The sequence below is a fragment of the Arthrobacter sp. Ha26 genome (assembly GCF_059091705.1).
In genome coordinates, this window is the sequence record NZ_JBNHGX010000001.1 from 57672 (window position 1) to 115342 (window position 57671).

Annotated in this window: 46 protein-coding genes and 2 tRNA genes (2 of these 48 cut by a window edge); 16 read left to right on the top strand and 32 right to left on the bottom strand. The window is 66.2% G+C overall.

Annotated features, from left to right (window positions below; genetic code table 11):
• From AC5RVY_RS00240 to AC5RVY_RS00260, 5 genes are all read right to left on the bottom strand, one after another.
• Positions 1–418, bottom strand: partial view of an ABC transporter permease gene (locus tag AC5RVY_RS00240; protein ID WP_493952724.1) — the 5' portion only. Its footprint begins 674 nt before the window's first position; the window shows 418 of its 1092 coding nt (coding positions 1–418); it begins with the start codon at positions 416–418; its stop codon lies off the left edge, out of view.
• Positions 419–545: 127 nt separating this feature from the next.
• The gene (locus AC5RVY_RS00245) at positions 546–2180 is read right to left on the bottom strand and encodes an ABC transporter substrate-binding protein (RefSeq protein WP_493952725.1); all 1635 of its coding nucleotides are present in this window, start codon (positions 2178–2180) and stop codon (positions 546–548) included.
• A 232-nt stretch (positions 2181–2412) separates the two neighbouring features.
• A complete protein-coding gene (gene mnmA, locus AC5RVY_RS00250) occupies positions 2413–3540 on the bottom strand; it encodes a tRNA 2-thiouridine(34) synthase MnmA (RefSeq protein WP_493952726.1) in 1128 nt (375 codons plus the stop codon).
• Between the two features lie 137 nt (positions 3541–3677).
• Complete coding sequence (locus tag AC5RVY_RS00255) at positions 3678–4907, bottom strand: cysteine desulfurase family protein (protein WP_493952727.1); 1230 nt, start codon at positions 4905–4907, stop codon at positions 3678–3680.
• 31 nt (positions 4908–4938) lie between these two features.
• A complete protein-coding gene (locus AC5RVY_RS00260; protein ID WP_493952728.1) occupies positions 4939–5604 on the bottom strand; it encodes a helix-turn-helix transcriptional regulator in 666 nt (221 codons plus the stop codon).
• Positions 5605–5734: 130 nt separating this feature from the next.
• Between AC5RVY_RS00260 and AC5RVY_RS00265 the strand changes: the two genes are divergently transcribed.
• The gene (locus AC5RVY_RS00265) at positions 5735–6115 is read left to right on the top strand and encodes a hypothetical protein (protein WP_493953666.1); all 381 of its coding nucleotides are present in this window, start codon (positions 5735–5737) and stop codon (positions 6113–6115) included.
• Here the strand turns inward: AC5RVY_RS00265 and AC5RVY_RS00270 are convergent.
• Positions 6112–6807, bottom strand: a complete 696-nt coding sequence (locus AC5RVY_RS00270; RefSeq protein WP_493952729.1) for a hypothetical protein — start codon at positions 6805–6807, stop codon at positions 6112–6114. The two genes, AC5RVY_RS00265 and AC5RVY_RS00270, sit on opposite strands and share 4 nt — an antisense overlap.
• Positions 6808–7010: 203 nt before the next feature.
• Here AC5RVY_RS00270 and AC5RVY_RS00275 point away from each other — a divergent pair, with 203 nt between their 5' ends.
• The 4 genes from AC5RVY_RS00275 (at position 7011) to AC5RVY_RS00290 (ending at position 10194) form a co-directional block, all read left to right on the top strand.
• Positions 7011–7946 (top strand): J domain-containing protein, encoded by a 936-nt coding sequence (locus AC5RVY_RS00275; protein ID WP_493952730.1) that lies wholly within the window; start codon positions 7011–7013, stop codon positions 7944–7946.
• A gap of 22 nt (positions 7947–7968) precedes the next feature.
• The gene (locus AC5RVY_RS00280; RefSeq protein WP_493953667.1) at positions 7969–8436 is read left to right on the top strand and encodes a tRNA (cytidine(34)-2'-O)-methyltransferase; all 468 of its coding nucleotides are present in this window, start codon (positions 7969–7971) and stop codon (positions 8434–8436) included.
• Between the two features lie 278 nt (positions 8437–8714).
• Positions 8715–9323, top strand: coding sequence for an ECF RNA polymerase sigma factor SigK (sigK, locus tag AC5RVY_RS00285; protein WP_493952731.1), 609 nt, complete (start codon positions 8715–8717; stop codon positions 9321–9323).
• Between the two features lies 1 nt (position 9324).
• The gene (locus tag AC5RVY_RS00290) at positions 9325–10194 is read left to right on the top strand and encodes an anti-sigma factor (RefSeq protein WP_493952732.1); all 870 of its coding nucleotides are present in this window, start codon (positions 9325–9327) and stop codon (positions 10192–10194) included.
• A gap of 82 nt (positions 10195–10276) precedes the next feature.
• Here AC5RVY_RS00290 and AC5RVY_RS00295 read toward each other — a convergent pair whose 3' ends face one another.
• The 4 genes from AC5RVY_RS00295 to AC5RVY_RS00310 all read right to left on the bottom strand — a co-directional run bounded on the left by AC5RVY_RS00295 (position 10277) and on the right by AC5RVY_RS00310 (position 14785).
• On the bottom strand, positions 10277–11056 hold the full coding sequence (locus tag AC5RVY_RS00295; RefSeq protein WP_493952733.1) for a PIG-L deacetylase family protein: 780 nt from the start codon (positions 11054–11056) through the stop codon (positions 10277–10279).
• A 3-nt stretch (positions 11057–11059) separates the two neighbouring features.
• On the bottom strand, positions 11060–12013 hold the full coding sequence (locus AC5RVY_RS00300; protein ID WP_493952734.1) for an electron transfer flavoprotein subunit alpha/FixB family protein: 954 nt from the start codon (positions 12011–12013) through the stop codon (positions 11060–11062).
• A 14-nt stretch (positions 12014–12027) separates the two neighbouring features.
• Positions 12028–12828 (bottom strand): electron transfer flavoprotein subunit beta/FixA family protein, encoded by an 801-nt coding sequence (locus AC5RVY_RS00305; protein WP_493953668.1) that lies wholly within the window; start codon positions 12826–12828, stop codon positions 12028–12030.
• A 256-nt stretch (positions 12829–13084) separates the two neighbouring features.
• On the bottom strand, positions 13085–14785 hold the full coding sequence (locus tag AC5RVY_RS00310; RefSeq protein ID WP_493952735.1) for a S1C family serine protease: 1701 nt from the start codon (positions 14783–14785) through the stop codon (positions 13085–13087).
• A 285-nt stretch (positions 14786–15070) separates the two neighbouring features.
• On the opposite strand from AC5RVY_RS00310, the gene AC5RVY_RS00315 reads away from it, so the two are divergent.
• The 3 genes from AC5RVY_RS00315 to AC5RVY_RS00325 all read left to right on the top strand — a co-directional run bounded on the left by AC5RVY_RS00315 (position 15071) and on the right by AC5RVY_RS00325 (position 19592).
• The gene (locus AC5RVY_RS00315) at positions 15071–17125 is read left to right on the top strand and encodes a TPM domain-containing protein (protein ID WP_493952736.1); all 2055 of its coding nucleotides are present in this window, start codon (positions 15071–15073) and stop codon (positions 17123–17125) included.
• Positions 17126–17240: 115 nt separating this feature from the next.
• Entirely contained in the window at positions 17241–18032 is a 792-nt protein-coding gene (locus AC5RVY_RS00320) for a PspA/IM30 family protein (protein WP_493952737.1), read from the top strand.
• A 111-nt stretch (positions 18033–18143) separates the two neighbouring features.
• Positions 18144–19592, top strand: a complete 1449-nt coding sequence (locus tag AC5RVY_RS00325) for a cryptochrome/photolyase family protein (protein WP_493952738.1) — start codon at positions 18144–18146, stop codon at positions 19590–19592.
• A gap of 21 nt (positions 19593–19613) precedes the next feature.
• On the opposite strand, the gene AC5RVY_RS00330 is transcribed toward AC5RVY_RS00325, so the two are convergent.
• The 5 genes from AC5RVY_RS00330 to AC5RVY_RS00350 form a co-directional block, all read right to left on the bottom strand.
• Positions 19614–20546 carry a cytochrome b/b6 domain-containing protein gene (locus AC5RVY_RS00330; protein ID WP_493952739.1) on the bottom strand — a complete coding sequence of 311 codons (933 nt, stop codon included), beginning with the start codon at positions 20544–20546 and terminating at the stop codon, positions 19614–19616.
• A 138-nt stretch (positions 20547–20684) separates the two neighbouring features.
• Positions 20685–20758: transfer RNA gene (locus tag AC5RVY_RS00335), tRNA-Met, on the bottom strand.
• A gap of 311 nt (positions 20759–21069) precedes the next feature.
• Positions 21070–21143, bottom strand: a tRNA-Met gene (locus AC5RVY_RS00340).
• 129 nt (positions 21144–21272) lie between these two features.
• On the bottom strand, positions 21273–24251 hold the full coding sequence (locus AC5RVY_RS00345; protein ID WP_493953669.1) for a UPF0182 family membrane protein: 2979 nt from the start codon (positions 24249–24251) through the stop codon (positions 21273–21275).
• A gap of 150 nt (positions 24252–24401) precedes the next feature.
• Positions 24402–25430, bottom strand: coding sequence for a YlbL family protein (locus tag AC5RVY_RS00350; RefSeq protein WP_493953670.1), 1029 nt, complete (start codon positions 25428–25430; stop codon positions 24402–24404).
• 325 nt (positions 25431–25755) lie between these two features.
• On the opposite strand from AC5RVY_RS00350, the gene AC5RVY_RS00355 reads away from it, so the two are divergent.
• Positions 25756–27228, top strand: coding sequence for a zinc-dependent metalloprotease (locus tag AC5RVY_RS00355; RefSeq protein WP_493952740.1), 1473 nt, complete (start codon positions 25756–25758; stop codon positions 27226–27228).
• A 27-nt stretch (positions 27229–27255) separates the two neighbouring features.
• Here AC5RVY_RS00355 and AC5RVY_RS00360 read toward each other — a convergent pair whose 3' ends face one another.
• From AC5RVY_RS00360 to nudC, 3 genes are read right to left on the bottom strand one after another with little or no spacing between them, the layout of a single operon-like run.
• Entirely contained in the window at positions 27256–27885 is a 630-nt protein-coding gene (locus AC5RVY_RS00360; protein ID WP_493952741.1) for a M48 family metallopeptidase, read from the bottom strand.
• Positions 27882–30014 carry an ATP-dependent DNA helicase UvrD2 gene (locus tag AC5RVY_RS00365; protein WP_493952742.1) on the bottom strand — a complete coding sequence of 711 codons (2133 nt, stop codon included), beginning with the start codon at positions 30012–30014 and terminating at the stop codon, positions 27882–27884. The genes AC5RVY_RS00360 and AC5RVY_RS00365 overlap by 4 nt, the downstream gene beginning before the upstream one ends.
• A 53-nt stretch (positions 30015–30067) precedes the next feature.
• Positions 30068–31090: an NAD(+) diphosphatase gene (gene nudC, locus AC5RVY_RS00370; RefSeq protein ID WP_493952743.1), complete on the bottom strand. Its 1023-nt coding sequence runs from the start codon at positions 31088–31090 to the stop codon at positions 30068–30070.
• Between the two features lie 152 nt (positions 31091–31242).
• Here nudC and AC5RVY_RS00375 point away from each other — a divergent pair, with 152 nt between their 5' ends.
• A complete protein-coding gene (locus AC5RVY_RS00375; protein ID WP_493952744.1) occupies positions 31243–32511 on the top strand; it encodes a macrolide 2'-phosphotransferase in 1269 nt (422 codons plus the stop codon).
• Here AC5RVY_RS00375 and AC5RVY_RS00380 read toward each other — a convergent pair.
• From AC5RVY_RS00380 to AC5RVY_RS00390, 3 genes are all read right to left on the bottom strand, one after another.
• Positions 32508–36044, bottom strand: a complete 3537-nt coding sequence (locus tag AC5RVY_RS00380; protein WP_493953671.1) for an ATP-dependent helicase — start codon at positions 36042–36044, stop codon at positions 32508–32510. The two genes, AC5RVY_RS00375 and AC5RVY_RS00380, sit on opposite strands and share 4 nt — an antisense overlap.
• The gene (locus AC5RVY_RS00385) at positions 36044–39241 is read right to left on the bottom strand and encodes an ATP-dependent helicase (RefSeq protein WP_493953672.1); all 3198 of its coding nucleotides are present in this window, start codon (positions 39239–39241) and stop codon (positions 36044–36046) included. Before AC5RVY_RS00385 ends, AC5RVY_RS00380 begins: the two co-directional genes overlap by 1 nt.
• A gap of 200 nt (positions 39242–39441) precedes the next feature.
• Positions 39442–39858 carry an MGMT family protein gene (locus AC5RVY_RS00390; protein ID WP_493952745.1) on the bottom strand — a complete coding sequence of 139 codons (417 nt, stop codon included), beginning with the start codon at positions 39856–39858 and terminating at the stop codon, positions 39442–39444.
• Between the two features lie 63 nt (positions 39859–39921).
• Between AC5RVY_RS00390 and AC5RVY_RS00395 the strand changes: the two genes are divergently transcribed.
• The 4 genes from AC5RVY_RS00395 (at position 39922) to AC5RVY_RS00410 (ending at position 43412) form a co-directional block, all read left to right on the top strand.
• Positions 39922–40632 carry a 3'-5' exonuclease gene (locus AC5RVY_RS00395; protein ID WP_493952746.1) on the top strand — a complete coding sequence of 237 codons (711 nt, stop codon included), beginning with the start codon at positions 39922–39924 and terminating at the stop codon, positions 40630–40632.
• A gap of 329 nt (positions 40633–40961) precedes the next feature.
• A complete protein-coding gene (locus AC5RVY_RS00400) occupies positions 40962–41897 on the top strand; it encodes a substrate-binding periplasmic protein (protein WP_493952747.1) in 936 nt (311 codons plus the stop codon).
• Between the two features lie 16 nt (positions 41898–41913).
• The gene (locus AC5RVY_RS00405; RefSeq protein WP_493952748.1) at positions 41914–42678 is read left to right on the top strand and encodes an amino acid ABC transporter permease; all 765 of its coding nucleotides are present in this window, start codon (positions 41914–41916) and stop codon (positions 42676–42678) included.
• Positions 42675–43412 carry an amino acid ABC transporter ATP-binding protein gene (locus AC5RVY_RS00410; protein WP_493952749.1) on the top strand — a complete coding sequence of 246 codons (738 nt, stop codon included), beginning with the start codon at positions 42675–42677 and terminating at the stop codon, positions 43410–43412. The genes AC5RVY_RS00405 and AC5RVY_RS00410 overlap by 4 nt, the downstream gene beginning before the upstream one ends.
• A 67-nt stretch (positions 43413–43479) precedes the next feature.
• Here AC5RVY_RS00410 and hemL read toward each other — a convergent pair whose 3' ends face one another.
• The 10 genes from hemL to hemE all read right to left on the bottom strand — a co-directional run bounded on the left by hemL (position 43480) and on the right by hemE (position 54673).
• A complete protein-coding gene (gene hemL / locus AC5RVY_RS00415; RefSeq protein ID WP_493952750.1) occupies positions 43480–44811 on the bottom strand; it encodes a glutamate-1-semialdehyde 2,1-aminomutase in 1332 nt (443 codons plus the stop codon).
• A gap of 29 nt (positions 44812–44840) precedes the next feature.
• Entirely contained in the window at positions 44841–45917 is a 1077-nt protein-coding gene (locus AC5RVY_RS00420; protein WP_493952751.1) for an LLM class flavin-dependent oxidoreductase, read from the bottom strand.
• Positions 45917–46897 carry a porphobilinogen synthase gene (hemB, locus tag AC5RVY_RS00425; RefSeq protein ID WP_493952752.1) on the bottom strand — a complete coding sequence of 327 codons (981 nt, stop codon included), beginning with the start codon at positions 46895–46897 and terminating at the stop codon, positions 45917–45919. The genes AC5RVY_RS00420 and hemB overlap by 1 nt, the downstream gene beginning before the upstream one ends.
• An 85-nt stretch (positions 46898–46982) precedes the next feature.
• Positions 46983–47891, bottom strand: coding sequence for a uroporphyrinogen-III synthase (locus AC5RVY_RS00430; protein WP_493952753.1), 909 nt, complete (start codon positions 47889–47891; stop codon positions 46983–46985).
• Positions 47892–47952: 61 nt separating this feature from the next.
• Positions 47953–48951 (bottom strand): hydroxymethylbilane synthase, encoded by a 999-nt coding sequence (gene hemC / locus AC5RVY_RS00435; protein ID WP_493952754.1) that lies wholly within the window; start codon positions 48949–48951, stop codon positions 47953–47955.
• A complete protein-coding gene (locus AC5RVY_RS00440) occupies positions 48948–50249 on the bottom strand; it encodes a ferrochelatase (RefSeq protein WP_493952755.1) in 1302 nt (433 codons plus the stop codon). Before AC5RVY_RS00440 ends, hemC begins: the two co-directional genes overlap by 4 nt.
• Complete coding sequence (gene hemQ / locus AC5RVY_RS00445; RefSeq protein WP_493952756.1) at positions 50246–50947, bottom strand: hydrogen peroxide-dependent heme synthase; 702 nt, start codon at positions 50945–50947, stop codon at positions 50246–50248. Before hemQ ends, AC5RVY_RS00440 begins: the two co-directional genes overlap by 4 nt.
• 113 nt (positions 50948–51060) lie before the next feature.
• A complete protein-coding gene (locus tag AC5RVY_RS00450; RefSeq protein WP_493952757.1) occupies positions 51061–52014 on the bottom strand; it encodes a hypothetical protein in 954 nt (317 codons plus the stop codon).
• Positions 52015–52153: 139 nt separating this feature from the next.
• On the bottom strand, positions 52154–53575 hold the full coding sequence (hemG, locus tag AC5RVY_RS00455; RefSeq protein ID WP_493952758.1) for a protoporphyrinogen oxidase: 1422 nt from the start codon (positions 53573–53575) through the stop codon (positions 52154–52156).
• A 3-nt stretch (positions 53576–53578) separates the two neighbouring features.
• A complete protein-coding gene (gene hemE / locus AC5RVY_RS00460) occupies positions 53579–54673 on the bottom strand; it encodes a uroporphyrinogen decarboxylase (RefSeq protein WP_493952759.1) in 1095 nt (364 codons plus the stop codon).
• A 158-nt stretch (positions 54674–54831) separates the two neighbouring features.
• Here hemE and AC5RVY_RS00465 point away from each other — a divergent pair, with 158 nt between their 5' ends.
• On the top strand, positions 54832–56151 hold the full coding sequence (locus tag AC5RVY_RS00465; RefSeq protein ID WP_493952760.1) for a glutamyl-tRNA reductase: 1320 nt from the start codon (positions 54832–54834) through the stop codon (positions 56149–56151).
• 191 nt (positions 56152–56342) lie between these two features.
• Here the strand turns inward: AC5RVY_RS00465 and moeB are convergent, their stop codons facing one another.
• Positions 56343–57542: a molybdopterin-synthase adenylyltransferase MoeB gene (moeB, locus tag AC5RVY_RS00470; protein ID WP_493952761.1), complete on the bottom strand. Its 1200-nt coding sequence runs from the start codon at positions 57540–57542 to the stop codon at positions 56343–56345.
• A gap of 84 nt (positions 57543–57626) precedes the next feature.
• On the opposite strand from moeB, the gene AC5RVY_RS00475 reads away from it, so the two are divergent.
• Positions 57627–57671 carry the 5' portion of a TetR/AcrR family transcriptional regulator gene (locus AC5RVY_RS00475; RefSeq protein ID WP_493952762.1) on the top strand. It continues 621 nt past the right edge of the window, so 45 of the gene's 666 nt are visible here — the first part of the coding sequence; its start codon is at positions 57627–57629; its stop codon lies beyond the right edge, outside the window.

The window sequence follows — 57671 nt, forward strand, 5'->3', positions numbered from 1 at the left end:
GGATGCCCACCAGCAACGCGACGATGAGCGCGTTAATTGTCAGCTCCAGCGTCGCGGATCCGTAGGTGGTCAGCATCTCGGTCACCTTGCGGTTGTCCGACAACGTGGTGCCGAAATTGCCGGTGGCAAGCTGGCCCAAATACTCGAAGTACTGAACGAACAGCGGCCGGTCATAGCCGGCGGCATGGATTCGTTCCTGCAACTGCTCCGGGGGAAGCCTGCCGCCCATAGCCGCGGTAATGGGGTCACCGGTGATCCGCATGAGGAAGAACACCATCGTGACGAGGATGAAGATGGTCGGAAAGATCAGCAGGAAGCGGACAAGAATGTACTGGCCCAGCCCTCCACCTGCCGTCTTCTTCTTGGACGGAAGGAGCCCGTCGGCGTCGCTTGGCGGCGCGTCAATCAATGTTGTCATCGGTACCTGAATTCGTGGGTGACCGGGAGCCAGCAGTTCCCCTGTGCTGGCTGCTGACCGGCAAAAGGCGGGACGCCTGAGCGGCGTCCCGCCTCCGGCTGGTCAAAGCCCGATGGGGTGAACTGGGCTACTTGGAAAAGACGCCAAGCCGCGTCTTGAAGGAGGGATCAAGGGTCTTCTCGACGCCCTTGACATCCGCTCCGGCCACCAAGAGCTGCGCACCCTGGAGCAGCGGCAGCGTGGAAAGGTCCTTGGCCACCGCGGTCTGGGCATCACCGATCAGCTTCTGGCGTTCTGTCTTGTCCGGAGTCACCAACTGCTTCTTGATCAGGTCCGTGACGGCGGGGTTCTCATAGTGGTTCTTCAGGAAGTTGCCGGGGATGAAGAACTGTGTGAGGTAGTTGTCCGCGTCGGAGTAGTCCGGGAACCAGCCCAGCTGGTAGACCGGGTAGGCGTCTGCGGTGCGGGCCTTGGAGTAGGTCACCCACTCGGTGGACTGGAGGTCGACCGTGAACAGGCCGGACTTTTCCAGCTGGTCCTTGACCATGGCGTATTCATCGCCCGAGGACTTGCCATAGTGGTCCGGGTTGTACTGGAGCTTCAGGTTGACCGGTCCGGAAATTCCGGCGTCAGCGAAAGCCTTCTTGGCTTTGTCCAGGCTTGGCTTGCCGCTGCCATCACCGTACATGTCCTTCAGTGGCTTGGCCGCACCCGGGAGGCCGTCAGGAATCACCGAGTAGGCCGGGACATAAGTTCCCTTATACACCTGATCGGAGATGGCCTGCCGGTCCACGATGTTGGCCATCGCCTGGCGGACGGCCAACGCCTTCGCGGGGTCGGCCTCGGGAGTCTTGGCACCAAACGGCATGGTGTCGAAATTGAACACGATGTACCGAAGCTCACCACCCGGGCCCTTGTACACCTTGACCTTGGAATCCTTTTCCAGGTCCGCGGCATCGGTGGCCGTGAGGCTGCGCCCGGCAACGTCGATGTTCCCTCCCTGGACGTCAAGCTTCAGGTTGTTCGAATCGGCGTAGTACTTGATGACTGCACTGTCATTGGCCGGCTTGCCCAGCAGGCCGTTGTAGTCCGGATTGGCCTTGAGGCTGACCAGTTCATTCTTCTTGTACGAGTCAATGGTGTAGGGGCCGGCAAACGGCTTGCCGGCAACGATGTCCTCATCGGACATGACCTTTTCTGCGGGAAAGACTTCCTCGTCCACGATCGGCCCTGTGTTCGTACCAAGGACGCTGGGGAACACTTGGTCGTTGCCGTCCTTGAGGGTGAACACCACCGTGGTGTCGTCCTTGGCTTCCACTGCTTTCAGGTTGGACAAGAGGGAAGCGGGACCGTTCGGGTCCGCGATCTTGACCACACGGTCATAGGAGAACTTGACGTCCGAGGCAGTCAGCGCGTGGCCGTTGGCAAACTTCAGGTTCGGCTTGAGTTTCACGGTGAACTCGGTGGGGGCCGTGAATGAAGCGGATTCGGAGATGTCGGGGCTGGATTCAGCCGAACCGGGTTTTGAGTTCATCAGGAACGGGTAGACCTGGTTCATCACCAGGAAGGAACCGGCGTCATAGGAACCGGCCGGATCGAGCGTGACCACCTTGTCAGTCGTTCCGAAGGTGATGGCGCCGCCCGCTGCGTCGCCGGTCGAGGTTCCGCCTCCGCCTGACGGGCCCGTGCAGGCAGTCAGTGCGAGCGCGGAAATGCCTGCCAGCGCGATGGCGCCGTGCAGTACCTTGTTGCTCTTTGTCATCTGTGAACTTTCTGTTCGATGAGTACGCCCGGCGCCCGCAGGGGTGCATGTGGCCTTTGCGTCGGCGGGCAGTGCTGATCCCTTGATTCAATCAGAGAGTCAACCCTCAGAGCGGCCCATTTTGTGAGTTGAGACACAAAATTTACCTGATTGATCCGGGGCTCTCATTTGCCGGCGGCACAACGAACAAAGCCGCCCCGGCAAGGCCGGGGCGGTGTTGAAATCTGCAGGCCTAGAGTGCTGCGCGCTGCAGGGAACGGGCGGCGTCGATGGTCGCCTGGCCCAGGACCCTGCTGCCCTGGTAGAGGACAACCGTCTGGCCAGGTGCCACCCCGCGCAACGGGGTGACAAGCGTGACGACCAGCTGGGCGCCGTCTGATCCGTCGCGTTCCATGCGTGCTGTGGCCGGGACGGGGTCGCCGTGCGCCCGGACCTGGGCGTGGCACTCAAACTCTTCGCCGGTTTCCACTTCGTCGATGGGCAGTCCCGCCCAGGACACCTTGATGCCGCGGATTTCATCAATCGCGAGCAGCGCCTCCGGCCCCACCACCACCTTGTTCTCCTTGGGCCGGATTTCCAGGACAAAGCGCGGCTTTCCGTCGGCAGCCGGCGTCCCTAGCTTCAGTCCGCGCCGCTGCCCCACGGTGAAGGCGTTGGCGCCCGGGTGCTCCCCTACCTTTGCGCCGGTTTCGTCCACGATGTCGCCGGTGGCCATGTCGATTTTCTCTGCGAGCCAGCCGGCGGTGTCGCCGTCGGGGATGAAGCAGATGTCGTGGCTGTCCGGCTTGTTGGCCACGGACAGTCCGCGGCGCTCGGCTTCTGCACGCACTTCAGCCTTGGATGGTGTGTCGGCCAGCGGGAACATGGAGTGCTTCAGCTGCTCGTGGGTCAGGACACCAAGGACGTAGCTCTGGTCCTTGGCCCAGTCAGCGGCGCGGTGGAGTTCGGGGTTACCGTCGGCGTCCTCGATGACCTTGGCGTAGTGTCCGGTGCAGACGGCATCAAATCCCAGCGCGATGGCCTTTTCCAGCAGCGCGGCGAACTTGATCCGCTCATTGCACCGCATGCACGGGTTTGGCGTCCGGCCGGCCGCGTATTCATCAATGAAGTCCTGGACGACGTCTTCCTTGAAGCGTTCGGAAAAGTCCCACACATAGTAAGGAATGCCCAGGACGTCGCAAGCCCGCCAGGCATCGCGGGAGTCTTCGATGGTGCAGCAGCCCCGGCTTCCCGTGCGTAGAGTCCCGGGCATGCGGGACAGCGCCAGGTGGACACCGACGACGTCGTGCCCCGCCTCGACGGCGCGGGCGGCGGCAACGGCGGAGTCAACTCCGCCGCTCATGGCTGCTAGAACTCGCATGGTGGCTTTCTGTCAGGTGGTACCGGCTCTTGGCCGGTGATGGCTGCCGGTGCTGTTTCAAAGTGGTGTGGGGAGACATCCAGGCTCCCGGAAACGATCTTCGCCTATCCATTCTACGGCCTGCCGCAAGGGCAGCCTCAGCGGCCGCCCAAACCCTGCCGGGCAACGGTGCCGGCGGTCTGGATGGAGGATTCATGGCCGGCCATTCCAGCCTGCCGCGCCCTGGCGTAAGCGGCCGGGAGGGCCGCGAGCAGCGCATCGACGTCCTTGTCGGTGGAGGAGTGCCCCAAGGTGAAGCGCTGGGCCCCTCGGGCCGTTTCCTCGTCCAGCCCCATGGCGAGCAGCACATGGGAGGGCCGGGGCACCCCCGCGGTGCAGGCTGACCCCGTTGAGGATTCCACTCCCGCCAGGTCCAGCAGGAAAAGCAGGGAATCCCCCTCGCAGCCGGGGAAGGTGAAGTGGGCATTGCCGGGGAGACGGCCGTTCCCGGGCGCGCCGCGCAGGACCGCTTCCGGCACCCGCTGCCGGACGCCGTCGACCAGCCGGTCGCGGAGGGCGGCAATCCGGACAGATTCAGCTTGCAGGTTGGCCACAGCATTCTCCGCGGCCGCAGCAAAAGCGGCGATCGAGGCGGTGTCCAGCGTGCCGGAGCGGACGTCGCGCTCCTGCCCGCCGCCATGCTGGACCGGGGTGAGTTTTACCGCCCTGCCCAGCAAGAGCGCTCCCACCCCCACGGGACCACCGATCTTGTGCCCGGAGATGGACATGGCGTCCAGCCCGGACGCTTTGAAATCGACAGGCACCGAACCGAACGCCTGTACTGCATCGGAGTGGACGGGAACACCGGCCGCGTGCGCCAATTCCACAATGCGGTGGATGGGCTGGATGGTCCCCACTTCATTGTTGGCCCACATCACGGTGAGCAAGGCAATGGAGTCTGCGTCACGGGCAAGTTCCGCTTCCAGGAACGCCAGGTCCACCACGCCGTTGCTGTCCACGGGGAGCCAGGTGACCTCGGCACCTTCGTGCCGCTCCAGCCACTCCACGGTGTCCATCACTGCATGGTGTTCGACGGCGGAACAGAGGATGCGCCGCCGGCCCGGCCTTTCGCCCTCGCGGGACCAATACAGTCCCTTGACTGCCAGGTTGTCAGCTTCAGTGCCGCCGGAGGTGAAGATCACTTCTGAGGGGTGGGCGCCGGCTGCTGCAGCGAGTGCCTCCCGGGCATCTTCCACGGCCCGCCGGGCACGGCGGCCCGAACCATGGAGGGATGACGGGTTGCCGGTGCGGGCGAGTTCACGCGTCAGGGCAGCCAGGGCCTCCGGAGAAAGCGGTGTGGTGGCGGCATGATCGAGGTAAACGGGCACCCTTATATTCTAGCGGCGGCGCCCTCGCCGTTCAGTTGGGCGGTGTGATCCGTGCACAACAGTGGCCGGGCATGCTGGCCGGCACCACCCTGCCGGCGGATGCGTCGAGGCGGTCCGCTGCTCCCTGCAGAAACGCCCCGTTCATGGTGCACACCACCCCGGGATGTTTGTCCGAAAGCCGGTGGAAAGGGCAGTTGGGCAGCAGGAAGCCACCGTCACCGTCCGGTTGGGGCCGGTAGCCCGCCTGGACCAGGAAGTCCTCAAGATTCTCGGCTGCATCCGCCATGGCGGCGCCCAACCGGAAGGACTCCGCAGGCAGGGTATCCGCGATGGGCTCGCCCACCGCTGTGGATTTTTCAATGGCTGCGGCCATCAGCTCCCCGGCCAGGTCATAGTTCCGGTCCGGTACGGTCGCGCCAATCTCGCCGGCAACAGGACGGTACATCTTGGCCGGGCGGCCCGAGCCGGGGCCGCCTTTTCCTGCCGGTTTATGGAACTCGACCGCCAGCAGGCCGTCCTGAACCAGGCGGTCCAGGTGGAAGGAAACGGTGCTGCGGGGAATTCCTGTGCGCTGGGCAACGTCGTCCCGGCCCAGCGCACCCGGGGATGACGCCACCACTTCAAAAAGCTGCCGGCGCTTCTCATCGCCCAGGGAGGCGAGGGCTGCCATGCGGTTCGCCCAGGAAAGTCTGGCCATTGCTCCACCAATCCAAAGTCAAGATGTATTGATTATAGACGTTGATGATTTCTAAAATTGGAGAACCTACTTTTAGAAGGAGCCTGTTGTGAAAACCACCCCAGCACTGCGAACCCATACCGTCAGCACCATGGAGCCGGCCAGGCAGGCCTTCCTGTTGCTGCGTACTATCTTCACCGTCGCGCCGATCATTTTTGGGCTCGATAAGTTCACGAACATCCTGACGGACTGGACCATGTACCTGGCACCGCAGGCCACGGCGGTGGTGCCCCTGCCTGCCCAGACCTTTATGTACGTGGTGGGCGTGGTGGAAGTCATCGCCGGTATCGCCGTCGCAGTCCGGCCGCGGTTCGGCTCACTCCTGGTGGCAGCGTGGTTGTTCGGCATCATCATCAACCTCCTGCTCCTGGGCGCATTCTTCGACGTGGCCCTGCGCGACTTTGGCCTGCTGGTCGGCGCCCTTGCGCTCAACCGGCTCTCCCAGCAGGCTGCCCGGCCTTCCGGGAACTAGGCCGACGGAGGCAGGACGGGCAGGAACCGGAGGGCGTCGGCCCTGGCCGCGGCCAGAGCCGACGCATCCGGGCATGAAACAGAAACGTAGACCGATGACCCCGACCTAGCGAAGAGCCGGGCCAGCACGGCAGTGGCCCTGCCGCCTGGCGCCGCTTCTTCAAGGACCAGCACCTCCACTGCATGGCCGGGAGCGGACCCCTCACCGCCCCACTGCAGCATGGCGGTTTTCAGGTACTCAGGGAGGATGGTGGGGTCAAGGTATTGAAAAAGCGCAATCGTTGACTCGCGGTCATCACCACGCGCCAGCACCGCTTGGTTGGCCCGGACCTTTGCGGCAACCAGGCATCCGTCAGCCTTAAGGTACTGGCTTTCACCCGCTACTTTGTCCTTCACCATCTTCCATCCAGGGGCATCCTTCAGTCCGTCGGCGATGCCCACCGGTACTCCTTGAGCGAGGATGCCGCCGGACGCGAACGGCAGGTCTTGCGCTGCTACCGCCTCTGCGTCGTGGCCAGGTGTGATGGTAGGGGTGGCGAGGACAGAGGCGGTTTCCACCGGCCGGGGCGCCGAAGGGTCGGGAACGCCAACGCTGCAGCCCGCGGTCAGGATGGAAGCCAGAACTGCAGCGGCAAGCGGCAACCACCCCGGCCGGCCCCGCCCGGCCAGTGCCGCCGTCGTCGGCTTTCCCATATCAGCCCCCATATGTGTCCTTGACCTGCCATTCCTTGCCTGCCGCCGCCGCAGCCGGCCTTCACGAGTCTAAACTCCGCCGAATCCCGGCGGAGCCGGGAACCACGCACCTCGGCACGGACGTTGAACGGTCAACGGCCGATAAGCTGGCCGGACCAGGCCGCCCTCCGCGGACCGGCCGCTTCAACACGAAGGACGAGTGCTTGACCGAGAGCAGCTCCCATTACCAGGTGCTTCGCGTGGCCGTCACCGCCACGGAGAAGGAAATCAAGGTGGCCTACCGACGCGCCGCCCGCTTGGCCCACCCGGACCACGGCGGGGATCCTGCCGCCTTCCGCCGGGTCACCAGCGCCTACGAAACCCTGATCGATCCGCAGCGCAGGAAAGCATACGACCGCTCCTACGCCGCGGGTACGGCCAATGCACCTGACGCGGAACCCCATTTTGACGCCCCGCCGGCGGGCAGCAGGGCTTCGGCCACCGTCCACAAGACAGCCCGTACGCGGAACACAGCCGGCGATCAACCGGTCTACCTTCCGCCTTACGGCGGCGACGGCGACGTACCCCTGATTCCGTTGGCGCAGGCCAGCCAGCAGGTCCACGGCATGCCGCGGAAACGCGGGATATTCGGCGCTGAAGCGCGGATCCAGCGGGAGATGCGGACAGTCCAGCTTCTGACCCGCCAGGTGCTGCCGGCCATCCCGGCGGCGCGCCTGATCAACGGGCTTCAGTCGCCGGCGGACAACAGCCACATCGACCACGCCGTGCTGTCCGGATACCGGCTTGCCCTGATTGGTTCCATGCTGCTGCCGAAAGGTGCGTACGCGTGGGACGGCAGGACCCTGAACCACGGCGGGCGCTCCATCCCGCCGCCGCAGCTGGCCCACATCGTCCGCGCGCTGCAGGACATCTTCCCGGAACTGAACGTCACGGGCTGGACAGTTGTCCACAGCCCGGGCGGCAACCTGCACGAGCCGGTGATCGACAACCACACCCGGTCCTCCGGAGCGCTGGAAACGGTCCGGATCGTCAACGCCGCGGGCATGGTGCGGGGAGTGAAGGAGTTCCTGGCCTCCGGACCGGCTCCCAACACGGTCAACGTCCCGGTCCTCGCAAGGTTGCTGCGCGGCATGCACTGACCGCGTTGACTAGGATGGGATGGTGTTCCGCATCCTCTTCCACGAACCCGAAATCCCCGGCAATACCGGCAACGCCATCCGGTTGGCAGCCATTACGGGCGCCGAGCTGCATCTGGTGGAGCCCCTGGGGTTCGACTTCTCCGACGCGAAGCTCCGCCGGGCGGGGCTGGATTACCATGACCTCGCCGTCGTCACAGTGCATCAGAGCATCGAGGACGCCTGGCAGCACCTCAAGCCTGAGCGGGTTTATGCCTATACATCGGACGGAACAGCCAGCTACACGGACATCGCCTACCAGCCCGGCGATGTGCTGATGTTCGGGAGGGAATCCGTTGGCCTGCCCCCCCAGCTGAAAACCGATCCCCACGTCACCGCGACCGTCCGCCTGCCCATGCTGCCGGCGCTGCGCTCCCTCAACCTGGCCAACGCCGCCTCGATCGCGGTTTATGAGGCCTGGCGCCAACAGGGCTTCGCAGGCGCACGGACCTAGAACCCCGCCCGAAGGCCTGCGGCGTGCACGCGCACCCGCCGGGCCGGCCGGGCCAGCCGGCAATCGGAGCGACCCAAGCAGGCCGGCCATGAGCTGCCGAAACAATTTTCCGCCCTGCCCCATCCGCGCCCGCGGCTGCGCCGAATCCCTCCTGAGAACAGTTCATAGCGATCAAGGAGCGGCAGGTGACACTTCTCCGTGCAGGCTCCAGGACAGGCCGGGGCATCTCCGGCAGCACTGCTGAGGATTCACCTCCCGGAGACTTATGCTTGGTAGTGATGGATACTCCCAACGCGCCTCACTACGAGGCCCCGGCTGCGGTGACAGACCCGCCGGCCGAGCTCAGTAAACGCCTTGCTGCCCTTCTGGGACAGATTTCCCAGGGTGACCAGGCAGCCTTTGCGGAGTTCTACCAGTTAACGTCCCGCCGGGTTTACGGCATGGCGCGCCGGGTCCTTATTGATGCCGAGCTAAGCGAGGACACCACCCAGGAGGTCTTCCTGCAGGTCTGGCAAAACGCAGGCCGGTTCGATCCTGCTGCCGGAAGCCCGCTTTCCTGGCTGATGACCATTTCCCACCGGCGGGCTGTGGACCGGGTCAGATCCGCGCAGTCCTCCACAGACCGGGAAGCCCGTTACGGCGCCAGCACCCAGGACATCGACCACGACACCGTCTCGGATGAAGTAGGCAGCAGGCTCGAAGCCGAGGCCGTGGTCCGGTGCCTGGGAACGCTGACCGAGACGCAACAGGAATCTGTCCGGCTTGCCTACCACGGTGGCCTCACATACCGGGAAGTCGCGGAACAGCTCAATGCCGCGGTTCCCACCATCAAGTCCCGCATCCGCGACGGACTGATCCGCTTGAAGACCTGTTTGGGGGTGAGTTGAAATGACAGAAATGAACCATGGACGGGCCGGCCGTTCCGGCGCCTTCGGTGATACCGTCTCAGCTGACCTCGCCTCCGGCCGGGCCATTGACCTGGCCGAACTCTATGCCCTGGATGCTGTCACGGACGAGGAACGCCGGGCCATTGACGAGTACATTTCATCCGCTCCGGCAGCCGAGCAGGCTTCATTCTTCGAGCGCGTGCGCCAGTCCAGGGAAACCCTCACCCGGACCTTCAAAGCCGAGGAAGAACCCCCTGCCGATCTTTTCGACCGCATCGTCGGCCAACTGCCGGCCCAGCTGCCGGCGCAGGAGGGACCCGGCCCGGTCGCTTCCGTTGGCCAAACGGGCGGTGACAAACTGCGTGGCGACGAACCGGGCGGCGACGAGCTTGCGAAGGCCCGGCAGCGCCGGGCCGAACGGCGGCGTCCCGCCGGCACACGTCGCTGGCTCATGGGAATTGCGGCCGCGGCGGCGATCGCCCTGGGCGGCGTCGGCGTCGGATCCTACCTCGCGGACCAGAACGATCCGCTGAACCAGGTGGTCCGGGCAGGAGACCTGCGGGAAGCATCGGTCAACGTGGCCGGCGGAGGTACCGCAACCGTCCTGATTTCTTCCTCGGAGGACGCTGCCGTTGTCAAGATGAACGGCGTTCCTGCCCCGCCGGAAGGCAAGGTATACCAGATGTGGCTGATCCCGAAGGACGGTTCCGCCCCTGTTTCCCAGGGCCTGATGGACGCCGAGGCACTCTCCAAGCCCGCAGTGGTGGAGGGCATCGCTTCCGCCGCGGCGCTAGGGATCACCGTTGAGCCGGCAGGCGGCTCCACGTCCCCCACGCTGCCCACCGTCGCCGCTGCTCCCCTCGGCGCCTAGCAGCGCCCTTCAGCCGGGCAAAGAAGGACGCCCCGCAGTCTTCCGGAGGGAAGGTCGCGGGGCGTCCTGGTTGGCAGCCGGCTCAGAAACCGGCGATGGTTCCTGGGCCGTTAACGGCCACTACATGGAACGCTTCGGCACTGCGGCCCGCCGCTAATCCCGCACGTTCCGCGTTGTGGTGCATCCCCCGGCGCACCGTTGCTTCCATGGCCTCCACGTCAGGGTGCTGGCTAACGTGGACGTGGATGGCCTTCAGCTTGGCCTCCACGTGTTCGGTCACATCAACAAAATGGTTTTCCCGCTCGTCCGGCCCGGCGTAGAGCCACAGCCACGGGAGTTTGTAGGCCGCCAGCCCGGCTTCTGCCAGTTCCGGGTAGGCGAACGGGTTTTCCACCGCCGGGTAGACGGCCCGCGTCACGGCTTCCCCCACAGCAAGATGGTCCGGATGGCTTTTTTGGATCCGCTGCCAGTTCCGTTCCGGGTGCATGGCCAGTACGACGTCGGGACGCAGCTCGCGGATGAGCTTCACTACGCCGCGCATCACCTCGTGCGAAGGTTCGAGGTAGCCGTCACGCTGATGGAGGTAGTGGATGTCGGACACTCCCACCAGCTCCGCAGCGCGACGCTGTTCGGCGTCGCGCATGGCGATGATATTCGCGCGGTGGGCGGGATCGAAGCCGCCCGCGTCGCCGTCGGTCATGATGCAGTAGCTGACCTGGACGCCGGCGGCTGTCCAGGCGGCAATGGTGCCGGCAGCACCGAAGTCAATGTCATCCGGGTGGGCCGCAAAACAGAGCACCCGTTCAATCCGGTGCGTGGCCGGGTTGAACGGGCTCTGTGCCTGGCTGGCTGAGTCAGTCAATCATCAGCCTTTGCGCTTCTTGATCTCTGCGGTGGCCTGCGGCAGGACGTCGAAGAGGTCTCCGACGATGCCGAAGTCCGCGATCTCGAAGACCGGTGATTCGGCGTCCTTGTTTACCGCCACAATGACCTTCGCCGTCTGCATCCCGGCCTTTTGCTGGATGGCCCCGGAGATGCCTGCGGAAATGTAGAGCTGCGGTGAGACGGTCTTGCCCGTCTGGCCCACCTGGGCATCGTGGCTGATCCAGCCCGCGTCAGTGGCTGCGCGCGATGCGCCCACGGCCGCTCCGAGGGCGTCCGCGAGTTCCTCCACGGGGCCGAAGTCGCCATCCAGTCCGCGCCCCCCGGCCACCACGATGCGGGCGTCGGTGAGGTCCGGGCGGCCGCTGGCCACCTTCTGCTCGCGGGCGGTGATCCGGGCAGCCTGCGTTGTGCTGCCGGCCGGAACCTCAACAGTGACGGTTTCCGGCGTACTGGGTGCGGCAGCGGGCTCGGGGACAACGTTGTTGGCTTTGACGGTGAACACCGAAACGGGGGTGCTTGCCTTGCAGGACGTGTTGTAGGAACCGGCAAGAACCGACTTGTGTGCCGTACCGTCCGCGTCCACGCCCACGACGTCGGTGATGACTCCGGCATTGAGGCGGATTCCCAGGCGGGCGGCGATTTCCTTGCCCTCCGGTGAGTTGTCGAGCAGGACGGTGGTGGCACCTGTGCTCTCCACGGCGGCAGCGAGGTAGGCGGCCTTGGGCGCCACAAGGTAATCGTCCAGGTCCTGTGCAGAGGGTTGGAGAACCGTGCTGACGCCGTATTCTGCGAACGTGGAAGAAACGCTGCTGTGCAGTTCCCCGTTCAAGGCCACAACGCTCTCGCCGAGGGAACGGGCCAGGGTCAGCAGCTCAAGGCTGCTCTTCTTCAGCGCCTCGCCGGGGTTGTCGATGAAAACAAGTACTTTTGCCATGTCGGTAATCCCTCTCAGAGCAGCTTCTGGGCGGCCAGGAAGTCAACCAGCTTGATGCCGGCGTCGCCTTCGTCCGTGATGATGGTGCCGGCGCTCCGCGGCGGACGCTCTTCTGCCCTGGTGACCGTGGTCCAGGAGCCGGAGTGTCCCACCTGCGCGGCGTCCAGCCCGATGTCGGCAAGGGACAGGGTGGTGATGCTCTTGCGCTTGGCAGCGATGATGCCCTTGAAGTTGGGGTACCGGGGCTCGTTGATCTGGTCGGTCACGGAAACCACCGCGGGCAGGGTGGCCTCCACCGTTTCCGAGGTTGTGTCCGCATCCCGTCGCGCTACAAGGCGCGCGCCGTCCACGTCCAGGGAAGAGGCGAACGTGATCTGGGGAAGGCCGAGGCGCTCCGCCAGCTGCGCGGGCACCAGGGAGGTTTCGCCGTCGGTGGAGGCCATACCGGTGATGATCAGGTCCACGGGTCCGTCCTGGGCCAGGCGCTGGACGGCCGCCGCCAGTGCGAGTGATGTGGCCGCAGCGTCCGAGCCTGCCAGCGCGTCATCCGTCAGGTGCACGCCCTCGGTGGCACCCATCTGCAGGGACTTCTTCACGGCGTTCACGGCACCGGCAGGTCCCATGCTCAGGGCGATGACCTGGTTGCCGGCCTTGCTGCCGCCACGGGCTTCGGCCAGCTGCAGTGCGGCCTCCAGCGCGTATTCGTCCAGCTCGGAAAGGATGCTTTCGTCACGGTCCGTCGTGTAGCGCTCCCCGTTGAGGTGACGGTCGAACTGGGCGTCCGGTACATGCTTGACCAGGACGATGATCTTCAATGTCTTCTCCACTGTATCGACAGCAGCCTTCCATGCTTGTGGACAGCCAGCCGGGTAAGGTCATGGCCGCGGGATGCCCGGCGTACGGGTAGCTCCTAGCTAACCATATCGACGCCGGGCACCGCCCTCTTCCATTACGCCAGTGTCAGCACTTTTACGACGCCGGCGGGAGGCACAGCAGCGGCGCCTCCCATCCAGGTGGGAAGCGCCGCCGTCGAACTTTCCTTAACGTTCCTGCGGCACCGCGGTGCCGCTGCTAGCTTGCGGTGCCAAGCGTGACGTCGAGTATTTGTTCGGCACCGTTGCGCAACACGGTGATCTTCACCGCGGAGCCCGCGGGCTGTTCCCGGACAGCGGCCGTCAGCTGCTCCGGTTCACCGATGGCGAGGTCGTTGAACTTCGTGATTACGTCCCCCACTTTGATCCCTGCCTTCCCGGCCGCCGAGTTTGCTTCAACGGTGGCTACCTCCGCACCAACGGAGAATTCGGAGGCGGCACTGGAAGCGGCCTTCTTTTTGACGCTGACGCCCAGTTGGCCGTGCGAGGCCTTGCCGGTGTCGATGATTTCCTGGGCGACCCGCTTGGCGTGGTTGATGGGGATGCTGAAGCCCACGCCGATGTTGCCGCTGGAGGAGGATGAGGAACCTGACCCGGCGGAAGCGATAGCCACGTTGACGCCGATGATCTCACCGCTGCTGTTCACCAGGGCACCGCCGGAGTTGCCGGGGTTGATCGCGGCGTCGGTCTGGATCACGTTGATGGAAATCTCACCCTTGCCCGTTGTCTGCTGGCTTTGGCCACCGCCGGGAGGTGCGAACTGGAAGCCCTGGTCGCCGCCCTCCGCGTTGTCCCCTTCCTCAGGAGCTGCGGAGGAGGCAACGCTGATGGTCCGGTTGAGCGTGGAGACAATGCCATCCGTAACAGTCCCGGTCAGGCCCAACGGAGAACCGATGGCGATCGCGGTGTCCCCTACGTTGAGCTTGCCGGAGTCACCCAGGGTGGCAGGCGTGAGTCCGGAAGCGTTGTCCACCTTGATGACTGCAAGATCGGACAACGGGTCCGTGCCCACCAGCTTGGCGGTGAGTACCTTGCCGTCGCTGGTGCGGACTTCGAGGGACGCGTTGGCTGTCTGGCCGTCCAGCGTGACCACGTGCGTATTGGTGAGGATGTGGCCCTGGTCATCCAGGACGATGCCGGAACCCGTGCCGCCGGAGCCGCCGCTTGTGGCGCTGATGGTCACCACACTGGGCGACGCCTTCACAGCCGCCGCCGTGATGGCGTTGACGTTGTCCTTGTTGTTGACGATCACCGTGCCTGGCTGGCTGTTGCTGCTGGTGGTTGCAGAGGAACCGGCGTTGTCGAACAGGTCGTCGGAGGCGACGGTGGCTACTCCCCCGCCCACCAGGCCGGCGGCAAGGATGCTGGCAACCAGGGTTCCGACGCCGAATGACGCCTTCTTGCGCGGGGCGTCCTTGGGATTGTGGACCAGGCCCACCGGGCCACCCGCAGCCGCGTGCTGGGTGTTGTGCTGGCCCTGGCCGGCGTAGCCGTGATGGTTCTGGCCGTCGTTCGGTCCGCTATTTCCCTGGTTGTGGCTTGCCGGGTTGTCGCCCTGTCCACCGGAGGCTTCCTGCCCGTAAAACGGCTGCCGCTGCGGATATGGCTGGCGTTGGGGATATGCCGGGCGCGCTCCGGGCAGTTCCTGCGTGGGGTGCTCCGGGGAGTGCGCCTCATCGCGTCCTGCAGGGTCCGGCCGTTGCGTGGAATCAAGGCGCTCGGTGGGGTACTGACGTGGACTCGACGCTCCGTTGCCCGCGGCCGACGGGATGGAGGTCCCCGTGTCATCTGCTTGGTGAACCTCAGGATTGTGCCCGGGCTGTGGGGACTGCTGCCAGGGATCCGGCCGGCCAGGACCCCGGTTCTCGGGACCGGCGCCGGGGGTTGGGTTCTCAGTCATGGGACTTCCTTTCATCCTCGTCTGCATTAACTATGGACCGACTCCCTGTAACAAGCTCGGATGTTTGCTGAGAGCTTGCTGAATCGCTGTTGGGTGGGTTTTCCGGCGCTGGCGGCGTTTCGCTGGTGGCATATTCAGCTCAATGGACGGCCTTCGGGGTGCACCATAGAATCAAAGATGATTGCCACAGCGACCTGCGGCTTTACACCATGCGTGGGGGCGCTGCTGCATTCTGAGACGACCGGTTCGTCCCGAATCGGTGTCAAGCGTGCTGAAGGGTTGCACATGCGGTCAAAGTTCAAACGTATTCTCGCCGTGATCGGCCTTGCCGGGCTGCTGGCGGTACCCGCCGGTGCGGCTTGGGCCGAGGATCCGGTCACCATCCCATCCGGCCAGAACATCGTGGATAACGCGAATGTCCTCGGAAGCCGCAAGGGCGAAGTCCAGGAAGCAATTCAAAAGCTCCTCAAGGACGACAAATACAATCTCTACGTGGTGACTGTGGACACGTTCACCAACCCGACGGTTCCGGCAGAATGGGCAGCCGCCGTCGCGACGAAGAAGGGCATGGGCAGGTCCGACGCCATCCTCGCGATAGCCAAAGACGACGGCAAATTCAGCTTTGTCCTGAACTCGGCCAGCCCCATCAAATCCAAGCAGGGCGCCATAAGCCAAAACGCGGTTACGGCCAACCTGGCCGGAGGAAACCCCGATTTCGCCCAGGCAGCAATTGACACGGCAGCAGCCATCGGTGATGCCGCCAGCGGAGGAAGCGGAAACGTGCCTTCCGGTGAAGGAGCCGGAGCAGCCGTCCTTGTTGGGACTGGCGTAGTGGCTGCAGGTGGCGCCGGCGCCTACCTGTACTTCCGCAACCGGAGGAAGAAGGCTGCCGAAGCCCAGTCATCCAGCGCAAGCTACGGCCCGCAGGGTGGCGAGGTGGACCCGTTGGCGTCCCTCAGCGTGGAGGAGCTGCGCCGCAAGAGCGGGTCGCTGCTCATCGAAGCGGACGACGCCATTAAGTCCAGCGAACAGGAACTGATGTTCGCCCAGGCACAGTACGGTGATTCCGCCGTCGGCAATTTCACCAAGGCCCTGGATGAAGCCAAGGCCCACATGACGGAGTCCTTCAAGCTGCAGCAGCAGCTGGACGACCACATTCCGGATACCGAAGAGCAGCAGCGCACCTGGCTGGGCGAGATCATCCGCCGCTCCGAGGCCGCGCTGGCCTCGCTGCAGGAGCAGAAGGCAGACTTCGATTCCCTGCGCGAACTGGAGAAGAACGCGCCGCAGGCACTGGCACGCGTCAATGCCGGCGCCCGTGAAGCGGACGCGAAGATCTCCAGCGCAGAGGCGTCCCTCACTGCCCTGCGTGCCAAGTATGCCGAGAGTGCGCTTGCCCAGGTCTCGGACAACATCCTGCAGGCCAAGGAGCGCCTCGCTTTCGTCCAGAATGCCTCAGTCACCGCTGAGCAGAAGCTGGGTGAGGGCGAAGGAAGCATGGCGGCAGTGGCAGTCCGGGCAGCGGAAGAGAGCCTGCACCAGACGAACGTACTCCTGGATGCCATTTCCAAGGTCTCGTCCAGCCTTGACGAGGCCCGCAACGGCCTTGAGTCCGCGGTGGTGGACACCTCGCAGGACCTTGCCCAGGCGCGTGCCATGATCCAGTCCGGCGCCCATCCCGAACTGGCGGGCCCCGTGGCCGGCGTGGAAGCGACGCTCGCCCAGGTCAAGTCAGACATCCAGGGCGGGAAGATCGATCCCATCGCAACCCTGCAGCGGGTGGAGACCGCCCACCAGTCCCTGGACCAGTCCCTGAGCGGAATCCGCGACCAGCAGGAGCAGTCACGCCGGGCGCAAGCGTCGCTGCAGCAGACCATCATGTCCGCCCAGGCTCAAATCAGCGCCACCTCCGACTACATCACCGCCCGGCGCGGCGGTGTGGGAACCGAGGCCCGTACCAGGTTGGCGGAGTCCCAGCGGAACCTGGACTATGCGCTGTCCATCGCACGCACCGATCCGGTCACCGCCTTGACCTATGCGCAGCAAGCACACGCGCTCGCTGCCCAGGCAGCCCAGCTGGCGCAGGCCGACGTTGACCATTTCGACGGCTACGCCAACCAAGGCTACGGCCGGGGCGGAATGTTTGGCGGAGGCGGCGGAGGCGGACTCGGCGGCGCCATCCTTGGCGGCATCCTGATTAACTCCATCCTCAACGGAGGCGGTGGCGGCGGCTGGGGCGGCGGCCACAGCGACGGCGGCGGCTGGGGCGGCGGCGATTTCGGCGGTGGCGGCGATTTTGGTGGCGGAGACTTCGGCGGGGGCGACTCCGGAAGTTTCTAAAGGCCGCACCCTAGGTTTTCGAGGTCGAACCGCAAAGGCTCGAGAACGACACAGGCAACACACAACTGTTCACTGATTTCAGTGGTCATGACAGAGCAGGACGAAAGGTAGCACCATGGTTAAGCAGTCCATTTTCGGCCGTATCGCGCAGCTGGCAAAGGCAAACATCAACTCCTTGCTGGACAACGCCGAGGACCCGCAGAAAATGCTGGACCAGATGGTCCGGGACTACACCAACAACATTGCTGAGGCGGAGTCCGCCGTAGCACAGACCATCGGCAACCTCCGCATGCTCGAGGACGACTACAACGAGGACGTCAAGAACTCCCGCGACTGGGGCAACAAGGCCCTGGCCGCATCCCGCAAGGCGGACGAGTACCGCGCCAGCGGCAACGCGTCCGACGCCGAGAAGTTCGACAACCTGGCCAAGGTTGCACTCCAGCGCCAGATGTCGGCCGAGAACGAAGCCAAGGGCGCGGAGCCTGCCATCGCTTCCCAGCGTGAAGTGGTGGACAAGCTCAAGACCGGGCTGGACCAGATGAAGGGCAAGCTGAACCAGCTCACCAGCAAGCGCAACGAACTGGTGGCCCGTTCAAAGACCGCCGCGGCCCAGTCCCAGGTACACGATGCCATCAAGAGCATCGATATCATGGACCCCACCAGCGAGGTAGGCCGCTTCGAAGAGAAGATCCGCCGGGAAGAGGCCCGGGTCCGCGGGCAGCAGGAACTCACCGAGTCCAGCCTGGACGCGCAGTTCAACCAGCTGGAAGATCTCGGGGAGCAGGTGGAGATTGAGGCCCGCCTGGCTGCCCTGAAGTCCGGCGGCACCGCGAAGCCGGCCCTCGGTGCAGGCGCCACTGATAGCGCAGAGTCCACCGTGAACGAAGCCGATTTCGACAAGCTCTGACAGGTTCAGGAGACCTCCGCGCTCGAGGCGCCCGGAACTCCTATGACTGCTGAAAAGGCCGGGGCCTGGCGCCCCGGTCTTTCTGTTGTTGCTGGTGTGTAGCGTGGTGGGATGGCTTCCTCCGATGCAACGTCCCTCGTGTGGCTGCGCGATGACCTCCGCCTGGACGACAACCCTGCCCTGTTCGAGGCGGCGGCGCTTGGCCTGCCCCTGACCGTCGTCTACGTTTTGGACGAAGAATCTGCCGGCGTCAGGCCGTTGGGGGGAGCAACCCGGTGGTGGCTGCATCATTCCCTTACGGCACTTGCCTCAGCTATGGAAGCCAACGGCTCCCGCTTGCTCCTTCGCCGTGGTCCGGCCGCGGATATCATCAAGGACCTCGCCGCCGAAACCGGCGCGGTCCACCTGTTCTGGAACCGGCGCTACGGACTGCCGGAGCGGACGGTGGATGAGGAGATCAAGGACTGGGCCGCCCGCAACGGCATGCAGGCTTCGAGTTACCAAGCGCACCTCCTGTTCGAGCCATGGACAGTCCGTACCGGGGCCGGCGGCCCCTACAAGGTCTTTACGCCCTTCTGGCGGGCGTGCCTTGCCGGGACTGATGTGCGCGATCCCTTGCAGCCGCCGCGGAAATTGCCCCCTCCAGCCGCTGGGAAGGGAGGCGCGTTGCCAACAGGCGACCGCCTGGACAGCTGGAACCTGCTGCCGCACTCCCCCGACTGGAGCATAGGCCTGGCCGAGACGTGGGAGCCGGGAGAGGAAGGCGCTAAGCGTCGCCTCGCTGACTTCCTGGATGGGCCTGCAGAAGAGTACGGAACGGGCCGCAATGCGCCCGGGGTGGAAGGCACCAGCCGCTTGTCGCCCCACCTGCGCTTCGGTGAGATCAGTCCCTTCCGCGTGTGGCGGGAGATCCGGCGGCACTTCCCGCACCAGGTACCGGCCGACGTCGGGATCTTCCGTTCCGAGCTTGGCTGGCGGGAATTCTGCTGGCACCTGCTCTATACCAACCCTGATCTGGCCACCCGCAACTACCGGCCGGAGTTTGACCGGTTCGAGTGGCAGCCGCTCAACCGGAGCGAGCTGGAGGCCTGGCAACAGGGCCGGACCGGGTATCCGTTCGTTGATGCCGGGATGCGGCAGCTGTGGCAAACGGGCTGGATGCACAACCGGGTGCGGATGGCGGCTGCGTCATTCCTGGTCAAGAATCTCCTGGCCGACTGGCGCATCGGCGAGGAGTGGTTCTGGGACACGCTCGTAGACGCGGACGCCGCCAGCAACCCGGCAAACTGGCAGTGGGTGGCGGGATCGGGAGCGGACGCCTCCCCCTACTACCGGATCTTCAACCCGGTGACGCAGAGCAAGAAGTTCGATTCCGCGGGCCACTACCTGCGCCGCTTCATTCCGGAACTGGCAGACCTCGACGGGAAGGCCATCCACGAACCGTGGAAAGCCGGAGACGCGCCTGGCTACCCCGGACCGCTGGTGGGGCTGCCAGAGTCCAGGGAACGGGCCCTGGAAGCCTACGGCCGGCTCAAAGAACAGGCACCCGAAGGCACCTGAGCCAGCTACCGCCGTCGTACTTTAGCGGCTGACCTTGCCCATCAGGGAGGCGACCGGCCGCAGGAAGATGGGACGGGCCAGGAACCATGCGGCTGCCATAACCGCCACAGAGGCGAGGAACACCCAGAACCCAAACCAGCCGTCGCCGTCCCGGACGCCGTACATGTGGTTGAGGTTGCGCAGGGCGCCGGTAGCAAGCACCAGGAAGACGTGCACCACAATGAAGGCCACAAAGTAGATCATCACCGGGAAGTGGACAGCACGGGCCCATTCGATGGGGTAAGCCTTGTTCAGGCCGGCCGCCTTCTTGGGCCACGCGGAGGACATGCGCAGGCCCGTGATGAAGGCCAGCGGTGCCGCGATGAAAACCGTGAGGAAGTACGTGAGGAGCTGGAGGGCGTTGTAGTTGATCCAGCCGTTCTCCGTAGGCCAGTCCAGCGACGCGTACTGGAGCGCTGCCGAGAGCGCGTTGGGGAAGACGTCCCAGCTGGTGGGAACGATCCGCATCCACTGCCCGGTGGCGAACAGCAGGACGGCGAACACCAGGCCGTTCAGGATCCACAGCGCGTCCAGCGTGAGGTGGAACCACAGCTCAAGGCTGATCTTGGTGGGCGGGTTCCTGGTTTTGATCAGGCCCTTGTTGTTCCGGGTCCAGTGGCCGCTTGGGCGGGTGGTGGTACGCACCTGCCAGCCGGTCCGGATGATGAGGAGCAGGAAGAATGCGTTCAGGAAGTGCTGCCACGCCAACCAGGCCGGAAACCCTTCCGGGGCCCCGGCCGGAAGCTCGGAATGGCCCGGGTAGTCGGTTACGAAGGAAGCGACGGCGGGCAGTCCCACGAGCCACTTGGCGATCAGCACCACCAGGACCAGCGCCACGAGGACGGCCGGCACACCCCAATAGAGACGGGACCGCTTGCCCGCGGCAGTGCCGGGCTTCTTCGTGGGTGTGGACATCGAGCAACATTCCTCTCGAGAATGACGTGGTGCTTACGATCTGTGAGGCTCTGCGAAAGAGAATACTAGGAACTGCCTGCATTCAAGGAAAAAGAAGACCCCGTCCGGCTGGTGTGCCGGTCGGGGTCTTCACATAAGTTGCGGGGACAGGATTTGAACCTGTGACCTCTGGGTTATGAGCCCAGCGAGCTACCGAACTGCTCCACCCCGCGTCGCAGAATCAACACTACCCTATTTCGGCGGCGGGTTTTTCCACCCGGCTCTTTTCCGCCTGGCAACGCCCCATCACCTCCCGCCGTCGCCCCGGATACGCCCCATCACGTCCCGCCCCATTTTGGCACCACCCCATCCCGTCCCGAGGTGTCCAACGGCGGCTGCCATGTGCAGGGCGCGACATTTCCCCTAGGGCCCCCGGAGGTGATGGCGGATTCCCCGGTGTGATGCAGGAGGTGATGGCGCATTGTCCCAGGGAACTTAACAAAAAGATCCGGACACTGTTTCCAGTGTCCGGATCTTTTTCCAGTTGCGGGGACAGGATTTGAACCTGTGACCTCTGGGTTATGAGCCCAGCGAGCTACCGAACTGCTCCACCCCGCGTCGCAAGAACTACTTTACCGGGAGGTGAACAGCAGGCCAAATCAGGAAGCAGTGATCTCTGTCTCGCCCGCGGCATCCACGCTGCAAGGAGCGGGTGCCGCGGGCGCCGTCGAGATCATTGACAGAGCATCAGCTGCTGGGTGAGGGCGACGCCGCGGCTTCCGGAGTTGCCGTGGATGCAGGGGCCGGAGTGGCCTCGGGCGCGGCGACAGGGATTTTCGCCTCAGCCTTGGTGGCCTTGTCCAAGGCGGCTGAGAGCCGCTTCTGCGCCTCACCGTAGGCCGCGAAATCGCCGCTCGCCAGTGCTGCCTGGCCAGCCTTGATTGCATTGTTGGCCTCATCCAGTGCCGCCTTCAGCTCAGCCTTGGCATCCGCTCCTGCCGGTGTGGCCGGTGCACCCGGTTCAGCGGGCGTCTGGCCGTTGTTGTCCGAGTCGCCGGCAGCTGCACCGGAATCACCTCCGAAGAGCTGCTTCAGGGCTTCATCAAGGGTGGGGGCAAAACCAACCTTGTCGCCGAAGGCCACCAGGACGCGCTGCAGTGTGGGGTAGGACGTCTCACCGGTGGACTTCAGGTAGACGGGCTGGACATAAAGGATGCCGCCGCCCACCGGAAGGGTCAGCAGGTTGCCGTTGAGCACGTCCGAGGCGCCCTGGCGGAGCAGGTTGAGGGCCTGGGACACGGTGGGATCCGAATTGAATTTGTTCTGCGCCTGGCCCGGGCCCGGCACCTGGATCTCGGGCGGGATCTGCAGCAGCCGCAGTTTGCCGTAACTGTCGGCCTTAACACCCGCCTGGTTGCCGGCGTCCGAATCGGCGGCCAGGAAGCCATAGAGGACGTTACGGGCGTTCCCGTTGACGATCTGTGGAATGTACGACGAGGTCAGCTGGAAGGCGGGCTTGTCCTGGTCCGGCATCTGCAGCGACATGTAGAACGGCGGCTGCTTGACGTCGGTGTCCACGGTGGGATCCGCGGGCACGCTCCAGGCGTCATTGGTCTTGTAGAAGCTGGAGGGGTCCGTGACGTGGTACTGCCCCAGGAGCTGGCGCTGGACTTTGAACAGGTCCTCGGGATAGCGGACGTGGCTCATGACGTCGCCGGACATCTCCGAGTACGGCTTCAGCGACGAGGGAAAGACCTTTTGCCAGGACTTCAGCAGCGGGTCCTGGTCATCCCAGGCGTACAGGGTGACCGAACCGTCATAGGCGTCCACGGTGGCTTTGACCGAGTTCCGGATGTAGTTCACCGTGCTGTTGGGCAGCGCCACCGCGCGTCCCGACGTGGTCTGGGTGTCCGCGGTGGCGTTGGACAGCTGCTCCTGCTGCGAGTACGGGTAGTACTGGCTGGTGGTGTAGCCGTCCACAATCCACTTCACCCGTCCGTCCACTACGGCAGGGTAGGCGTTGCCGTCCACGGTCAGGTAAGGGGCAACCTTCTCCACGCGCTCACGGGGATTACGGTCGTACAGGATCTGGGATTCCGGGTTGACACCGTCCGAGAGCAGCAAGTCCGAGGACTGGAACTTGATGGAGTAGAGCACGCGGTTGAAGAAAGTCCCCACGTTGGGTCCGCCGTTGCCTTCGAAGGTGTACTGGGTCTCCCCCTCCCCTTCGCGGCCAGAGGGCCTGTCCTGCTCACGGGCACGGGCGCCATCGGGCGCACCAACGATGGAGTATTCCGGCGATGACTCACCGAAGTAGATCCGGGGCTGGTAGGTCGAATCGTCACCCAGCACACCTGTTGACGGAATACCCGACTGGAGGAAGTCCGGCTTGCCGTCCACGGTGAACTTGTTGCCCTTGGCTGCCACCACGCCGTACCCGTGGGTGTACACCACGTGCTGGTTCAGCCAGCCCTGCTGGTTGGTGGCCACGTTGGTGGGGTTCAGCTCGCGGACAGCGATCACGGTGTCCTGGATCTTGCCGTCCACTTCGTAGCGGTCCACGTTGAGGGCTTCCGGGAACTGGTAGTACGGACGGTACTGTTCCAGCTGGGAGAAAGCATCCGAGATCAGGTTCGGATCCAGCAGGCGGATGTTTGCGGTGGTCTGCGCGTCCGGGGCGAGCGCGCCTGTGCTGGCGGTGTTGGTGGCGTCATAGCGGTTCACCTGGATGGCATCGAGGCCATAGGCTTTGCGCGTGTTGTCGATGTTGCGCTGGATGAATTCCTTTTCCAGTGTCTCTTCTGACGGCCGTACCTGGAACTGCTGGATCACCCAGGGGTACACGCCGCCCGCAAGGATGGACGTGATGACCAGCATCGCCGTTCCGATCACGGGCAGGCGCCAGCGGCCGATGACCGCGGCCGCAATGAAGAGGATGGCAACCAGCGCGGCTGCCACCGCCAGGATGGCCTTGGTGGGGATAACGGCGTTGACGTCCGTGTAGAGGGCGCCGGCCCAGCGGCCGTTGTTGCTCTGCACGGCGGAGTAACGGTCCAGCCAGAAGTTGATGCCCAGGAGCACCAGGAACGCGGCGCCCGTGACGGCGATGTGGATCTGGGCAGCGCGGCTGGTGAAGACGCCGCGCTCCATGAGCCGGATACTGCCGTACAGGTAGTGGGTGAGGATTCCGGCGATACCGGCGATGACCACCACGCTGATGAGGAACCCGGTGACGAACCCGAGGAACGGCAGTGTCATCAGGTAGAAGCTGATGTCCAGGTGGAATTGCGGATCCTGCTGGCCGAACTGCTCCTGGTTAAAGAAGAGGAGGACCTTCTGCCACTGGCTCGCGGCCGCGCTGCCGGCGAACAATCCGAAGAGGACGGGCAGGCCCACCATCACCACACGGCGGACCGGTTCCAGCTGTGCCTGGTACCGGTTGAGGTTGTCGCGGATTTCAGAGTCCGGCGCGTACACCGGGCGGGACTGGTAGGCGATGCGGATGGCGAAGAAGACGGCGAGGAACATTACGGCGAATCCGGCGACGAAGATGCCGATCCTGGCCAGGTTCTCAGTGACGAACACTTCGATGAAGCCGAGCTGGCGGTACCAGAGGACATCTGTCCAGACGTTTGCGAAGAAGATGAAGCCCACAACCACCAGGGCGACAACGATCAGGGTGGGCGTCAGCGCGCCGCGTCTTGAAGGGGGTTTACCTGTGGACATGGTGCTGGCGGGTCGGGACAAACTCGGTACCTCATAGCTGGTCGGTCAGAATATTCGAAGCGTGCGTGCGAGCGACGTCCTTACCGGTCAAACGCTGGTTTAGCCGTCATATTTGCCACGAGTGGCGGTAAAGCTTAGTTCCTGCCCAGTCTAGTTGGTTGTGCATGCAGGGAGGCCGGACGTGTCCGTGCCGGAACCGGCAAGCTCGACGGCGTCGCGGGCCTCTGCGAGGTTCCCCACCTTGACCACCTGCAGGCCGTCCGGGACATGGCCCGCCACTTCCCCGCAGTTCGCGGCCGGGGCAAGGAACAAGGTGGCTCCCGCTGCGCGGGCCCCCTGCATTTTCTGTCCGATGCCTCCGATGGGCCCGACCTTGCCGTCTGGGGAGATGGTTCCGGTCCCGGCGATGTGCTTGCCGCCGGTCAGATCGCCAGGGGTGACGGTATCGATGATGCCCAGCGAGAACATGAGCCCGGCGCTGGGTCCGCCCACTTTGTCCAGCGAGATCTTCACGTCAAAGGGAAAATTGAACAGGTATTTGAGCATCACGCCGAGAATAAAGCGTCCCTCGCCGTTGTCCTTGGGCGTAATGGCCTGGCTCAGTTCCTGGCCGTCCCGCTCCACCACTACGGTGGCCTGGGCGCCTTTTCCGGCCGCCAGTTCCTCCTGGATAACGGCCAGGGAGGTGATCTCCTTGCCGTTGATCGTTTTGAGGATGTCCCCCGGCTCAATCTTTCCGGCCGCGGCGGAACCCTCGGAGAGGCCCGCCGCCTGAAGCTGCTGGCCGAACGGGATATCCAGCTCGCTCAGGGCTGAGGCCACCGCGTTTTCCTGGGATGTAGCCATGGCAACAGTTCCCTGTTCGTTGGCCTCTTCCTTTGTGGTTCCGGCGGGGTAGATCAACTCCTCCGGGTAAACAGCCTTCGTGCCGTCAAGCCAGGCAGAAAAAGCACCAAGGATGCTCATCGGGCCATTGGGGCCTCCGGCCATATAGACCGTGGTCAGGTCAAGGTTTCCCGCTGCCGGGTATGTTTCCGTTCCGGTGACGCTGATGACCGGGCTTCCCTGGCTTTGGCCCAAGGTATTGAATGTAGGGCCGGGCGATTCAACAACATAGGGCACCGGCAACGTGCCTACCGCGATTCCCAACCCCAACGCGGCAACGCCGGCCACCATCATGGCGGATACCTTCGGGTTGCGGCGGTCCGGTCCGGTCCAGTCCTGTTCCGTGTGCCTGGACGGCGGGCCGGTAGTCGCGCTCACATCTGCAGTGGCGGCGTCGAACTCTTCCGTTTCCGCATGCCAGGGGCCGGACCGGGGCTGGGCGGCGTGATCCTCGGAGGGGTGGCCGCCACGGGTTGTAGTCACCGGACCAACACTACGCGGTGCCCGGCAGCTCCGTTTCTTTGCCTACAGCGAACGGCCACGCACCGCGGCAGACAGCCGACCGGCACCGGGGTACCGTGAAGGTTGAGCACCAGCCATACCGACGATCGGCGGGATCATGACTTCCAACCCACTCAATCCGTCCAACGGCGACGACACCCCCAAAGACCCGTTGACCGAGATGCTGCAAAACCTCATGGGGGGCAAGGGGATGGAGAATTTCGACCCCGCCGAACTCGCCAAAGCAGCCGGGCTGCCCAACGACCCGAACCTGCTCGCCCAGATGTTCTCCCAGGTGCAGGCCATGATGAGCGCCCCGTCCGAGGGGCCCGTGAACTGGCAGCTGGCCCACGAGAATGCCCGGCGGGTAGCAGCGGCAAACGCTGATCCGTCAGTCACCTCGCAGCAGTCCCGCGAGGTGGACGAAGCGCTGCGGCTCGCTGAACTGTGGCTTGACCCTGTCACTGACCTTCCCGCCACCGGCCTGATTGGGCGGGCATGGTCCCGGGCGGAGTGGGTCGAGGCCACGCTGGGCACCTGGAAGAGGCTCACGGAGCCGGTGGCGAACAGCATCGCCAATGCGCTCTCCTCCGCCATGACGGAGCAGATGCCCGAAGAGATGAAGTCGATGATGGGCGGGGCATCGTCCATGCTCCAGAACATGGGCGGCGCTATTTTCGGCATGCAACTGGGCCAGGCCATCGGCGCCCTCTCCCAGGACGTAGTCAGTTCAACGGACATCGGCGTGCCCCTGGCCGATCTTGAGATGGCACTGCTGCCCGTCAACATCGCCGCCTTCGGTGAAGGGTTGTCCCTGCCCGAAAACGACATCCGGCTGTTCCTCGCTGTGCGGGAAGCTGCCCACGCCAGGCTCTTCGTCCAGGTTCCCTGGCTGCGGGGCCACCTGCTGGGCGCCATCGAGGCCTACGCCCGCGGCATCCACATTGACACTTCCCGCATTGAAGAACTGGCAAGGGACCTGGATCCGAGCAATCCCGAGGGCATCCAGGAAGCCTTGTCGCAGGGCGTTTTTATGCCCCAGCGCACGCCGGCACAGGACCAGGCGCTGGAGAAACTGGAGACGGCGCTTGCCCTCGTGGAGGGCTGGGTGGACGAGCTCACAGCCGCTGCCACCGAGAAGATGCTGCCCTCCGCAGGCGCGCTGCGGGAAACGGTGCGGCGCCGCCGCGCCACCGGTGGGCCGGCAGAGCACGCCTTCGCCGCCTTGGTGGGGCTGGAACTGCGTCCCCGCCGGCTGCGGGATGCCGCAACGCTTTGGGCAACCTTGAAGGAAGAACGCGGCATCGAAGGCCGCGACGCGATCTGGCATCACCCCGATCTGCTCCCCACCGCCGAGGACCTGGACGATCCCAAGGGCTTCAGCGGACGCCGCAAGCTGGCCGAGGCCAGTGACAGCGAGGTGGACGACGCCCTGCAGAAGTTGCTGAGCGGCGGGTTTGACCAGACCCCGCCGGCCGGGACAGAAGAGCCCGACGGCGGACCCGCCGGCGGAGGCCAGGCTGACGGCGGCGGCGCGGACGATGGCGGGCAGGCCGGCCAGGAGGGTCCGGGCAACGGGCCGAAAGGCTAAGCCGGCCTGTTTCGGCGCCTGCCGGGCCTAGTCGGCGTCGGCCAGCCAGGGTTCCTCCGGCCAGGGTTCCTGCCCTGGCCGGTGAGCGGAACCGGACGTGTCCTGCCCTCCACCGTCTTTGAGGCCGCGGGACATGGCATACGACACGCCTTCCAGGAAGGCCTTCGCCCGCGCCGTCTCCGGGTAGGCCTCGAGCAGCTTCCAGAAGGCGGCGTTGTGCCGCGCCACCAGGAGGTGGGCGAGCTCATGGAGCAGCACATAATCGATGACCCACTGCGGCATGGGCCGGAGCTTGTCTGAAAGACGGATGGTGCCTTCAGCCGGGGTGGCCGAACCCCACCGCGAGTTCTGGTTGCTGACCCAGCGCACCGATGCCGGGGCGGCCCGCCCGCCGAGGTACCGTTCTGAGAGCTGGGCGGCGTGGGCGGCCAGGGCGGCGTCGGAAGCGGGGCGTTTCCGCCCGGAAGCGGCGCGCCGTTCCCCCTGCTTGTGCAGCTTGGCCAGCATCCGGTGAACCCATTCCTTTTCCTGGGCCGCCGTGAAGCGCGCCGGAATGGCCACCACGGCCGTCCCGTTCTCCCAGAACGCGGCCACTGTCCTGGTCCGGCGGGCCGAGCGCCGGACCTCCACGGGAGCGCCGTCCGCGCTTGTGATCACAGCGAGGTGCTTTCGACCAGTACCCGGAGGACGTCTTCGCCGTAGCGTTCCAGCTTGGAGGGTCCCACGCCGGCGAGTGCGGCAAGTTCCTCCAGTGAGGAAGGCTTTGCTTCGGCAATCGCTGTCAGCGTGGCGTCCGTGAACACTACGAAGGCGGGCACGTCGGCGGACAAGGCGGTCTCCCGGCGCCAGGTCCGCAGCGCGTCGAAGGTCTGTTCCTCATAGCTCGGTGGGCAGGAGTTGCAGCGCCCCACCTTGCGTTCAGCTCCCGTACTCAGCATGCTCCCGCAGACCCTGCACACGGCCGGGACAGCAGCCTTGCGGCGCGGAGCCGGGCCCTTTCCGCGTGCGTTTGAAGCGGCAACGGAGTCAGGGCGCAGTCCGTCCAGGAACCTTGAGGGTTTGCGGTTGGCCCGGCCGCCGGGAGTTCGGGCGGTGGACCAGGACAGGGAGAGGTGTTCGCGGGCCCGGGTGATGCCCACATACAGGAGCCGCCGTTCCTCGTCCACTGTTTCGGGGGAGTCCGCGAAGGAGATGGGCATCAACCCTTCACTGAGCCCCACCAGGAACACCGCATCCCACTCCAGTCCTTTCGCGGCGTGCAGGGACGCCAAGGTAACTCCCTGCACCGTGGGTGCGTGCTGGGCCAGCGAGCGTTCTTGGAGTTCGTTCACGAAGTCAGCCAGGCCAAACTCCGGGCCGCGGGACTGGACGAGTTCATCGGCCAGGGCCACCAGCGCCGCCAAGGATTCCCAGCGTTCGCGCAGGGCACCGCCGTTGTGTGGTGGGGCGTCGGTGTAACCGAGGGACGCCACAATGTCCCGGACCAGCTGACCGAGCGGTTCCGCTGATTCGGCGGAGATGGCCCTGGTGGCTGCCCGCAACTGGAGGATGGCGTCGCGTACCTCCTTGCGGGCAAAGAACCGCTCTCCTCCGCGCAGCTGGTAGCCGATGCCGGCGGCGGCGAGGGCCTGTTCGTAGGCTTCGGACTGTCCGTTGGTGCGGAAGAGGACCGCCACCTCACTGGCCGGGGTGCCGCCGTCGAGCAATGCCTTGATTTTCTGCGCCACGGTGGCGGCTTCCGCTTCGTCATCGGTGCATTCGGTGAACTGCGGAGCGGGCCCGGCCGGGCGCTGGGCCACAAGCTGCAGCGGAGCAGCCCACGCGGCGTCCGCTGCCGGCCCGCCGCTGCGCCTCCCGGCGAGGAGGTCGTTGGCGAGCTTCACCACCTGCGGAGTGGAGCGGTAGTCCCGGATCAGCTTCACCACGTTGGCCTGGGGGTAGCGGGCCTTGAATTTCAGGAGGTGCTTTGGGGAGGCACCGGTGAACGAGTAAATCGTCTGGCTGGCGTCTCCCACGACGCACAGCTCGTCCCGGCCGCCCAGCCATAGCTCGAGGAGCCGCTGCTGCAGTGGGGAGACGTCCTGGTACTCGTCCACCACAAAGTGCCGGTACTGCTCACGGACGGTGGCGGCCACCTTCTCGTCCTCCTGCAGGATGCCCACGGTAATCAGCAGGACGTCCTCGAAGTCGATGACATTGCGGTCCGTCTTGACGTCCTCATAGGACTGGAAAACCCTGGCGACGGCGGTGAGGTCAAACCCGCCCGGCGTGCCCCTGTCCTGGGCATTCTCGAGGTAGTTGGCCGGAGTGAGCATGGACACTTTGGCCCACTCAATTTCCGAGGCAAGATCGCGGATGGAGGCCCGGTCCGTGCTCAACCGCAGCCGCCGGGCGGCTTCGGCGAGCATCTGGGCCTTGTGGTCCAGCAGGTTGGGCAGTGTCCCGCCTACGGCCTGCGGCCAGAAGAACTGGAGTTGGCGCAGAGCCGCGGCGTGGAATGTGCGGGCCTGGACGTTGCCTGCGCCGAGGTCGCGCAGGCGGCTGCGCATCTCTGCGGCCGCGCGGGCGGTGAATGTCACGGCCAGCAGCCGCTGGGGTGTGTAAACCCCTGAGTGCACGCCGTACGCGATGCGGTGGGTGATGGCGCGGGTCTTGCCGGTTCCGGCGCCGGCGAGGACGCACAGCGGCCCGTTGAGGGTGCTCGCCACCTCGCGCTGCTCGGCGTCCAGGCCTCCGAGGATGCGGTCCTCCAGGGATGCTGCGCCGTCAAAATTCTGTGTAGTCACTTTGCTGCTTTTTCGTCTCGACTACCGCGTGCTGGAGTCTGGTGGATAAGGCTTCAGCCGGCGGTACGGTCTTCAATCCGTCCGCCGAACCAATGCTCGATGAGGGAACGGGCAATCGACAGCCTGCTGGAAATGGTGATCTCGCCGGCGAGCACGGACTCCTGGAGTTCCTCCCGGGTGAACCAACGCGCCCTGGTGACCTCCACGCCGTCGGGCGTTGCCTCGGCGTCTTCGGTGATGGCGGTAAATCCAAGCATAAGGGAGGCCGGGAAGGGCCACGACTGCGAGCCGAGGTACTGGCAGGCCGTAACCCTGACCCCCACTTCCTCGTAAATCTCCCGGACCACGGCCTGTTCCAACGACTCCCCCGGTTCCACGAAGCCGGCAAGGGTGGAGTAGTTCTTTGCATCACGTGCTCCCCCGCCGCCCAGGAGCAGGCGGCCGTCCGGACCCACAACGGTGACGATGATTGCGGGATCGGTGCGCGGGTAGTGCTCCGAGGCATCGACCGGGCACCTGCGCACCCAGCCCCCGGCCTCAACGTTTGTGGGCGATCCGCAGCGCGGGCAGTGCGTGTGGGTGGAATGCCAGTTGGCGATGGCGCTGGCCTCGACGAAGAGGGCTGTGTGGGTAGGGGTGAGCGCGGCGGCAACCTCGCGGAACCCCGCCCAGGAAGCATCCCGGGGAATTCCCGCCGTTCCCGGGTCTACGGCTTCGGGCAGGATGAACAGCAGCAGCTCGGTTCCAGGAGGAAGGTCCGAATCAGGCAGGGCGGAGCCGAGGTAGACCGTCAGCTGGGGGGCTGCATCCGCGGTGGCCAGTGCAGCATGCAGTTCACGCGCGTTCAGCATGTACAGCCCGCTACCCTGAACAAGGCCCTGCCGCCCGGAGAGGATTACAGCCAGGGTGTCCGTGGCGGCGAGGAGTTCCTCCACCATTCCCGGCTGAGCCCGGGCTACCGATCCGCGGTCAACAAGCGCCGGTGGCACCGGCAGGACTGTGTCCATCAGGTGGTTCGCCGGCAACCGGGCAGCACTGCCTTGGTGGACCGGTGTTGCAGACTCCGCGTGGCTCATGTGTCAACCGTACTGACTGGGCCTGACAAATTGGTATTCAGGGTGGGTCCCGGTTGCTTCCGGCGTGCCGGCCTCCCCTGTTTTGGACCTTATCTGAAGACTCGCCGTCCTTGGACCGGTGTCTTGGACTTGACGCAATCTACCGTGGAACGGTGAGAAGAAAACCGATTGAACTGGCAGCCGTTGCAACCGCGGCAGTCCCCGGACTGACCCCAACGGCTGTTAGTTCTGCCCCGGACGACCCCGCCGATTTTGACTCTGCCCTGCTGCTCGATTCCGAAGGCAAGCGCTGGCGCGTCCGCTCACCCCGGCATGCGGAAGCGAGCGCGCGGCTGGAAACCGAATTCCTCGTGCTGAGGGCCTTTGCTCCGGCCATCCGCGCCGAGCTTCCCTTCCTCATGCCCACGGTCGCGGGCAGCGTCCGGCTGGGGACCCTGAGCACGTTCGTGTATTCGCACCTTGCCGGAAGCACCCGCAGCGTCGAGGAACTCACCGCCGGACCGGATGCCCTGGCACGTGAAATCGGTGTTGCCCTGGCCGCGATCCATGACCTGCCCCGTGCGCTGGTCAGCAACGCGGACCTGCCCAGCTATACACCGAACGAATTCCGGCAGCGCCGGCTGAACGAACTGGACCAGGCAGCCACCACCGGAAAGATCCCGCCTGCCCTGCTGCTGCGCTGGGAACATGCCCTCGAAGACGTGTCGCTTTGGCGCTTCAACCCCAGCGTGGTGCACGGCGACCTGCACGAAGACAACCTCCTGGTGGAGGGCCAGCGGGTCACCGCGGTGACGGGCTGGACCGACTTGAGGATTGGTGACCCGGCTGACGATTTTGCCTGGCTCGTGGCATCCAATGAGCAGGACTTTGTGGACGCAGTGCTGGATGCCTACACGGCCAGCCGCAGGGATGCTCCTGACAACCACCTTCTCCGCAGGGCAGCATTGTCCGCCGAGTTCGCCCTGGCCCAGTACCTGGTGAAGGGGATCGCCTCGGATGACAGCGGCATGGTTTCCGAGGCGGAGGACATGCTCGCGACCCTCGCCGCTGACATCGAGGAGCACGGCGGGCAGCCGATCAGCGTTGAACCTCAGCGTTCAGCGGCTGCGGCCGGCCAGGAGTCGGTTGTCAGGGCGGCCGACGCCGGCACAACGGGTTCCGTGCCGCCGGTTACCGTAGTGCCAGTGCCCGTCCCGGCCCCGGTCCAGCCGGCGGTCCACGTCACCCCCATCCCGGTGGAAGTAGCGGCCGGCGCCGGCAGCCCAGCTGCACCTGGAGAGGGAGAAGCTGTGACAGACAGCACCCGCGACCAGGACAGGGAGAATCCAGGCACCAAAGGTAGTGACACGGCGGGGCCGGACGACACGTCCACCGCAGCCATCACCATCATCGACGTCACGAAGAACCAGGGCAGCTCCTAAGTACCGCGTCCCTGCCTGCCCAGGGCAGCGCTGACAATCGCCTCCAGTTCGTGGGCTGTTCCAAGATCGTGCGGGCGCACCACCTCGTTGTCAGCGACATAGAAAAAGGCTGCACGCACGTCTTCCAGCGGTACGTCCCTCAGCCGCGCCCAGGCCAGCCGGTACACGGCAAGCTGCACGGCTTTGGTTCGCAGTGCGGCGGCGGAAGGCCGCCGTCCGGTCTTCCAGTCCACCAGGTCCCAGCGGCCGTCGGCGTCCCTGAAGACGGCATCGATGCGCCCACGCACCACAACATCGCCCACCCGCGTCTCCACCGGCACTTCGACGAACGCCGGTGACCTGTGTGCCCAGGGGGAGGCTTTGAAGGTTGCCACCATAGCGTCAAGGTCATAGGCGGCATCAATGTGGTCATCCGAACCGGGAGCTTCCCCCAGGTCAAGCATGCCCGCAGCGCCGAAGTACTCCTCCACCCAGGCGTGGAAGGCGGTACCCTTCCGTGCTGACATGCCCGGTTCCCGTGGAACGGGCCTGCGGAGCCTTCCCACCACTGCTGTCGGGTCCTCGCGAAGTTCCACCAGCGTGGATGCGGAGATGTGGCCGGGAAGGTGCACATCCCGGCCCGCGGACCGCCTGGACCGGCGTTCCAGCAGCAGCGCCGCTTCCCTGGCCCACCCCCCGGCCACCCCGTAAAGCTGCTTGCCGTCCGCCGCGTCCCCGCCGGGAGCTCCTGCCTGCGGCAGGGCCGCAAGGGGTTCCCGTCCCTGCTTGTCCAGCTCGGCAAGCACCTTGGCCGCGGCGGCTTCCATGGCCTGCCGGCGCCCGGCGGACAGGCGCAGCCGGTTCCCGGTGCGGGGATCAACCGGCCCTTCGAGCGGATCATAGGGCCACGCGGCAACTTCCGTCTCCACGGTGAGCGGACTGGACTCCGGGAGGGAAGCCTCGTCCCGGGAGGCCGGATGAACCACAGCGGCCCGAGGCTTCCCGTCCGCCGCGTTGGCCAGTGGTTCGAGCTCGGCGAGGAACGGCGACATGTCTGCGCGTCCTGCCCGGGATCCGACCCAGGCTGAGCTTGACACCCACAGCACGTGTTTTGCCCTGGTGTACGCCACGTAGGCCAGGCGGCGTTCCTCCGACTCACCGTGGGCCTGGACGGCCGCCTTGAAGTCCTTTTCCGCGTCCAGCCAGCCTTTCTGGTCCGGCTGGTCGAGGTCCCACTGCGGAAGGTCTGCACGGTCACCACGCAGCGGCCAGGGCAGGGCCGCCGAGCCACTGCTCCAGCGGGAGTCCCTGTCGCTCGGGAAGGCCCCCGCATTGAGCCCGGGCACAAAAACAACATCCCATTCCAGACCCTTGGAAGCGTGGACTGTCAGGAGTTGCACCGCTTCCCGGTTGACGTCAGAGGCCGGCGCTTCCAAACCGTTTTCCTCTGCAGCCGCGGCCTCCAGCCAGGACAGGAAAGCGAGGATGTCCACCCGCTGGGATGTCCGCAGGAACCCGGCGGCAGCGTCCTGGAAGGCGTCGAGGTTGCGGCGCGCCTGATGGATGCTGATACCCGGCCGTGCCGCCACCTCGATGTCCAACAGCATGGCCCGCTCTACTTCACCCAGAAGCGTGGTGAGGTCATCGCCGAGATAGCCCCGGAGCTGCCGCAACTCGGCTGACAGCCGGGCAAGCCTGCTGCTGGCAGCGGCGCTGAGTGACCGGCCGTTGGCGGACGTCCAGCCCTCCCGCGGCAGCCAGTCCAGGGCTTCCACCAGGCTGGCACCGTCCGTCAGGTCCCCTTCAAGGACTGTTTCGGTGCCGCCATCAAGCTGCTCGTCCACGGAGGGCCCGGCATCACCCGCCTGGCCGGCAGCCTGCCCGCGGCGGCGGGCCAAATGGTTTGACCAGTCGCGCAGGGCCATCAGGTCCGCCGGGCCGATCCGCCAGCGGGCACCGGCGAGCAGCCGCATCAGCGAGTCGGAGCGGCCCGGATCTGCAAGGACCCGCAGGGTTGCCACGAGGTCCACGATCTCCGGGGTGTCCAGGAGTCCGCCAAGCCCGACGATTTCGTACGGGATGCCGCGCGCTTCAAACTGGCGCCGCACTGTTTCCATCTGGGCACGGCGCCGGCACAGGACAGCGATGGCAGGAGGTACCGGGGTGCCGTCCGGCTTCAGCTCAAAGTCGGTTACCCGGAACTTCACGACGTCGTCAGCCAGGGCGGCCGCCTCGTCCACATCCGTGCCGAAGCGGCCCAGGACCACTGTGCCTTCGACGGCATACGGGCTGGGCTGCAGGGGCGGAACGTCCGCCGCCGCAGGCGGGCCTCCAGGCACGTTGCCGGCACCGGCTGGTCCCTGTGCGGCGGCTGCCTTCCCCAGGGACTCGGACATCACGTTGGCGGCTGCCAGGATGGACCGCCCGTTCCGCCAGGCGGTGGTCAGGTAGGACGTAGGCGCCGGAGCCCGGTTCCCCGGTGAATCGGGCGGACCGGTGCGCACGGGGAACTCGCGGACGAAGTGGAATAGCTGCCCGGCGGACGCGCCGCGGAAACCGTAAATGGACTGGTTTGGATCGCCCACCGCTGTCACTGCATGTCCACCGCCGAACAGCCGCGAGAACAGCACCAGCTGGGCATAGGAGGTGTCCTGGAATTCATCGAGCAGCACCACTTTGTAGCGCTGCCGCTCCATCTCCGCGGCCAGCGGAACATCCTGCGCCACCTTGGCGGCGAGCGCCACCAGGTCCCCGAAGTCAAGGGCACCCCGGGCCCGCTTGGCTGTCGCGTAGCGGCCAACCATGTCTGCCACGCTGGCCCGGGTGCGCAGCATCCCGGCAAGCTCGGCTGCTGCCTGGGGAGGGTTCTTCTTTTTGTCCGCCATGTACGGCAGGGACTCGAACTCGGAAAGGCGGGCCATCAGCCAGGCTTCCACATCCTCCGGCTCCTGGAGGTGCTCCGCGCATTCCCCCGCGAGCTGGATCACGGCCTTCACCAGGGTGGACTTTGCGGCGCGGAAGTGCGCATATTCGCCGTCGTAGGCTTCCACCACTTCGCTGGCCAACTGCCAGGCCTGGGCGCCGCCCAGAAGGACCACGTCCCGTTCCACGCCGAGCCTCAGCCCGTAGTCGGACACGATGCCGCTGGCGAAGGAGTGATAGGTGGATACCTTGGGTTCAAGCGAGTCGCTGGAGACCGGTTCCTCCGGAAACAGCCCGCGGCCGCCGTCCTGGCCAGCCAACCGTTGCAGGGAAGCAAGCTTTGCCCGGATCCGTGACGCCAGTTCCCCGGCCGCCTTCCGGGTGAACGTGACACCCAGGACTTCTTCCGGCCGCACCCAGCCGTTGGCCACGAGCCAGACCACGCGGTCGGCCATGGTGGCTGTTTTGCCCGAACCTGCGCCGGCGATGACCAACCGGGGCGCCAGCGGCGAACTGATGATGGCGGACTGTTCCGGAGTGGGCACGTTCTTCTCCCCCAGCAGCCGGGAGAGTTCCTCAGGGGTGAACCGTGCTTCGGGCACAGCGGGCCCTCCAAAGCCTAAGCCGGACATCATTCCGTGACCTGCCTTCCGCGGACGCACAAGGGGCACACTTCCGGCAGCCGGCAGCCATGGCCGCCGTGGCTCCCCTTCGAAGGGTCGTGCCGTGCCTCGAACTCGCTGCCGCCCATGAGGGCAGCGGCCTCCGTCACCATATCCATGGCCCAGTTCTCCTGCGGATCAAGCGGTTCCTGTTGCTGGATGCCCGGATTCTTGGTCCCCGTCCCCAGCTGCGCCAGCACGGCCCCGCCCGGAAGACAGGGAGGGCTGCCATCTCCGCCATTGAAGCCCCCTGCAAGGACTGCGGCCTGGTACGCGCCCAGTTGCGGATGCGTGGACAGTTCCGCCTTACCCGGCTGGCGCTTGCCCGTTTTGAGGTCCACAATGACCAACCTGCCCTCGGAATCGATCTCCAAGCGGTCCACCTGTCCGCGAAGGACCGCCGCGCGGGCCGGCCCATCATCTACGGCCACGTCCGGGAGGGCCACGTCAAAGTCCTGTTCCACGCCCAGGAGGCTCCTGCCCTCACTGCGCATGACCAGCACGTACTGGGCAAGCTTGCGCACCATCGCCTCAGCGCGTTGGTAGTCCAGCCGGCCCTCCCAGTTGTCCTTCATACCCAAGGCAGGCCAGCGGCGGACCAGTTCGGCCACGTATTCCGACCCCGACGCGTCGGGAAGTTCCTGTGCGATGGCATGGACCAGCGTGCCCAGGCTCCTGGCGAAATCGGTGGCCGGTTCACCGCCGGCTGCCTGGACGAACCAGTCAAGGGGAGACTTCTGGACCGTCTCCACTTTGGACGGTGACACAAAGACAGTTCCGCCAGGGGGCACCACAGCCGCGGAGGACGTTAACGGCGGCAGCGCCCACCAGCTGTCCGGATGCGCCCCCGCCACAGGCGGCTGGGCAGCCGCGAGCCTGGCAAGAACCTTCACAGCCTCATGGGCCTCAGCCTCGTGCTGTCCGTCCAGCTGGGCATACTGCCGGAGTTCGGCCACGAGTGCGCGGAGGGTCATGGGGCGTTCCACCGGTGTAAAGGCCCTGCCTTCCTGGCCGGGATCCAGCGGCGCCACATAGTCCAGGAACGAGGAGGGCTGATCGTCCTCGGAGGAGACGGCGGTGCAGATCAGGAGTTCGCGGGCCCGTGACACCGCGGTGGAAAAGCTGCGGAGTTCGTCGTAGCGGATATCACGGAGCCGGCTGAGCGGGTCCCGCTGCAGCGCGTAGTCAACCCCGTGCTCCACCGCATCCGCAAAGAGCGTGCTGCCCAGAAGTTCGCCGCGGAGCCGGGTATTGGGCCACACACCTTCCTGGAGACCCGCTACCAGGACCACCGGCCATTCCCGCCCTGCCGCACTGGCGGGGGTCATCAGTTCCACGGCGTCGTCCACCTGGGCCCGGGCGGCCAGCGTGTCCATGGGCAGCTCCTGGTTCAGCAGGTACTCCAGGAACTGCTCCGGCCCGGCCCCGGGCACCTGGTCCACGTAACGCTCGGCCGTATGGAACAGCGCCATCATGGCATCGAGGTCGCGGTCCGCCCGGGCTCCGTGCGGGCCGCCGGCGAGCGCTGTCTCTGTCCACGAAGCGGCGAGGCCGGTGGAGTGCCATAGCGCCCAAAGCACGGACTCGGCATTGGCGCCGGGCTCGACGGCGGCCTGCCGCCCGGCTTGGATCATCCTGGCCGTGCGGCGGGCAGCCCTGCCCTCCATGCCAAGCGTGGACAAGGCTCCCGGTTCAAGGAGGGCTTCGACGAGCAGGGCGTCGCTGGTGCGTCCGCCTCCGCCGAGCAATTCTTCGCGCCTCAGCGATTGCCGCAGCCGGCGCAGCTCGATGGAGGTGGCGCCGCCGATCCGCGAGGTCAGGAGGGATACCGCCGTTTCCGGGGTCAGCAGGGCAGGATCAAGGGCGACGGCGAACGCATCCAGCAGGGGGCGAACAGCCACCTCATCGCGGACGGCGGATTCGGCAACGGGAACACGCACGGGAATCCCCTGGCCGGACAAATAGCGCTGCAGTTCGCTGACCTGCGCCCCGTTCCGGACTATCACTGCCATCTCGGACAGCTCCCGGCCGCGGTTGATGTGCTGGTCAAGGATCCTCTGGGCAACGTAGCGCAGTTCGTGGACGGCGGACGGCACCAGGTGGGCTTCCACCGCTCCCCCCGGCTGGTCGCCCAGCGGCTCCAGCTGCCGCGCCAACTGCCCGCCGGCCCGCTGGGAGATTCGGCCCGCAACTCCCAGCCACGCTTTCGCCAGCTCCGGCGCGTGCCGGTGCGCATACCGCAGGGGGCGTTCCAGGACAGTGGCAGCTGGAGAAAGCAGCCGCGGAAGTTCTGCCACCAGGTCCGGCCGGGCCCCCCGGAACCCCTGGACTACCGTGTCCGGCGATGACGCCACATAGCAGTCCTTCCCGCGGGCGATGTCCGCCATGAGCTCAAAGACGGCAGGGTTGGCTTCCTGGACGTCGTCCACGACGATCAGCTGCAGGCGCGCGCGTTCGGCAGCGAGGAAACCAGGGGCGTCCTGGAAAACCTGTCGGGCGGCGGTGATGATCCCGGCGGGGTCAAAGGCCTCGGGCATCCGAAGGTCCAGGACGTCACGGTATTCCACATACAGTGCCGCGGCGGCCGTCCAGTCCGGCCTGCCGCACAACCGGCCGAATCCGGCGAGGTCTGCGGCCGTCATTCCCGACTCGATGACCCGGTCGAAGAGTTGGCGGACCTCGTGGCGGAACCCGCGGGTCTCCAGTGCCCCTGCAAGATCTTCGGGCCACGGCAGCTCCAGTCCCGGCATGCGGTGGCCTTCGAGAAGTTCCTTGATGATGAGGTCCTGCTCCGGCCCGGAGAGAAGCCGGGGCGGCCTGGGAAGGGGCAGTACCCCCTCGGCCTTGGCCCGCCGGATCACGTCAAAGGCGTAGGATGCCCAGGTGCGCGCGGGAGTGGTGCTGAGGCTTCGGTCCAGCCTGGCCGTGAACCGGTCCCGCAGGGAATCCGCCGCGAGCCTGCTGGGGGCCAGGATCAGCACGCGTTCAGGGTCTACTCCGTCGCGGAAGACCCGGTTGACCGCCGCTTCAATCAGGACCGTGGTTTTGCCCGTTCCCGGCGCTCCGGGGACGAGGACGGGGCCGGATCCCTGCACGGCGTCAACGGCTGCCCGTTGATCGGGCGACAGTGACGGGGCTTCGGCGTGGAAACTCCGCGGCGGCAGCAACCTGAGCCCGGCAAAGCCGGACCCGGCCTGATGCCCCGCCTCATCCTGCCCTGCACGATCCTTCCCCGCGCGATCCTGCCCTGTGCCGGAAAGCAAGGCGCCGTCGTCGTACAGTGCTCCAGTCGTGGCATCAAACCCGGAGCCGGGATCTGCGGGCCCGCGGTACTCGTCGCGTGGACCTGTGAAGGGGACTGTTATTGTCACGCCGACATTCCATCATCAGCCACCGACAATTTCCGGAGCCCACGCTCCAGTTCCGCCGCAATCAGATCTATCTGCCCGAAATCTTCAGGTCCGGGCGCCCACCGGGCGGCCCGGAGGTCCACACGCCAAGAGCCCTCCCCCGTCCGCAGGTAGTCCTGGTGGGCACCGAGGAGCGCTGTTCCTTCCTGGCGGTAGTGACGGAACGCTTCCGCTTCATGCCCCTCGGGTGCATGCCCGCTCGCTTTGAGGATCCGCCACCAGGGAACGCCGCTGCCATAGCGGCTCATCACTGTGCCGACCTGCCTGGGCCCGCCTGACCCCAGGAGTTCGGCGACGTCGCCGTAGGAGACTGCGGACCCTGGCGGAACCAGCCGTACGATGGCCAATACCGCCTCCACATACTCAATCCGCATTGATCCAATGTAGCCGCAGTGGCGCTCCCGGGAATTGTCGGTGGCCCCCGTTAGCGTTGAATCATGAGTACCTGGAACACCCTTCCCCGCGCAGCCTTCGACCTCGAAACAACCGGCCGCAACTCGCGTGCTGCCCGGATTGTCACCGCATCTGTCACCGTGGTGGACCACAAGGGAGACGTGGTCACCGAGCATGAATGGCTCGCCGATCCGGGGGTCGAAATTCCAACGGAAGCCAGCGATGTGCATGGCATCACCACCGAACATGCCAGGCGTGACGGCAGGCCGGCGCGGGAAGTCACACAGGAGCTGGCGGCAGTACTGCAGGGACTGTTCGACGACGGCGTTCCCGTCATTGCGTTCAACGCCAGCTATGACTTCACGGTGCTGGCCGCCGAATCGGCCCGCTACGGGGTGCCGCAACTTACCCGCTTCCCCGTCCTGGACCCGTACATCATGAATAAGCAGGTGGATCGGTACCGCAAGGGCAAGCGCACCCTTACGGCCTTGTGCGAGGAGTACGGCGTGGTCCTGGACAACGCCCACACCTCTGCCGCCGACGCTTTGGCTACCTTGCGGGTTTTGGACGCGATGGCCGGCAAGTTCCCCAAGCTGAGCATGCCGGCCAGCCAGCTTCACCAGTTGCAGGTGGACTGGGCCGGAAACCAGGCTGCGGATTTCCAGGGCTACCTGCGCAAAACCAAGCCCGCTGCGGTCATCGAAGGTGACTGGCCGGTGCTTCCGCCGCAGGACGCCAGCACCGGGGGTTTCTAGCCCAAAAAGGGCTTAGCGTCTTCGAGACGTATTTCACAGTCATATCGCTTCATAAGCCAGCTTGCTTTTGGCCACCCAGGATTCGCCGCGTCCCGACTCAGCCCTGCAGTTTTACGGTGCACCAGTCAGCACCCCGAACATTCTTCGACGAATGGGCCAAAGCGTCCGCGGTCCTTCGGGATCAGGGCCGGAACGGCCGAAGTGAGACAATAAAGTTTTGCGGTCACCCCTGCCCTGGCCCTGCTTGACCAGCACCAGGCAGGTGCCAGGCGCCACCAGCGCAGCCTTGCGGCCCGGTTGACTTATGACTCAATGAAAGTGACACCCTGATGAAAATCAAAGCGATGAAGTGGTTGACTACCGCTCCCGTGGCAATCGCCCTGGCGGTTTCCCTTGCAGCGTGCGGCTCAGGATCGGCCGAGCCGAGCGGAACCCCCACCGACGCCCTCGCCGGCAGCGACCAGCAGACGCTGGACAAGTACACCACCGCGGACGTCACCCCGATCGACAAGATCGACAAGACCAAACTTGGGCTGAACACTGAAGGCAAGCTCGAGGTGGGCACCCTCTCGGACGCCCCGCCGAACATCTTCATTGACCCCTCAGGCAAGTTCACGGGCTACGACAACGAACTGCTGCGCGCCATCGCCGGCAAGCTGGGCCTTGAGGTCGAATTCGTCGCCACGGACTTCTCCGCGCTGCTCTCCCAGGTCCAGACCAGGCAGTTCGACGTCGGGTCCTCCTCCATCTCCACCACCGATGCGCGCCGCCAGAACGTCGGTTTCACCAACGGTTACGACTTCGGCTTCATGGCAGTTGTCGCCAAGACCGACAGCGGCATTAAGGGCTTTGACGACCTCAAGGGCGATCTCCGCATCGGCGTGGTCCAGGGCACGGTCCAGGATGACTACGTCACCAACACCCTGAAGCTCGAGCCCATCCGCTTCCCGGACTACGCCACCGTTTACGCCAACGTGCGCAACGGCCAGGTGGACGCCTGGGTTGCCCCGTCGCAGCAGGCCACCGGCCAGGTCAAGGAAGGCGACGGCACCGCCATCGTGGAATCCGTCGTCAACACGCAGAACTTCACTGCCTACGCCGTGGCCAAGGACAACCAGCCCCTGATCGACGCGCTGAACTCCGGCCTGGATGCCGTGATCGCTGACGGAACCTGGACCAAGCTGACCAAGGAATGGTACCCGGACCGTGAAATGCCCACCGACTGGAAGCCGGGCAGCAAGGCCGCCACGGTTCCCCAGAGCTGATTGAGCCGGGACGTACATGGATCTCCTGGATCAACTGGCTGACACCTTCTTCAACTGGCAGGAAATGGCGAAGGTCATTCCCGCCCTGCTCACGGTGGGCTTGCCCAACACCCTGATACTGGCAGTCTCCTCCGGCGTCCTGGGATCCCTGCTGGGGCTGGGACTCGCCATGATGGGGATCTCCCGCAGCGCGGGGGCCCGCTGGGTGGCGCGCATTTACACCGACATCTTCCGCGGCCTCCCGGCCATCCTGGTGATCCTGGTCATCGGCATCGGGCTCAGCCCCATTGCCCGGGAAATCACCGGATCCCGGAACCCGTACCCGCTGGGCATCCTGGCCCTGACGCTGATCGCGGCCGCCTATATCGGTGAGATCTTCCGCTCCGGCATCCAGAGCGTGGAGAAGGGTCAGCTGGAGGCATCACGGGCGCTGGGATTCAGCTACGGCAGTTCGATGCGCCTTGTTGTGGTGCCGCAGGGCATCCGGCGGGTCCTTCCCGCGCTGGTGAACCAGTTCATCTCGCTGCTGAAGGATTCCTCGCTGGTGTTTATGCTCGGCCTCGCCGCCTCGGACCGGGAAATTTTCCGGATCGGCAACGATGCCATGGCGAACACCGGGAACCTCTCACCACTGGTGGCCGCCGGGGTGCTGTACCTGATCCTGACCGTCCCGCTCACCCACTTCGTGAACTTCATCGACCACCGCCTGCGTACCGGCAAGCCGGAAAAGAAGGAACCGGATGAGCTGGCAGCACCTATCGGCAAGGGGGCACAGGCATGACGGAATTCGCTTCCGGAACCCTGACCGGCAAGAACCTGCACCTCTCGTTCGGCCACAACCACGTTCTCCGCGGCATTGACCTGCATGTGGAGAAGGGCACCACTGCCTCGGTGATCGGCCCGTCCGGCTCCGGCAAGTCCACGCTCCTGCGGGTGATGAACCGGCTGATTGAACCGGACCAGGGCGACATCCTCCTCGATGGCCGGTCTGTTCTGAAGGACAACCCGGACGAGCTCCGGCAGCGCATCGGCATGGTGTTCCAGCAGTTCAACCTGTTCCCCCACAAGACGGTGGTGGACAACGTGTCCTTGGCGCTGCGGAAGCTGCGCAAGCTGCCCAAGGACAAGGCCCGCGCCGAAGCCTTGGAGCAACTGGACCTCGTGGGCCTGAAGCACAAGGCCGACGTCCGCCCGGCCAACCTCTCCGGCGGCCAGCAGCAGCGCGTGGCCATCGCCCGCGCGTTGGCCATGAAGCCTGAAGTGATGTTCTTTGACGAGGCCACGTCCGCACTTGACCCTGAACTGGTCAAGGGTGTCCTGGCGCTGATGACGGACCTCGCAAAGGGCGGCATGACCATGGTGGTGGTGACCCATGAAATGGGCTTCTCCCGCAATGTGTCGGACACCGTGACGTTTATGGACGCCGGCGTGGTGGTGGAGTCGGGTCCCCCCGAGAAGATCTTCAGTGCCCCGGAAACCGAGCGGCTGAGAGGCTTCCTCTCGGACGTCCTGTAACTCTGAAGCACAAAAAGTAAATCCCCGGCTGCAGCGCGCAGCCGGGGATTTCTTTATGTCCGGGCGTCTAGCCCTGGGCTGCTGCTGCCGCCTTGGCCGCCGCCGGAAAGGCGTCGAATATCCGGTTCATGGCGGCGTCGTCGTGCGCGGCCGACAGGAACCAGGCTTCGAAGACCGACGGCGGCAGGTAGACGCCGGATTCCAGCATGGAGTGGAAGAACGGGGCGTAGCGGAAGGCTTCCTGCGCCTGGGCGTCTGCGTAGTTGTGGACTCCGTGTGCAGAGGTACCGAAAGCGACCGAGAACAGGTTCCCGGCAAACTGGATGGAGTGGTCCACGCCGGCAGCATCCAAAGCACTGGACAGCGCCGAGGACAATTCCAGCGAACGGACGTCGATGAAGGAGTAGACATCCCGGGTGGCGTGGGTCAGCGTGGCCACGCCGGCGGCCATCGCCACCGGGTTTCCGGACAGCGTGCCTGCCTGGTACACGGGTCCGGTGGGGGCCAGGTGGTCCATCACGTCGGCACGTCCGCCGAGCGCCGCCGTCGGCATTCCTCCGCCGATGACCTTGCCGAAGGTGAGCAGGTCCGGCGTCCACGGCTCGGCTGCGTCCGGCGCACCGCCGGTGAGGCCCCAGTACCCGGAGTAGCCGGTGCGGAAGCCGGTAAGGACCTCGTCCACGATCAGCAGCGCCCCATGCTCGCGGGTGATCCGGGACAGGCCGAGGTTGAAGCCTTCTTCCGGGGTTACCACGCCCATGTTGGCCGGTGCCGCCTCCGTGATGACGGCAGCGATGTTGGGTCCGTGGGTGGCGAACGCTTCCTTGACGGCGGCGAGATCGTTGTACGGCAGCACCAGGGTTTCGGCGGCCGTGGCTTCGGTGACGCCGGCGGAGCCGGGCAGGGCAAGCGTTGCCACGCCCGAGCCCGCGGCGGCCAGCAGTCCGTCCAGGTGGCCGTGGTAGCAGCCGGCGAACTTGATGATGAGGTTGCGGCCGGTGAAGCCGCGGGCCAGCCGGACAGCCGTCATGGTGGCTTCGGTGCCGGTGGAGACCATCCGGAGGCGTTCGACGGCGGGCACGCGTTCCTTGACGATTTCCGCCAGGTTGGCCTCGTCCGGGGTGGATGCCCCGAAGGACAGGCCGCGGTCCACGGCAGCGTGAACGGCCTCCAGTACCGCGGGATGTGCGTGGCCGAGCAGCGCCGGACCCCAGGAGCAGACCAGGTCCACATATTCCTTGCCGTCGGCATCCGTCAGGTACGGGCCCTTGGCGGAAACCATAAAGCGCGGCGTTCCGCCCACGGACCCGAAGGCCCGCACCGGTGAGTTGACCCCGCCCGGCATCAGCTGGCGGGCGCGGTCGAAAAGTGCCTCGTTGCGAGGATTGCTGGAAGTCATGGTTCCTATTCTCTCAGGTAGCCTGCCGGTCATGAGGCGGCCAGCAGTTCAGCCACCCGGGGCGCCACCGCCGTACCCAGCAGCTCGATGGAGCGCATCATCGCCGAGTGCGGCAGCGGGCCGTTGCTGTATTTGAAGTCGAAGCGGTCCACGCCAAGGTTCTGCTTAAGCTGGACAATTTTTTGCGCCACCGTTTCCGGCGACCCGACATAGAGCGCACCCTCCGGAGCGCACAGCGCGTCAAACTCTCCGCGTCCGGCAGGCCCCCACCCACGCTCGGCACCGATCTTGTTCCGCAGCTTCAGCCAGTGCGGGAAAAGCTCCTCGCGGGCCTGCTCGTCGGTTGCAGCCACGTGCCCTGGCGAATGCGTGGCAACCTGCTGCATCGGGTGCCCGTACTTGCCCATGGCTTCCCGGTACAGGTCCACCAGCGGACGGAAACTGCGCGGCTGTCCGCCGATAATCGCGAAAATGATCGGATAACCGTATTGTGCGCACCGGAGCACGGATTCAGGGGTGCCGCCCACGCCGATCCAGGCGGGCAGCAGGTGGTGTTCCAAGGGTGGGTAGACGCTCAGGCCGGCGAGGGCGGGCCGGGTCCGGCCTTCCCAGTGCACCGGCTTCTGCGCCCGCACCTTGTTGAACAGCTCGAGCTTCTCTTCAAACAGGAGCTCGTAGTCGGCAAGATCGAGCCCGAACAGCGGGAAGGATTCGATGAAGGACCCGCGGCCCAGCATCACCTCAGCCCTGCCGTTCGAAAGTGCGTCCACGGTGGAGAACCGCTGGAACACCCGGATGGGATCGTCAGAGCTGAGCACGGTGACGGCGGAACCGAGGCGGATGCGGGTGGTGCGGGCCGCGGCAGCTGCGAGGAAAACCTCGGGCGCGGATACCGCATAGTCCTTGCGGTGGTGCTCCCCCACACCGAAGGCATGAAGTCCGACGGCGTCTGCCAGCTCCGCCTGCTCCAGCAACTGGCGCAGCACCCGGGCGTGCGGCTGCGGGCTGCCGTCCGGGTTCTCGCCGACGTCGCCGAAAGTGTTCAGGCCCAGCAGGATCCGTTGCGGGCCCACCGGCGCGGTGGGAATCGGCGGGACCTCAGTCATCAGGACTCCTTCAGCCAGTGGGCGAGCTCGGCGGCCCAATATGTCAGGACCATGTTGGCTCCGGCGCGGCGGATACCGAGCACCGATTCGGTGATGGCGGCGCGGCGGTCGATCCAGCCGTTGGCGGCGGCGGCCTCGATCATCGCGTACTCCCCCGAGATCTGGTAGGCGGCCACCGGGACCGGACTCATGGCTGCCACGTCGGCAAGGATATCCAGGTAGCTCATGGCGGGCTTCACCATCACCACGTCCGCGCCTTCGGCGAGATCCAGCTCCACCTCGCGGAGCGCTTCGGTCCGGTTGCCGGCGTCCATCTGGTAGGTCCGCCGGTCACCCTTGAGCTGCGAGTCCACGGCTTCACGGAACGGGCCGTAGAAGGCCGACGCGTACTTGGCGGCGTAGGCGATCACCGAAGTGTTGGTATGGCCGGCCTGGTCCAGGGCTGCGCGGATGGCGGCGACCTGGCCGTCCATCATTCCGGAGGGGCCCAGCATGTGGGCTCCGGCGTCGGCCTGCGCCACTGCCATCCGGGCGTAAATCTCCACGGTGCGGTCGTTGTCCACGTAGCCGTCGGCGTCCAGCACGCCGCAGTGTCCGTGATCGGTGAATTCGTCCAGGCACACGTCACTCATGACCACCAGGTCATCGCCCACCTCCGCCCGGACATCCCGGATGGCCTTGTTCAGGACTCCTTCGGGATCCAGCGAGGCGGTCCCCTCCGCGTCGCGGTTTTCCGGGATACCGAACAGCATGATACCGCCAAGGCCCAGCTCAACGGCTTCCGCGGCGGCCCGCTTCAACGTGTCGGTGGTGTGCTGGACAACGCCGGGCATCGAGGTGATCTGGTTCGGCTCGGCCAGGCCTTCGCGGATGAAGGCGGGAAGGATCAGTTCGGCCGGCGCCAGCCGCGTTTCAGCGGTGAGCCGCCGCATGGCGGCAGTGGTGCGCAGGCGGCGGGGACGTTGGCTCGGAAATGTCATGTTCGAGGTCCTTCACGTTGTCTCTGGAATGTGTTCGTACCCGCTGGCGGTCCTGCTGCAACTCCTGCGGCGCCGCCCCGACCCGTCACCCCGGCGCGAGCGCCGCTTCGACGGCGGCTACCAGTCCCTGGGGCGTCGGCTCTGTGGCGATTGCTGCCACGGTGAGGCCGAGGGCAGAAGCCTGTTCCGCCGTCGGCCGTCCAATTGCCACCAGGCGGCACCCGTGCAGGGGCGAAAGGGCATGGATCCGCCTCACGGCGCTGGGCGAGGCCGCCACCACCGCATCAATCCGTCCGGCGGCGATTTCCGCGGCGGCAGCTTCCGGCGCCAGCAGGACGTACGACGGCGACGCGTGGCCGGGTGCCGCATCCTCGGCGGGGATGGCGAGCCGGCGCTCCGGTGCCGCGGGGTAGTCGACTGTCCGGTAGGCGGTGACTGCCGTGACGAGGCTGCCTGCCGCCCTCAACCCCTCGGCGAGCCGTGCCGGCGCAATGTCTGCCTGGGGCAGCAGGACTTTTCCGGCAGCGGCCGGCCACACTTCCAGAAGGCCCGCGGCGGACTGTTCCTGTCCGGGCGTGAGCTCCACCGGCAGGCCGGCGGTCTCCAGCAGCTTCCGCGAGGCCGGTCCCACCGCCGCGATCCGGGTGCCGGCGGGGATCCACTGCCGCAGGCTGAGGCCGCGTTCGGCTGCCTTGGCCAGGAGCACATGGACTGTGGTGGCGCTGGTGACGACCAGCCAGTCGTAGGCGCCGGCGCCGAGCGCATCGCAGGCCACATCCAAGGAATGCTGGTCCGCGGCGCGTTCGAAGTCGATCAGCGGCAGCAGCAATGCCTGTGCGCCGGCCTCCCTAAGGGCCGCGACCAGTGGCAGCGAGCGTTCAGGGCTGCGGGTTACCAGGACCCGGGCACCGTTCAGCGGCTGGCCGCCGGGCCCCGTCCCTGTGCCCGGCCCGGTCCCTGATCCGGTTCCGCCCGCGGCTGCGCTGGACGTCATGCTTAACAGCCCTTCGGAACGCGGCTTGGGGGCGGGGCGGGAAGGCAGTCCCATGGCCGGATCAGGAAGCCTGCAGGTCGGCGATGTCGGCGGCACCGGCGGCCAGGAGGACCTCGGCAAGTTCGATGCCCAGCAGGGTGGCTCCGACCTCCGTAAGGCCATCCGTTGCCCGCTTGTCCCGCACTGAAGCGGTGCCGTCCACGGCGCACACCACGGCGTCGAGGTGGAGCATGCTGCCCTTCCGGTAGGCGTAGGCGCCCACCGGTGCGGCGCAACCGGCTTCAAGACGGGCCAGCAGGGCCCGTTCGGCGGTGACAGCCAGCCGGGTGTCCGGGTCATCAAGGGCGGCCAGCGCCTGGGCCAGGACTTCCTTTGACCCTTCCGTGGTTCCTGGCCGCGGCGGTGCGTCCGCGGTACGGCATTCGATGGCGAGTGAGCCCTGACCGGCGGCGGGGAGCATCACGTCCGTGTCGAGGAACTCGCTGACGGCGTCCAGCCGGCCGATCCGTTCCAGCCCGGCCGCGGCCAGGACCACGGCGTCGAGGTCGCAGGATTTCCCGGGAACCACCTGATCCGTGGCATTGCCCGGCAGCCCGGGGACCCGGCCCAGCCGGGTGTCCACGTTACCGCGGATATCGATGATCTCCAGGTCAGGCCGGGCGGTGCGGAGCTGCGCTGCCCGCCGGGGCGACCCGGTTCCCACGGTGGCGCCGTGCGGCAGGTCGTCCAGCTTGAGTCCGTCACGGGCGCAGAGGACGTCACGGACGTCCACCCGCCGCGGCGTGGCGGCCAGGCTGAGCCCTACGGCAGGGCCTGTGGGCAGGTCCTTCAGCGAGTGGACGGCGACATCGCACTCATGGCGCAGCAGCGCATCACGCAGCGCGGCGACAAAAACGCCCGTGCCCCCCATCTGCGACAACGAACCGGTGAGGACGTCGCCGTCGGTCCTGATATGGACGAGCTCCACCGGGAAGCCTCCGACGGCGGCGAGCTGATCGGCTGTTTGCTGGGTCTGGGTGAGCGCGAGCTTGCTGGCGCGGGTTCCGATGCGGACGGTCACGGCTGCGCCGCTCCCCCGGCAGCATTGGCGGCGGCTGCGCCGGACTGTTCAGCGGTGTCCTGGACCGTAACGTCCGGGTAGGGATCGTGGCCTGTGCCCACGGTGGTGTCGGCCCCGGCAATGGTGGGCTTTTCGCCGCGGAAGTTGGCGCAGCATCCCGGCCGGCACACGTCGTACCAGGGACCAAGGGCCGTCGCGGCGGGACGGTCGCTGATGTTGTTGGCCACGGTCCGCTCGGAGATCAGGTCCACCAGGCCGTTGACGAACTTCCGGTGCGTACCGGGGGTCGGCACGCGGGTGGCGGCCAGTCCAAGGTTGGCGCAGGTTTCCAGGGCTTCGGTGTCCAGGTCCCAGACCACTTCCATGTGGTCGCTGACAAACCCGAGCGGCACAATAACAATGCCCTTCACTCCCTGGCCCGCCAGCTCCTCGATGGCATCGTTAATGTCCGGCTCCAGCCACGGCACATGGGGGGCGCCGGACCGGGACTGGTACACCAGGGACCACGGGGCGGTGAGGCCCGACTCATCTTCCACGCGCTTGATGACGGCGGCCGCGGTGGCCAGGTGCTGGGCCACGTAGGCTGAGCCCTCTTCGAATTCGCGGGGTTCACCTTCTGACCTGCCCGCAGCTTCGGCGTCCCGGGTGGGGATGGAATGCGTGGCGAACAGGATCTGGACCGGGGCGTCCGGGGTGCCGGCAGCGGCGAGCTGCGCGCGGACATCAGCCAGGCCTGCAGCGGTCCCTTCGATAAAGGGTTCCACGAAGCCCGGGTGGTCAAAGTACTGGCGCACCTTGTCCACCTCGAGCCGGCCGTCCAGGCCGGTTTCCGTCAGGGCCATGCCGATGTCTTCGCGGTACTGGCGGCAGCTGGAGTAGCAGGAGTAGGCACTGGTGGTGAGCATCAGCAGGCGGCGGTGGCCGGCGTCGTACGCTTCCTGGAGGGTCTGCGGGATGTACGGGGCCCAGTTCCGGTTGCCCCACAGCACGGGCAGGTCGATGCCGCGGGCGGACAATTCGGCCTCGAGGGCCGCCTTGAGTTCGCGGTTCTGCTGGTTGATGGGGCTGATGCCGCCGTTGGCGCGGTAGTGGTGCGAGACCTCTTCAAGGCGCTCGTCCGGGATGCCGCGGCCTCGGGTGACGTTGCGGAGGAACGGGATGACGTCCTCCTGACCCTCCGGTCCGCCGAAGGAGGCCAGCAGGACGGCGTCGTAGTTCTTTGGTGCCATGCGGCCCGCCTCGGTGACGGGATTGACGGCGGCCTGGTTGGCCGGGTCCCTGGCTTCGAGCGGGCTCATGCCAGCACCTCGGCAACTTCGTCTGCGCTGATCCGGCGTCCCGTGTAGAAGGGGATCTCCTCGCGGACGTGGTTGCGGGCTTCGGTGGCGCGCAGGTGTCGCATCAGGTCCACCAGGTCCACAAGTTCGGGTGCCTCCAGGCCAAGGATCCATTCCCAGTCGCCCAGGGCGAAGGAGGAAACGGTGTTGGAGATGACCTGCGGGAAGTCGCGGCCCAGCAGTCCGTGGTCGCGAAGCATCTTTCCGCGCTCGGCCTCGGGCAGGATGTACCACTCGTAGGAGCGGACGAACGGGTAGACGCACAGCCACTCCGCCGGCTCCACCCCCCGGGAGTAAGCGGGAGTGTGGTTCTTGGCGAACTCCGCCTCGCGGTGCACACCCATGGCCGACCAGACAATCTCGGTTCCGGCAAAAAGCGTGCTGCGGCGGATGTCGCGGATGGCCTGCTGCAGGGCTTCCGGCTTGGGCCCGTGGAGCCACACCATCACATCGGCGTCAGCCCGCATGGCTGAGACGTCATAGCTGCCGCGGTGTGTCACGCCGGCCTGCGCGAGCCGGTCCAGCAGGGCCTCGAAATCGGCGGCAGCGCCAGCGCTGCGGATCAGGGTTTCGGAGCGCTTGAAGACCGTCCAAAGGGTGAAGAACTGCTCAGCTGATTCTTCGGTTTTAGTGACAGATTCGGCAGAAGTGTGGCTCATGGTTACAAGTTTGCCCCTTCGTACCCGCCAAGTCGAAACCGGCGAGTTCTACAAGCCGTAGAAGTAGTCAATGTCACACTGGGGCCCGCTTTGCGGCGGCCAATGCGCCCGGTCTAGGGATTCCGCAGGCGGAAAAAGACCAGTCCCGCTGCTCCGGCCATTCCCACCAGCCCGGACCCCAGCCACACCAGGGCGCTTTTTGGCTCTGCCTGGTGATTCAGCTCAGCGCTGCTCCGCACGCTGTTGACCCGGGTGCCGCCGCCGTAGGAGGGGACCCACTCCTGATTCGCCTGCGGCACCGCATAAGGCGATGCGTATGGGGCTTGTCCCGTGGCAGCGGCCGCACCCGGTGCCGCGTGTGCAGTGGCGCCAGTTCCGGCCTGGGCTTCCGCGGTGTCCGCCATTGCTCCGGCCAGCGCAGACTGCGGGGCCGTGGCACCGTCGGGACTCACGGCCGACTCAGGGGAAGGGACGCCGGCAACCCCGGCCGCAGCAGGCGGGATTTCTCCAGCCGGGACCCCCTCCGCAGAAGACGCCGGGGCCGGGGCGGAGGACGCAGGAGACGTTCCCAGTGAGTCGGTGGCGGAGCCTGCAGGAGCAGACGTTGCAGGACGGGTTGCTGCCGGAGTGGTTTGTGCCGGAGCGCTGGAGCCTGTGGTGCCGGCCGAGGGAACAGGGGACGGCGCCGCGGTGCTTGCAGGCGCTGGCGTCGCTCCGGGCGCCCGGGTGGCGGCAATGGCCGGCACAAGAGCGGAAGGGACGGCTGTGACGGAAACAGAAGCAGTGGCAGACGGACTGGCCCCGGCCCCACCTTTGGGAACGGGATAGGGGTTCTTCCGGCGGTCCTGTCCGGCCGCCTCCCCGCCTGCGGCGGCAAGCTGCCCGTTCAAGGAGGCCACCACCGGGAGGGATGCGGTGTCCACGGCCGGGGCCGCGGGGTCGCCGGGGTCAGCCGTTCCTTCCTTGGCTTGGGACGCCGGGACGCCTGTAGTTAGGACCAGTACCGCTCCGATTGCCGCGGCTGCAGCGCCGCGCCGGATTCCCCCATGGATACCAGTCCGGGACATTGAAAGCTCGGACCTGTGTTGAACCATAGTCATCGACCCTAGCCATGCCGCCGGCAGAATTGAAAGCTGGTGAAGCCGGGAATGGGCGCCCTGGGCAGGACTCATTCGGCAGTGCTGCCGCGCTGACCAGTAAGGATGTTCAGCCGGCCAGCTTCCGGATCTGTTCCTGTGTGTCGGACACCACGGCGGCGAGTCCGTTGCCTGCCACCCAGCCGCCCACCACGGCGAGGCCGCCGGACGCGCTGCAGGCTTCCCGGATTGCGGTTACCCGTGCACGGTGTCCGACGGCGGCAAACGGCAGGGATCCGGGCCACCGGACAACGTCCCAGTCCACAACATCCTGCCGGCTGATGCCAACGCCCAGCAGGACGGAGGCATCGCGCAGCGACGCGGCCAGGAGCTCACCGTCGGTATCGGGTCCGGCGGGCTGGTTGCCTCCATCGTCAATGCGTCCGTAGGAGAGCCGGACCACATGCCTTCCCGGGCCGGCGGCTGCGGCCAGCCAGTCCCATTTGCCCGTCGCATGGGTTAGGGCCTTCGCCCGGATGCCGGGGGTTTGCGGCGCCACCAGGACGCCTGTGCCGCGCGGGCGGCGGTCCAATTCGGGTTTGTCCAGTACCAGGGTGACAAGCTGCACGTCCGGGCCGGAGCCCGGCTGCCTGCCCGCGATCCCCGGGACCGCGTCCTCCAGCAGCCCTACGGCGGCCGGGCCGTCCACGGCAGCTACCAGCAGGCCGCCGTCGTACGTTTTTCCGGCCGTGCCGACGCGCCACCCTTCGGGCGTCCGCTCCACCGCGGCGGCGCGGGTTCCGGACAGGAGCGTGACGCCCCGGTTGCGGAGGTCGCTGACCAGCGCGCCCACCAATGTATGCATGCCGCCTTCAAGGCCGGCGACGGCGGAGCCGGCCTTGGCAGGTCGGGCGCTGTTGCGCCGCTGCGCAGCAACGGAGGCGGCCAGGGAGCCGTGCTTGCGGAGTCCTGCACGGAGTCCTGGCGCCACCATGTCGACGTCGAGAAGGGAAGGGTCTGCTGAGTGGACGCCTCCCACCACCGGCTCCACCAGACGCTCCAGGACGCGGGCGCCCATCCTTGCCCGGACGAGGGCGGCCACGCTGACCAGGTCGCCACCCGCACCTACCGAGGCGGGCAGGATCCTGTCCAGCGAGGCGCGCAGCGAGCCAAGCAGTCCCAGCGAGCGGCGCACTTCGGGGTCCCAGGGGTTGGCCGGGATCCCCAGCACACCTGTTTTGGGAAGTTCGCGCGGTCCCTCCGGGAGCTGCACCCAGGCTCCGCCGGACCGGGGCTGGACAATCCTGCCGGACAGGCCCAGCTCGCCGGCCAGGGCGGCGACGGCGTCGGAGCGGGTGGCAAAGGACTCCGCCCCGCTGTCCAGGGTGAGGCCGGCAACCACGTGGCTGCCCACGCATCCGCCCCACTCCTGGCCCGCTTCCAGGACTGTTACCTGGTGTCCGGCAGCAGCCAGTTCCCGGGCGGACAGGAGTCCGGAGATCCCTCCGCCCAGCACCAGGGCGGTTACTGCCCCGGCCCGGTTGGTCTCCACGTTTTACTCCGGGGAGATGGAGTGGATGAGTTCCACAAGCCGGGTCAGGACGGCAGGGTCGGTTTCAGGAGGGACGCCGTGACCGAGGTTAAGGACATGGCCCGGTGCTGTTGCGCCGGCCCTGATGACATCGCGGACGTGGGCCTCAAGTACTTCCCAGGGGGCCGGGAGCAAAGCGGGGTCAATGTTTCCCTGGAGCGGGACGGACCCACCCAGGCGGCGGTTGGCTTCATCCAGCGGAAGCCGGTAGTCCACACCCACGACGTCCACGCCCACGTCACGCATGGCCACCAGGAGCTCGGAAGTGCCGGTGCCGAAGTGGATCAGCGGTGCGCCATGGTGCCGCACGTGGTCAAGGGCGCGCGAGGACGCCGGTGCCACAAATTTTGTGTAGTCGGCCAGCCCCAGGGAACCTGCCCAGGAGTCGAAGAGCTGGGCCGCAGAGGCGCCGGCCTCGAGCTGGGCCTGCAGGAACAGACCGGAAGCGTCGGCGGCCCAGTTGGCCAGCGCGCCCCACGTCTCGGGATCGGCGTGCATCATGGTCCGCGGGCCGAGGTGGTCGCGCGAGGGCTTGCCTTCCACCATGTAGGCCGCCAAAGTGAAGGGTGCGCCGGCAAAGCCGATCAGGGGTGTCTTGCCAAGCTCTGCCACCGTAAGGCGCACAGCTTCCCGGATGGGCTCCAGGGCCTCCCACGTCAGCTGCGGCAGGGCCGCCACGTCGGCCGCGGTCCGCACCGGCCTGTCCAGGACGGGCCCCACGCCCGGCACGATGTCCACGCCTACGCCGGCCAGTTTCAGGGGGATAACGATGTCGGAGAAGAAGATGCCGGCATCGACGTCGTGGCGCCGCACGGGCTGGAGCGTGATCTCCGAGGCCAGCTCGGGCCGGAGGCAGGAGTCCAGCATGGCGATGCCCTCACGGACCTTGAGGTACTCGGGAAGGGAGCGCCCGGCCTGCCGCATGAACCACACGGGGCGCCGGGACGGCTTGCCGCCCCGGTAGGCCGTAATCAGCGGCGAGTCGGCGGTGCGGCCATCCACGAGCGGATGGTCTGCAGCGAGGGCGCCGGCAGCGGACATGGCAGGGCTGGAAGTCATGCCTCTGATTGTGCCCAAAAACGGCAGTAAAAGATAACGACAGCCTGTCATGCCAGGGCCTCCCGGCAGTCCAGTGTCAGGAATCACAGAGAGCGGCCGCCGCTGCCGGGGACGACAGTTGTTCTACCGGGGAACGAAAAAGCTATGATTGACCTGCTGTGGTTCTTTTCTCATTGGTGGCAACACACGCCGACATCGATCTTGAGACCGTTGCTCAACTGAGCAACGGTGCTTCGGAGATCGCCACATCCGCCCTGTCCGGGTCGCCGGCGGTGACGGGTGCGGTTGTCCTTGCCACCTGCAACCGGTACGAAATCTACGGCGAGGCCCCGCATCCGGATGACGTTGAGGCTGCCCGCGCCGCCCTCGTTGCGCAGATCAGCGAAGCCAGCGGACTCAGCGAACCGCTCGTTTCCCGCTCCTTCAGCACCCGGACCGGACCTGAAGTCACCCAGCACCTTTTCGCCGTCAGCGCGGGACTGGACTCGGCCGTCGTCGGGGAACGCGAGATCGCCGGGCAGGTCCGGCGGGCGCTGATCACCGCGCAGCACGAAGGCACTGCCAGCTCCGGCCTCGTCCGGCTGTTCCAGGCCGCGTCCAAGACGGCCAAGGACGTGGGAGCCCAGACCGCCCTCGGGTCCCGGGGCCTGTCCATCGTCTCGGTCGCCCTGGACCTTGCCACGGATCTTTCCGAAAACCCTGACTGGTCCACCAAGAAAGTAGTGGTTTTCGGGACCGGTGCCTATGCCGGCGCCACCATGGCGCTGCTGCGTGAACGCGGCTGCACCGACGTTTCAGTCTTCTCCTCCTCCGGCCGCGCCGAAGGCTTCGTGGCCACCCGCGGCGGAACCGCCCTGGACGCCGACTCGCTGCGCCCGGCCGTGGCTGCCGCGGACGTGATGATCGGCTGCAGCGGGTCTGACACCCGCGTTGAGGCCGACGAACTGGCCCTGGTCCGCGCGGATTCCCCACAGCCGCTGATCGCCATTGACCTTGCCCTCACCCACGACTTTGATCCCGGCGTCGGCGAGCTGGACGGTGTGGAGCTGCTGACCCTTGAATCCGTGCGCCTGGCGGCCCCGCAGGAACAGGCTGAATCCCTGGCCCAGGCCAGCGGCATCGTCAGCGGCGCTGCCAAGGCGTTCGAACAGGAGCGGGAGGCCCGGTCCGTGGACTCCGCCATTGTTGCCCTGCGCCGGCACACCATGAACGTGCTGGACGCGGAGATGGAAAAAGTCCGTGCCCGGCACGGCTGCACCGCTGCTGCCGAAGAAGTGGAGTTTGCACTCCGCCGCATGGTCAAGCAGCTGCTCCACGTCCCCACCGTCCGCGCCCGCGAGCTGGCCGCCAACGGCCAGCAGGACGAGTACGTGGCCGCCTTGGAGGCCCTCTACGGCATCACCGTTGAGCAGCCCGCCGCCCGCGCCGTCCCGCAGGCGGAGTGCCCGGTGGACCACAGCGACCGCGAAACGGCCTGACCCGCGCCGCCGCGCCCAGCACCTCCTGCCCTACCCCAAGCCGACGCCCCATCACCTCCTGCCCTACCCCAAGCCGACGCCCCATCACCTCCTGCCCTACCCCAAGCCGACGCCCCATCACTTTCTTCAGAGAAGTGATGGCGCGTTGCGTGAAAGCCTGCAGGAAGTGGTGGCGCGTCCTGGCCGTGGGGTCAGTAGACGGGCTTGTGGGGTTCCACTTCACGCACCCAGGCGAGGATGCCGCCGTCGAGGTGGCTGACCCGCTGGTAGCCTGCCTGCTGCGCGGCAGCCAGCACGTTGGCTGAGCGGGTACCGCCCTTGCAGAGGAACACAATGTCCCTGTCCTGCGGCAGTTCATTCCACGCCTCGCCGGCAAGGATCCGTCCCTGCGGGATCAGCTTTGCCCCGTCAATCCGGACGATGTCGTATTCACCGGTTTCCCGCACATCCACCAGCTCAAAGTCTTTCAGTCCTGCCTTCCGTGACGCGAGCATAGTGGCCAGCTGCGTTGCGGTGACCGTGTGTTCGTTGTCTGACGGTGCAGCCGGAGCGATGCCGCAGAAGGCCTCGTAGTCGGTCAGCTCGGTAATGGGAGCCGCTGCCGGGTCCTTCGAGACCCGGATCTCGCGCCAGCTTCCGCCCAGTGCGTCAAACAGGGCCACGCGGCCCAGCAGGGAACGTCCGACGCCGGTGATCAGCTTGACTGCCTCGGTCACCATCAGCGACCCCACGGCCGCACAGAGCATGCCGAACACCCCGCCCTCGCCGCAGGACGGCACGGAGCCGGCGGGCGGCGCCTCCGGGTAGAGGTCCCGGTAGGTGGGGCCGTGCTTCTCCCAGAAGACACTGACCTGGCCGTCAAACCGGAAGATGGAACCCCAGACGTAGGGTTTGCCGAGGATGGCGGCAGCATCGTTCACCAGGTAGCGGGTGGCGAAATTGTCCGCGCCGTCCAGGATCAGGTCATAGCCGGCAAACAGGTCCAGGGCATTCGTGGCATCCAGCCGGACGTTGTGCAGCCGGACGTCCACCAGGGGGTTGAGCGCGGCAATGGCGTCGCGTGCAGACTCGATCTTCGGCCGGCCGACGTCGGCAACGCCGTGGATGACCTGGCGCTGCAGGTTGCTGAGGTCAACGGCGTCGTCGTCGATGATGCCGAGCGTTCCCACGCCCGCGGCCGCAAGGTACAGCAGCGCGGGCGACCCCAGCCCGCCGGCGCCGATGACCAGCACCTTGGCGTTCTTGAGCCGCCGCTGGCCCACGGCCCCGATTTCCGGAATGATGAGGTGCCGCGAGTAGCGTTCCACCTCGTCGGCAGTGAGCTCACCCGCCGGTTCAACCAGCGGATCCAGTGAAACTGTTGAAACATTTGCGGTAAATGTCGAAGCCATACTTCAATGTATGCCCCCGGATACCGCCGGGTCATATTACCCCGAAGTAGAGTGGGGGTAACTGCAAGGGAAAGAAGGACAACTGTGGTCCACGAAGCACGGGCCGGCCGGCCGTCCGCAGCCGAACCG

Excerpts from the sequence above, each read along its gene's own strand:
- AC5RVY_RS00345 (WP_493953669.1), bottom strand. The coding sequence starts at position 24,251 with ATGTCCACAGGTAAACCCCCTTCAAGACGCGGCGCGCTGACGCCCACC.
- AC5RVY_RS00270 (WP_493952729.1), bottom strand. The coding sequence starts at position 6,807 with ATGGGAAAGCCGACGACGGCGGCACTGGCCGGGCGGGGCCGGCCGGGG.
- hemQ (WP_493952756.1), bottom strand. The coding sequence starts at position 50,947 with ATGAGCCACACTTCTGCCGAATCTGTCACTAAAACCGAAGAATCAGCT.
- AC5RVY_RS00350 (WP_493953670.1), bottom strand. The coding sequence starts at position 25,430 with ATGATGGTGGCCGGCGTTGCCGCGTTGGGGTTGGGAATCGCGGTAGGC.
- AC5RVY_RS00310 (WP_493952735.1), bottom strand. The coding sequence starts at position 14,785 with ATGACTGAGAACCCAACCCCCGGCGCCGGTCCCGAGAACCGGGGTCCT.
- AC5RVY_RS00265 (WP_493953666.1), top strand. The coding sequence starts at position 5,735 with ATGGAGCCGGCCAGGCAGGCCTTCCTGTTGCTGCGTACTATCTTCACC.
- AC5RVY_RS00290 (WP_493952732.1), top strand. The coding sequence starts at position 9,325 with ATGACAGAAATGAACCATGGACGGGCCGGCCGTTCCGGCGCCTTCGGT.
- AC5RVY_RS00315 (WP_493952736.1), top strand. The coding sequence starts at position 15,071 with ATGCGGTCAAAGTTCAAACGTATTCTCGCCGTGATCGGCCTTGCCGGG.
- hemE (WP_493952759.1), bottom strand. The coding sequence starts at position 54,673 with ATGACTTCCAGCCCTGCCATGTCCGCTGCCGGCGCCCTCGCTGCAGAC.
- AC5RVY_RS00420 (WP_493952751.1), bottom strand. The coding sequence starts at position 45,917 with ATGACTGAGGTCCCGCCGATTCCCACCGCGCCGGTGGGCCCGCAACGG.
- AC5RVY_RS00405 (WP_493952748.1), top strand. The coding sequence starts at position 41,914 with ATGGATCTCCTGGATCAACTGGCTGACACCTTCTTCAACTGGCAGGAA.
- sigK (WP_493952731.1), top strand. The coding sequence starts at position 8,715 with ATGGATACTCCCAACGCGCCTCACTACGAGGCCCCGGCTGCGGTGACA.
- moeB (WP_493952761.1), bottom strand. The coding sequence starts at position 57,542 with ATGGCTTCGACATTTACCGCAAATGTTTCAACAGTTTCACTGGATCCG.
- AC5RVY_RS00395 (WP_493952746.1), top strand. The coding sequence starts at position 39,922 with ATGAGTACCTGGAACACCCTTCCCCGCGCAGCCTTCGACCTCGAAACA.
- AC5RVY_RS00325 (WP_493952738.1), top strand. The coding sequence starts at position 18,144 with ATGGCTTCCTCCGATGCAACGTCCCTCGTGTGGCTGCGCGATGACCTC.
- AC5RVY_RS00260 (WP_493952728.1), bottom strand. The coding sequence starts at position 5,604 with ATGGCCAGACTTTCCTGGGCGAACCGCATGGCAGCCCTCGCCTCCCTG.
- mnmA (WP_493952726.1), bottom strand. The coding sequence starts at position 3,540 with ATGCGAGTTCTAGCAGCCATGAGCGGCGGAGTTGACTCCGCCGTTGCC.
- AC5RVY_RS00440 (WP_493952755.1), bottom strand. The coding sequence starts at position 50,249 with ATGAGCCCGCTCGAAGCCAGGGACCCGGCCAACCAGGCCGCCGTCAAT.
- hemB (WP_493952752.1), bottom strand. The coding sequence starts at position 46,897 with ATGACATTTCCGAGCCAACGTCCCCGCCGCCTGCGCACCACTGCCGCC.
- AC5RVY_RS00330 (WP_493952739.1), bottom strand. The coding sequence starts at position 20,546 with ATGTCCACACCCACGAAGAAGCCCGGCACTGCCGCGGGCAAGCGGTCC.
- AC5RVY_RS00320 (WP_493952737.1), top strand. The coding sequence starts at position 17,241 with ATGGTTAAGCAGTCCATTTTCGGCCGTATCGCGCAGCTGGCAAAGGCA.
- AC5RVY_RS00450 (WP_493952757.1), bottom strand. The coding sequence starts at position 52,014 with ATGTCCCGGACTGGTATCCATGGGGGAATCCGGCGCGGCGCTGCAGCC.
- AC5RVY_RS00355 (WP_493952740.1), top strand. The coding sequence starts at position 25,756 with ATGACTTCCAACCCACTCAATCCGTCCAACGGCGACGACACCCCCAAA.
- AC5RVY_RS00380 (WP_493953671.1), bottom strand. The coding sequence starts at position 36,044 with ATGTCCGGCTTAGGCTTTGGAGGGCCCGCTGTGCCCGAAGCACGGTTC.
- AC5RVY_RS00390 (WP_493952745.1), bottom strand. The coding sequence starts at position 39,858 with ATGCGGATTGAGTATGTGGAGGCGGTATTGGCCATCGTACGGCTGGTT.
- AC5RVY_RS00410 (WP_493952749.1), top strand. The coding sequence starts at position 42,675 with ATGACGGAATTCGCTTCCGGAACCCTGACCGGCAAGAACCTGCACCTC.
- AC5RVY_RS00245 (WP_493952725.1), bottom strand. The coding sequence starts at position 2,180 with ATGACAAAGAGCAACAAGGTACTGCACGGCGCCATCGCGCTGGCAGGC.
- nudC (WP_493952743.1), bottom strand. The coding sequence starts at position 31,090 with ATGAGCCACGCGGAGTCTGCAACACCGGTCCACCAAGGCAGTGCTGCC.
- AC5RVY_RS00400 (WP_493952747.1), top strand. The coding sequence starts at position 40,962 with ATGAAAATCAAAGCGATGAAGTGGTTGACTACCGCTCCCGTGGCAATC.
- hemL (WP_493952750.1), bottom strand. The coding sequence starts at position 44,811 with ATGACTTCCAGCAATCCTCGCAACGAGGCACTTTTCGACCGCGCCCGC.
- AC5RVY_RS00300 (WP_493952734.1), bottom strand. The coding sequence starts at position 12,013 with ATGGCAAAAGTACTTGTTTTCATCGACAACCCCGGCGAGGCGCTGAAG.
- AC5RVY_RS00430 (WP_493952753.1), bottom strand. The coding sequence starts at position 47,891 with ATGACGTCCAGCGCAGCCGCGGGCGGAACCGGATCAGGGACCGGGCCG.